At 66.5% G+C, this 55917-nt stretch carries 58 protein-coding genes and 1 riboswitch (1 of these 59 running past the window's edge); of the genes, 18 read left to right on the top strand and 40 right to left on the bottom strand.

What is annotated here, in order from left to right:
* The 3 genes from AAFP35_RS22585 to AAFP35_RS22575 all read left to right on the top strand — a co-directional run.
* Positions 1-1228: the 3' portion of a carbon starvation CstA family protein gene (locus AAFP35_RS22585; RefSeq protein WP_419223900.1), read on the top strand. 1049 nt of this gene lie to the left of the window's left edge; only the last 1228 of its 2277 coding nucleotides appear in the window; its start codon lies beyond the left edge, outside the window; the stop codon is at positions 1226-1228.
* Positions 1225-1419: a YbdD/YjiX family protein gene (locus AAFP35_RS22580; RefSeq protein WP_419223899.1), complete on the top strand. Its 195-nt coding sequence runs from the start codon at positions 1225-1227 to the stop codon at positions 1417-1419. Before AAFP35_RS22585 ends, AAFP35_RS22580 begins: the two co-directional genes overlap by 4 nt.
* Positions 1420-1679: 260 nt before the next feature.
* On the top strand, positions 1680-2003 hold the full coding sequence (locus tag AAFP35_RS22575) for a transglycosylase family protein (RefSeq protein WP_419223898.1): 324 nt from the start codon (positions 1680-1682) through the stop codon (positions 2001-2003).
* Positions 2004-2069: 66 nt separating this feature from the next.
* On the opposite strand, the gene AAFP35_RS22570 is transcribed toward AAFP35_RS22575, so the two are convergent.
* From AAFP35_RS22570 to AAFP35_RS22545, 6 genes are all read right to left on the bottom strand, one after another.
* On the bottom strand, positions 2070-3275 hold the full coding sequence (locus AAFP35_RS22570; protein WP_419223897.1) for a cation:proton antiporter: 1206 nt from the start codon (positions 3273-3275) through the stop codon (positions 2070-2072).
* Between the two features lie 51 nt (positions 3276-3326).
* Positions 3327-3836 (bottom strand): hypothetical protein, encoded by a 510-nt coding sequence (locus AAFP35_RS22565; RefSeq protein ID WP_419223896.1) that lies wholly within the window; start codon positions 3834-3836, stop codon positions 3327-3329.
* A gap of 147 nt (positions 3837-3983) precedes the next feature.
* Complete coding sequence (locus AAFP35_RS22560) at positions 3984-4298, bottom strand: DMT family transporter (protein WP_419223895.1); 315 nt, start codon at positions 4296-4298, stop codon at positions 3984-3986.
* Between the two features lie 16 nt (positions 4299-4314).
* A riboswitch (guanidine-III (ykkC-III) riboswitch) is annotated at positions 4315-4376 on the bottom strand.
* A gap of 127 nt (positions 4377-4503) precedes the next feature.
* A complete protein-coding gene (locus tag AAFP35_RS22555; RefSeq protein WP_419223894.1) occupies positions 4504-4896 on the bottom strand; it encodes a hypothetical protein in 393 nt (130 codons plus the stop codon).
* A gap of 87 nt (positions 4897-4983) precedes the next feature.
* The gene (locus tag AAFP35_RS22550) at positions 4984-5634 is read right to left on the bottom strand and encodes a response regulator (RefSeq protein ID WP_419223893.1); all 651 of its coding nucleotides are present in this window, start codon (positions 5632-5634) and stop codon (positions 4984-4986) included.
* Positions 5631-6797, bottom strand: a complete 1167-nt coding sequence (locus AAFP35_RS22545; protein WP_419223892.1) for a sensor histidine kinase — start codon at positions 6795-6797, stop codon at positions 5631-5633. The genes AAFP35_RS22550 and AAFP35_RS22545 overlap by 4 nt, the downstream gene beginning before the upstream one ends.
* A 132-nt stretch (positions 6798-6929) precedes the next feature.
* Between AAFP35_RS22545 and AAFP35_RS22540 the strand changes: the two genes are divergently transcribed.
* Positions 6930-7838, top strand: coding sequence for an ABC transporter ATP-binding protein (locus AAFP35_RS22540; RefSeq protein WP_419223891.1), 909 nt, complete (start codon positions 6930-6932; stop codon positions 7836-7838).
* A complete protein-coding gene (locus AAFP35_RS22535) occupies positions 7835-8641 on the top strand; it encodes an ABC transporter permease (RefSeq protein ID WP_419223890.1) in 807 nt (268 codons plus the stop codon). Before AAFP35_RS22540 ends, AAFP35_RS22535 begins: the two co-directional genes overlap by 4 nt.
* 76 nt (positions 8642-8717) lie before the next feature.
* On the opposite strand, the gene AAFP35_RS22530 is transcribed toward AAFP35_RS22535, so the two are convergent.
* Together AAFP35_RS22530 and AAFP35_RS22525 are read right to left on the bottom strand one after the other, a co-directional pair.
* Positions 8718-9761, bottom strand: coding sequence for a PHP domain-containing protein (locus AAFP35_RS22530; protein ID WP_419223889.1), 1044 nt, complete (start codon positions 9759-9761; stop codon positions 8718-8720).
* Positions 9758-9943, bottom strand: coding sequence for a hypothetical protein (locus AAFP35_RS22525; RefSeq protein ID WP_419223888.1), 186 nt, complete (start codon positions 9941-9943; stop codon positions 9758-9760). The genes AAFP35_RS22530 and AAFP35_RS22525 overlap by 4 nt, the downstream gene beginning before the upstream one ends.
* Before the next feature lie 35 nt (positions 9944-9978).
* Here AAFP35_RS22525 and AAFP35_RS22520 point away from each other — a divergent pair, with 35 nt between their 5' ends.
* Positions 9979-10656 carry a guanylate cyclase gene (locus AAFP35_RS22520; protein ID WP_419223887.1) on the top strand — a complete coding sequence of 226 codons (678 nt, stop codon included), beginning with the start codon at positions 9979-9981 and terminating at the stop codon, positions 10654-10656.
* 13 nt (positions 10657-10669) lie between these two features.
* On the opposite strand, the gene AAFP35_RS22515 is transcribed toward AAFP35_RS22520, so the two are convergent.
* Positions 10670-11650 carry an oxygenase MpaB family protein gene (locus tag AAFP35_RS22515; protein WP_419223919.1) on the bottom strand — a complete coding sequence of 327 codons (981 nt, stop codon included), beginning with the start codon at positions 11648-11650 and terminating at the stop codon, positions 10670-10672.
* Positions 11651-11878: 228 nt separating this feature from the next.
* Here AAFP35_RS22515 and AAFP35_RS22510 point away from each other — a divergent pair, with 228 nt between their 5' ends.
* Both AAFP35_RS22510 and AAFP35_RS22505 read left to right on the top strand, forming a co-directional pair.
* The gene (locus tag AAFP35_RS22510; protein WP_419223886.1) at positions 11879-12472 is read left to right on the top strand and encodes a TetR/AcrR family transcriptional regulator; all 594 of its coding nucleotides are present in this window, start codon (positions 11879-11881) and stop codon (positions 12470-12472) included.
* A gap of 114 nt (positions 12473-12586) precedes the next feature.
* Entirely contained in the window at positions 12587-14053 is a 1467-nt protein-coding gene (locus AAFP35_RS22505; RefSeq protein WP_419223885.1) for a trypsin-like peptidase domain-containing protein, read from the top strand.
* Positions 14054-14128: 75 nt separating this feature from the next.
* Here the strand turns inward: AAFP35_RS22505 and AAFP35_RS22500 are convergent, their stop codons facing one another.
* A complete protein-coding gene (locus AAFP35_RS22500; protein ID WP_419223884.1) occupies positions 14129-15100 on the bottom strand; it encodes an isopenicillin N synthase family dioxygenase in 972 nt (323 codons plus the stop codon).
* Positions 15097-15582, bottom strand: coding sequence for a nucleoside deaminase (locus AAFP35_RS22495; protein ID WP_419223883.1), 486 nt, complete (start codon positions 15580-15582; stop codon positions 15097-15099). Before AAFP35_RS22495 ends, AAFP35_RS22500 begins: the two co-directional genes overlap by 4 nt.
* Before the next feature lie 88 nt (positions 15583-15670).
* Between AAFP35_RS22495 and AAFP35_RS22490 the strand changes: the two genes are divergently transcribed.
* A complete protein-coding gene (locus AAFP35_RS22490; protein WP_419223882.1) occupies positions 15671-17224 on the top strand; it encodes a PucR family transcriptional regulator ligand-binding domain-containing protein in 1554 nt (517 codons plus the stop codon).
* Here AAFP35_RS22490 and AAFP35_RS22485 read toward each other — a convergent pair.
* The 3 genes from AAFP35_RS22485 to AAFP35_RS22475 all read right to left on the bottom strand — a co-directional run bounded on the left by AAFP35_RS22485 (position 17215) and on the right by AAFP35_RS22475 (position 20125).
* On the bottom strand, positions 17215-18636 hold the full coding sequence (locus AAFP35_RS22485) for a purine-cytosine permease family protein (protein ID WP_419223881.1): 1422 nt from the start codon (positions 18634-18636) through the stop codon (positions 17215-17217). The two genes, AAFP35_RS22490 and AAFP35_RS22485, sit on opposite strands and share 10 nt — an antisense overlap.
* Before the next feature lie 112 nt (positions 18637-18748).
* Positions 18749-19282 (bottom strand): hypothetical protein, encoded by a 534-nt coding sequence (locus AAFP35_RS22480; RefSeq protein WP_419223880.1) that lies wholly within the window; start codon positions 19280-19282, stop codon positions 18749-18751.
* A gap of 105 nt (positions 19283-19387) precedes the next feature.
* On the bottom strand, positions 19388-20125 hold the full coding sequence (locus AAFP35_RS22475) for a DUF72 domain-containing protein (RefSeq protein ID WP_419223879.1): 738 nt from the start codon (positions 20123-20125) through the stop codon (positions 19388-19390).
* A gap of 74 nt (positions 20126-20199) precedes the next feature.
* On the opposite strand from AAFP35_RS22475, the gene AAFP35_RS22470 reads away from it, so the two are divergent.
* Both AAFP35_RS22470 and AAFP35_RS22465 read left to right on the top strand, forming a co-directional pair.
* On the top strand, positions 20200-20667 hold the full coding sequence (locus AAFP35_RS22470) for a hypothetical protein (RefSeq protein ID WP_419223878.1): 468 nt from the start codon (positions 20200-20202) through the stop codon (positions 20665-20667).
* 19 nt (positions 20668-20686) lie between these two features.
* On the top strand, positions 20687-22048 hold the full coding sequence (locus tag AAFP35_RS22465; protein ID WP_419223877.1) for a diacylglycerol/lipid kinase family protein: 1362 nt from the start codon (positions 20687-20689) through the stop codon (positions 22046-22048).
* Here the strand turns inward: AAFP35_RS22465 and AAFP35_RS22460 are convergent.
* The 3 genes from AAFP35_RS22460 to AAFP35_RS22450 all read right to left on the bottom strand — a co-directional run bounded on the left by AAFP35_RS22460 (position 21935) and on the right by AAFP35_RS22450 (position 26198).
* Positions 21935-23863: a multicopper oxidase family protein gene (locus tag AAFP35_RS22460; protein WP_419223876.1), complete on the bottom strand. Its 1929-nt coding sequence runs from the start codon at positions 23861-23863 to the stop codon at positions 21935-21937. The two genes, AAFP35_RS22465 and AAFP35_RS22460, sit on opposite strands and share 114 nt — an antisense overlap.
* A gap of 189 nt (positions 23864-24052) precedes the next feature.
* The gene (locus AAFP35_RS22455) at positions 24053-25099 is read right to left on the bottom strand and encodes an ABC transporter substrate-binding protein (protein ID WP_419223875.1); all 1047 of its coding nucleotides are present in this window, start codon (positions 25097-25099) and stop codon (positions 24053-24055) included.
* Positions 25092-26198, bottom strand: a complete 1107-nt coding sequence (locus AAFP35_RS22450; protein ID WP_419223874.1) for an alpha/beta hydrolase — start codon at positions 26196-26198, stop codon at positions 25092-25094. Before AAFP35_RS22450 ends, AAFP35_RS22455 begins: the two co-directional genes overlap by 8 nt.
* Before the next feature lie 182 nt (positions 26199-26380).
* Between AAFP35_RS22450 and AAFP35_RS22445 the strand changes: the two genes are divergently transcribed.
* A complete protein-coding gene (locus AAFP35_RS22445; protein WP_419223873.1) occupies positions 26381-27259 on the top strand; it encodes an LLM class F420-dependent oxidoreductase in 879 nt (292 codons plus the stop codon).
* Positions 27260-27276: 17 nt separating this feature from the next.
* The gene (locus tag AAFP35_RS22440) at positions 27277-28068 is read left to right on the top strand and encodes an SDR family NAD(P)-dependent oxidoreductase (protein WP_419223872.1); all 792 of its coding nucleotides are present in this window, start codon (positions 27277-27279) and stop codon (positions 28066-28068) included.
* Between the two features lie 20 nt (positions 28069-28088).
* Here the strand turns inward: AAFP35_RS22440 and AAFP35_RS22435 are convergent, their stop codons facing one another.
* The 11 genes from AAFP35_RS22435 to AAFP35_RS22385 form a co-directional block, all read right to left on the bottom strand.
* The gene (locus tag AAFP35_RS22435; RefSeq protein ID WP_419223871.1) at positions 28089-28868 is read right to left on the bottom strand and encodes a maleylpyruvate isomerase family mycothiol-dependent enzyme; all 780 of its coding nucleotides are present in this window, start codon (positions 28866-28868) and stop codon (positions 28089-28091) included.
* Positions 28869-28923: 55 nt separating this feature from the next.
* Positions 28924-29856 (bottom strand): hypothetical protein, encoded by a 933-nt coding sequence (locus AAFP35_RS22430; protein ID WP_419223870.1) that lies wholly within the window; start codon positions 29854-29856, stop codon positions 28924-28926.
* The gene (locus AAFP35_RS22425; RefSeq protein ID WP_419223869.1) at positions 29853-31988 is read right to left on the bottom strand and encodes a CapA family protein; all 2136 of its coding nucleotides are present in this window, start codon (positions 31986-31988) and stop codon (positions 29853-29855) included. Before AAFP35_RS22425 ends, AAFP35_RS22430 begins: the two co-directional genes overlap by 4 nt.
* 20 nt (positions 31989-32008) lie before the next feature.
* Entirely contained in the window at positions 32009-33022 is a 1014-nt protein-coding gene (locus AAFP35_RS22420; protein WP_419223868.1) for a poly-gamma-glutamate biosynthesis protein PgsC/CapC, read from the bottom strand.
* Positions 33023-33024: 2 nt separating this feature from the next.
* On the bottom strand, positions 33025-34368 hold the full coding sequence (gene pgsB / locus AAFP35_RS22415; RefSeq protein ID WP_419223867.1) for a poly-gamma-glutamate synthase PgsB: 1344 nt from the start codon (positions 34366-34368) through the stop codon (positions 33025-33027).
* Positions 34365-35216 (bottom strand): hypothetical protein, encoded by an 852-nt coding sequence (locus AAFP35_RS22410; RefSeq protein ID WP_419223866.1) that lies wholly within the window; start codon positions 35214-35216, stop codon positions 34365-34367. Before AAFP35_RS22410 ends, pgsB begins: the two co-directional genes overlap by 4 nt.
* Entirely contained in the window at positions 35179-35325 is a 147-nt protein-coding gene (locus tag AAFP35_RS22405) for a hypothetical protein (RefSeq protein ID WP_419223865.1), read from the bottom strand. Before AAFP35_RS22405 ends, AAFP35_RS22410 begins: the two co-directional genes overlap by 38 nt.
* The gene (locus AAFP35_RS22400) at positions 35318-36400 is read right to left on the bottom strand and encodes a hypothetical protein (protein WP_419223864.1); all 1083 of its coding nucleotides are present in this window, start codon (positions 36398-36400) and stop codon (positions 35318-35320) included. Before AAFP35_RS22400 ends, AAFP35_RS22405 begins: the two co-directional genes overlap by 8 nt.
* Positions 36401-37060: 660 nt before the next feature.
* Positions 37061-38353: a beta-mannosidase gene (locus AAFP35_RS22395; RefSeq protein ID WP_419223863.1), complete on the bottom strand. Its 1293-nt coding sequence runs from the start codon at positions 38351-38353 to the stop codon at positions 37061-37063.
* A 108-nt stretch (positions 38354-38461) separates the two neighbouring features.
* Positions 38462-39880, bottom strand: coding sequence for an acyl-CoA reductase (locus tag AAFP35_RS22390; protein ID WP_419223862.1), 1419 nt, complete (start codon positions 39878-39880; stop codon positions 38462-38464).
* Positions 39877-41226: a hypothetical protein gene (locus tag AAFP35_RS22385; protein ID WP_419223861.1), complete on the bottom strand. Its 1350-nt coding sequence runs from the start codon at positions 41224-41226 to the stop codon at positions 39877-39879. The genes AAFP35_RS22390 and AAFP35_RS22385 overlap by 4 nt, the downstream gene beginning before the upstream one ends.
* Before the next feature lie 111 nt (positions 41227-41337).
* Here AAFP35_RS22385 and AAFP35_RS22380 point away from each other — a divergent pair, with 111 nt between their 5' ends.
* The 3 genes from AAFP35_RS22380 (at position 41338) to AAFP35_RS22370 (ending at position 43765) form a co-directional block, all read left to right on the top strand.
* Complete coding sequence (locus AAFP35_RS22380; protein WP_419223860.1) at positions 41338-41985, top strand: TetR/AcrR family transcriptional regulator; 648 nt, start codon at positions 41338-41340, stop codon at positions 41983-41985.
* Between the two features lie 28 nt (positions 41986-42013).
* The gene (locus tag AAFP35_RS22375) at positions 42014-42889 is read left to right on the top strand and encodes an SDR family NAD(P)-dependent oxidoreductase (RefSeq protein ID WP_419223859.1); all 876 of its coding nucleotides are present in this window, start codon (positions 42014-42016) and stop codon (positions 42887-42889) included.
* 150 nt (positions 42890-43039) lie between these two features.
* Entirely contained in the window at positions 43040-43765 is a 726-nt protein-coding gene (locus tag AAFP35_RS22370) for a DUF427 domain-containing protein (RefSeq protein WP_419223858.1), read from the top strand.
* A gap of 25 nt (positions 43766-43790) precedes the next feature.
* On the opposite strand, the gene AAFP35_RS22365 is transcribed toward AAFP35_RS22370, so the two are convergent.
* From AAFP35_RS22365 to AAFP35_RS22340, 6 genes are all read right to left on the bottom strand, one after another.
* Positions 43791-44675: an acyl-CoA thioesterase gene (locus tag AAFP35_RS22365; RefSeq protein WP_419223857.1), complete on the bottom strand. Its 885-nt coding sequence runs from the start codon at positions 44673-44675 to the stop codon at positions 43791-43793.
* Positions 44676-44820: 145 nt separating this feature from the next.
* Positions 44821-46041, bottom strand: coding sequence for a winged helix DNA-binding domain-containing protein (locus AAFP35_RS22360; RefSeq protein ID WP_419223856.1), 1221 nt, complete (start codon positions 46039-46041; stop codon positions 44821-44823).
* A gap of 80 nt (positions 46042-46121) precedes the next feature.
* Positions 46122-46985 (bottom strand): AraC family transcriptional regulator, encoded by an 864-nt coding sequence (locus tag AAFP35_RS22355; RefSeq protein WP_419223855.1) that lies wholly within the window; start codon positions 46983-46985, stop codon positions 46122-46124.
* A gap of 138 nt (positions 46986-47123) precedes the next feature.
* Positions 47124-47687 (bottom strand): dihydrofolate reductase family protein, encoded by a 564-nt coding sequence (locus AAFP35_RS22350; protein ID WP_419223854.1) that lies wholly within the window; start codon positions 47685-47687, stop codon positions 47124-47126.
* Positions 47688-47742: 55 nt separating this feature from the next.
* A complete protein-coding gene (locus AAFP35_RS22345) occupies positions 47743-48720 on the bottom strand; it encodes an arabinofuranosidase (protein WP_419223853.1) in 978 nt (325 codons plus the stop codon).
* A gap of 88 nt (positions 48721-48808) precedes the next feature.
* Positions 48809-49090, bottom strand: a complete 282-nt coding sequence (locus AAFP35_RS22340) for a putative quinol monooxygenase (protein WP_419223852.1) — start codon at positions 49088-49090, stop codon at positions 48809-48811.
* A 74-nt stretch (positions 49091-49164) separates the two neighbouring features.
* On the opposite strand from AAFP35_RS22340, the gene AAFP35_RS22335 reads away from it, so the two are divergent.
* The gene (locus tag AAFP35_RS22335) at positions 49165-49959 is read left to right on the top strand and encodes an SDR family NAD(P)-dependent oxidoreductase (protein ID WP_419223851.1); all 795 of its coding nucleotides are present in this window, start codon (positions 49165-49167) and stop codon (positions 49957-49959) included.
* Positions 49960-49990: 31 nt separating this feature from the next.
* On the opposite strand, the gene AAFP35_RS22330 is transcribed toward AAFP35_RS22335, so the two are convergent.
* Both AAFP35_RS22330 and AAFP35_RS22325 read right to left on the bottom strand, forming a co-directional pair.
* Positions 49991-50482 (bottom strand): peptide-methionine (S)-S-oxide reductase, encoded by a 492-nt coding sequence (locus AAFP35_RS22330; protein WP_419223850.1) that lies wholly within the window; start codon positions 50480-50482, stop codon positions 49991-49993.
* A gap of 93 nt (positions 50483-50575) precedes the next feature.
* Complete coding sequence (locus AAFP35_RS22325) at positions 50576-51010, bottom strand: VOC family protein (RefSeq protein WP_419223849.1); 435 nt, start codon at positions 51008-51010, stop codon at positions 50576-50578.
* A gap of 53 nt (positions 51011-51063) precedes the next feature.
* On the opposite strand from AAFP35_RS22325, the gene AAFP35_RS22320 reads away from it, so the two are divergent.
* Positions 51064-51477 (top strand): DUF3788 family protein, encoded by a 414-nt coding sequence (locus AAFP35_RS22320; RefSeq protein ID WP_419223848.1) that lies wholly within the window; start codon positions 51064-51066, stop codon positions 51475-51477.
* Between the two features lie 119 nt (positions 51478-51596).
* On the opposite strand, the gene AAFP35_RS22315 is transcribed toward AAFP35_RS22320, so the two are convergent.
* From AAFP35_RS22315 to AAFP35_RS22300, 4 genes are all read right to left on the bottom strand, one after another.
* Positions 51597-53177: a DUF222 domain-containing protein gene (locus tag AAFP35_RS22315; RefSeq protein WP_419223847.1), complete on the bottom strand. Its 1581-nt coding sequence runs from the start codon at positions 53175-53177 to the stop codon at positions 51597-51599.
* 207 nt (positions 53178-53384) lie between these two features.
* Positions 53385-53537, bottom strand: a complete 153-nt coding sequence (locus AAFP35_RS22310) for a hypothetical protein (protein ID WP_419223846.1) — start codon at positions 53535-53537, stop codon at positions 53385-53387.
* A 104-nt stretch (positions 53538-53641) separates the two neighbouring features.
* Positions 53642-54586, bottom strand: coding sequence for an HNH endonuclease (locus tag AAFP35_RS22305; protein ID WP_419223845.1), 945 nt, complete (start codon positions 54584-54586; stop codon positions 53642-53644).
* A 437-nt stretch (positions 54587-55023) separates the two neighbouring features.
* Complete coding sequence (locus AAFP35_RS22300) at positions 55024-55500, bottom strand: acetyltransferase (protein WP_419223844.1); 477 nt, start codon at positions 55498-55500, stop codon at positions 55024-55026.
* Positions 55501-55917: the final 417 nt, after the last annotated feature.

The following is a 55917-nucleotide window of genomic DNA, read 5'->3' as shown; positions in this document are numbered from 1 at the left end:
TCCGGCGTTTGCCGGCGCGTTGTTCCCGTTCCTCTTCATCACCATCGCGTGCGGCGCGCTGTCCGGGTTCCATGCACTGATCTCCTCGGGCACCACGCCGAAGATGCTCGCGAAGGAGGGTCAGGCCCGGATCATCGGGTACGGCGGCATGATCACCGAGTCGTTCGTCGCGATCATGGCCCTGATCACCGCATGCATCCTCAATCAGCACCTCTACTTCGCGATGAACGCGCCCACCGCACAGACAGGCGGCACCGCCCAGGGGGCCGCCGACTACGTCAACGGGCTCGGGTTGCACGGTGATCCGACGAGCGCCGAACAGATCCAGCAGGCAGCCGACGCGGTCGGCGAGGAGTCGGTCGTCTCCCGCACCGGCGGCGCACCCACGCTCGCGATGGGAATGGCCGACACGCTCCAGGACGCCATCGGCGGAGAATCGTTGCGCTCGTTCTGGTATCACTTCGCGATCATGTTCGAAGCGCTGTTCATCCTGACCACCGTCGACGCCGGCACCCGCGTGGCCCGCTTCATGCTGTCCGACGGTCTGGGCAACCTTCCCGGCCTGCGCCGTTTCAAGGATCCGTCGTGGCGACCCGGCGCGTGGCTGTGCACCGTGATCGTCTGCGCCGCCTGGGGTTCCATCCTGTTGATGGGAGTCACCGATCCACTCGGCGGCATCAACACCCTGTTCCCGCTGTTCGGCATCGCCAACCAGTTGTTGGCCGCGGTGGCGCTGACGGTGGTGACCGTGGTGCTCATCAAACGCGGTCAGCTCAAGTGGGCGTGGATCCCCGGCGTGCCGCTGACCTGGGATCTCGTCGTCACGATGACGGCGTCCTGGCAGAAGATCTTCTCGTCCAATCCGTCCATCGGATACTGGGCGCAACACAGCGCGTTCGTGGACGCCAAGGACCAGGGGCTCACGTCCTTCAAGACGGCGAAGACGGCCGACGAGATCGATGCCGTCATCCGTAACACCTTCATCCAGGGCACGTTGTCGATCATCTTCGCGGTCCTGGTACTGATCGTGGTGCTGGCCGGCGTCTACATCTCGATCAAGGCGATCCGCGCGGGCGGGCTGCCCACCACCGAGGACGAACCGGTCCCGTCCAAGATCTTCGGGCCGCGAGGTCTGATCCCGACTGCCGCCGAGCGCGAGGTGCAGAAGGAGTGGGACGACCTCGGCGCATCAGCCGAGGCTGCACGCGCACCGGGCGGACCGTCATGATCGCCGCGCTGCGCCGCGGGACCGCTGCCATCGCCTGGTACGTGGGCAGCGTCATGGGCGATCGTGACTATGCGCGGTACGTCGAACGACATGCGGCCACCCACCCCGGCTCGGAGCCGATGTCCGAACGCGAGTACTGGCGTGCCCGATACGCGGCCCAAGATCGCAATCCGGGGGCACGCTGCTGCTGACAGACGCGAAATGTCTGTGCAGCAGATCACATTTCAGGTGTGTCTTCCGTCACCATATTCGCTACCGCAAACCCGATTTGCCACCGTGGGACACGCCGCGATGCGCAGGGAATTCACAGGAATTCGGCGCCGTTATCACTGCGTGATCAAAAGCGCCCTGCTCATCGTCGCAACGTGACCTTTCCGTTACCAGCTTGTAGGTTCGCTGTCGGTCCGAGATCAACCGCCCAGCCCGATACGGGGCGGTGAATGGAGGAACGATGACCATGAGCATGAAGAAGCTCGCTGTGCGCGCCGGATTCGTCGGCGCGATCGCCTTGGCCCCGCTCACCGCCTTCGCCGGTAACGCATCGGCAGCAGGCAACTGGGACGCAGTCGCCCAGTGCGAGAGCGGCGGCAACTGGGGCACCAACACCGGTAACGGCTATTACGGCGGTCTGCAGTTCTCGCAGAGCACCTGGGAGGCCAACGGCGGTAGCGGCAGCGCCGCCAACGCCTCGCGCGAAGAGCAGATCCGCGTCGCCGAGAACGTCCTGGCCAGCCAGGGCGCCGGCGCGTGGCCGGTCTGCGGTCAGTACCTCTGACCCATCCCGGCACACCGGACGTGTGACGAGCCGGGCCGCGGTGTCCTCGAGACACCCGGCCCGGCTCTACGCATTCTGGCGTGGTCCGATGAGCCGGGCCACCAGCGGGAAGACCAGGACGGTCGTCGCACCGGCCGCGACCAAGGTCGAAGCGACCGCCGTCGACATCAGGTCGGCATCGACGGCCACCTGGGTCACCGCGACGATGATGGGCAACCCGGTGGCCGCGTAGAGAGCCAGTTGGGTCCGCTCCCGTTCGACCTCGAGGTTCGCGCCGTGGTCGATGAAACGTTCACCCAGCCACACCGGGACCCCGCGAGCGATCGCGATCGATGCCACCAGCGCCACCCAGAGCACCGGATCGCCGATCACCGCCGTCACGTCGATGCCCATCCCCGACGTGACGAAGAAGACCGGTATGAGCACACCGAATCCGATCACCTCCAGCGATTGGCCCACACCTTCTCGCTCCGGCCCGACCAGCCGCCGCAGGATCAACCCGGCGGCAAACGCGCCGAGCACGATGTCGAGGTCGAACTCCGCCGCGACGGCCATCAACGACACCAGCAGCGCGACCACCACGCGCACCGGCAATTGCACGGTGCCGCCGCGCATCTCCGAGACCGCCGTGCGGACACCCGGCACATGTTCGGCGATATGCCGCGGCACGGCTCCGATCACCACCGCGGCGACGCCGAACAAGACGAGCACCACCACGGCAGCACCGATACTGCGACTGGTGAGCAGCACCGACATCGCGACGATCGGCCCCAGTTCGCCGACCGCGCCGTGCGCCATGACCGCCCGACCAAGGGCCGTGTCGAGCAAGCCCGACTGTTTGATGATCGGCAACAGCGTGCCCAACGCCGTCGACGTCAACGCGATCGCCACCGCGATGTGCGCCGAGAATCCTTCGGCCGGAACGGCGAGGGTGACCACCACGAGCGCGAGCACCAGCCCGCTGAGCCACGTGACGATCGCGACGCGTCCGGACTTCCCGCCCAACAGTTCGGGATCGAGCTCGTAGCCGGCCAGCAGGAACAACATCCCCAGTCCCAGCTGGCTGAGAATGCCGACGTCGTCGGGTGCTGACCAGCCGAGCATGTGCGGGCCGAGCACCATGCCGAGGACGAGCAGGATCACCACGTCGGGCACATAGCCCCGGAACATGCGCGAGACGAGCGGCGAGAGCACTGCGGCGAGAACGATCCAGAACAGCGACACGATCGCCGCATCGGTTCCCGACGACGAGGCCTCGGCCAGCAGCGACATGCGCTCATCCTGGCAGATCCCGGCAGATCCCGACGCGTCGGGAGTGTCCTCCTACGAGGAACGACCCCGCCGGTCATCGGAAGGGGTGTCGAGCGCCGAGTGTGCCCACACCAGCGGCACCCATTGCGGAATCAGCGACGCCGCCACCACCCACGCGAGGATCAACGTCGGGGTCGCGTCGGCGTAGCCCGGCATGGTGTTCTGCGACCACACGCCGAGCAGACCGAACACCGCCGACAAGCAGGCACCCGCCAAAGCGATCAACGCGAGTCCCCAGCGCCGCACGATGATTGCCAGCAGCGAGAACACCGACGTCACCAGGACGAGGACCGCGAACCCCCGCGCGATCGACGACACCCGATCGAGTTCACCGTCGGCCACATGCAAGATCAGTTGCCAACCGGAGACGCCCGGCATGACGGGCAGCAGGGACAACGCCGCCAGCACCGCAACCGAGGCGGACACCGTCACGGTCCGCCATCCGGGCACGATCTCCCTCGCGACCCGACGCTCGATGCCCTTCAGGTCGCGGACGAGTTCGTCGAACTCCGTACCTGACATCCAAACGACCACCCGTCGAGGTTCACCGGTTCCACTGCCGACACCGGTCCAATTGCCGACACCCGCGGGCCGAGCAGTCCGGCGACGCGGTAGGTCCAGCCTACGACCACCCCGACCCGGGGTGGTCGGGCCGGTTCGCCCTTCTGGTCAGCCTGCGACCTTCAGACCGACCACGCCGCCGACGATGGCGACGATGCACAGCATTTTGATCAGTCCGGCCGATTCCTGACCGGTCAGCATCGAGTAGACGACCGTGAGGGTGGCGCCTATGCCCACCCACACCGCATACGAGGTCCCCGTCGGCAGGCTGCGCATCGCGTAGGCGAGGCCGCCCATGCTCGCGACGAGCGCGACAGCGAACACGACGGTCGGGACGAGCCGACTGAATCCTTCGGAACGTCCCATGGCGGTGGCCCAGACTGCTTCCAGCACACCCGAGATGATGAGAACGAACCACGACATGACCGTGACACCTCCACAGCCACCGTCTTGTCGCTGGCCGGGTACGGCGGGCTCGTCCGGATGTCCCATCGACCCTGCCAAGCTAGCACGCCGACGATCTGCAGGCCACCACGTCACAGCCCGGCGCGATCACCGAAAGCGTTGTGTCACTTCAGATCATCACCCGCCGCAGAGTGCGGCGTGGTGACCGGGATCTCCATCTCGGTCAGGACAGGTCGTCGTCGCCGTCTGAGTCGTCCTCGTCGAGCGCGCTGACCGTGATCCCGTACGGCAGGAACCTCACCTTGCGCCTGGGATCGGTGTTGCGCTGGTTGGCCCGCAATGCCTCGAGTTCACCTGCGTAGACCTGCTCGACACGGGCGCCCCCGTCGTCGTCGACGACGAAGACCGCCCAGACACCGGCCCCGGTCTCACCGGAGGTCTCGGGCTGCGGCCGGGTCCGTCGGCCACCGTCGTCGAACACCGACGACCACGCGCCGCGGCCGCCGGGAGTGGCCAGGAACTTGCCGACCATGTCGCGGATGCCATCGGTGGCCTCCCGCGCGAAGCGGTCGAAATCGTCGGGGTCCATGCCGAAGGGTCCGTTGTTGTCGGGCATGTTTCCTCCAGGTGTAGCGGGGCGGCGACACTGCCGCATGAATCCAGTGTCCATCGGATCCACCGACCGCGCCACTGCCGTTGCGCGCTATGCGCGCCCCGCGTCGTGCATGATGATCGCGACCTGAACCCGGTTGGTGGTGCCGAGTTTGGTGAAGATGTGGGAGATATGGGCCTTCACGGTGGCCACGCTCATGAACAACTCGGCGGCGATCTCGGCGTTCGACGCCCCCTTCGCCAGGCAGATCGCGACGTCGTGCTCGCGTTCGGTGAGCGTGGCCAATGCCGCGCCAGAACCCCGGTCGGGTTCGGGACGACGGTCGACCACCTGTTTGATCAACGCCGCGGTCACCGACGGACTGAGCGCCGGCTGCCCACGCAGCACGTTCTTCATCGCCGCGACGATGTCCTCGGGCGCGGTGTCTTTCAGCAGGAATCCGTCGGCGCCCACCGCGAGTGCCCGCACCACGTACTCGTCGGCGTCGAATGTGGTGAGCACGATGACCGACGGCGGCGCATCGAGCGCCTTCAACTCCGAGGTGGCGGCGATCCCGTCCATCACCGGCATCCGCAGATCCATCAGCAGCAGGTCGACCGGGTCTGCGGTGTGCCGCTGCACCGCTTCCTGTCCGTTGGCCGCCTCGGCCACCACGTCGAGTTCCAGATCACCGCCGAGCAACAGCTTGAGGCCGGAGCGGACGAGCGGATCGTCGTCGACGATCATGATGCGGGCGGTCATGACTGCCACGGTAGCCAGACGTGGAGCACGAAGCGACGGTCGTCGGTACGCACCGCCGACTGCCGCCCACCGCTGAGTGCGACGCGCTCGGCCACGCCGACGAGGCCGAAACCCGAACGCGGCGGCATCATCGCGTCATCGTCACGCAGCGGCAACGGGTTGTCGACGATGAGGTCGACGCCCCGCTCCGCGTCGCCCTTGATCCTCACCGTGACGGTGGCGGCCGGGGCGTGCTTGCGCGCGTTGGTCAACGCCTCCTGCAGGCAACGGTAGAGGGTCCGGAAGCGGGCAGGCGCCAGCCCGGTCAAGTCGGCCGAACACATGTACTCGATCCGCATGCCACCTCGACGCCCATCGTCGATCAGGGAATCAAGGTCGTCGGGAAGTGCTTGCGGCTGTTCGGGTTCGGCGTCTCCGGGTCCCTCACGGAGCACCCCGAGCACTTCACGCAGCTCGGTGAGTGCCATTCGCGACGTCTCTTGGATCGTCTGCGCGGTCGCGCGGACCTGGTCGCGATCCAGGTCGTCGCGATACGAGAGGGCACCGGCGTACATGCTCACCGTCGAGATCCGGTGGGCCAGAACGTCATGCATCTCCCGGGCGATCCGGGCCCGCTCCACGGACCGGGCCTGGCGCACCTCAGCCTCACGTTCTGCCTCGGCCAGGATCGCCCGGGCCCGCCAGCTCGCGAGGAGTTCGCGTCGCGAACCGATGTACATGCCCCAGGCGACCATCGTCGCGATGATCGCGACCAGGATGCCGTAGCGGAGCACCGCGGGCTCCTGCACGTCCGGCACATTGAAGAACTCCTCGCCGAGCACACCACAGCCGAGTGCGAGGATCGCCTGCGGGATGATCTCGCGCCAGCGACGGCGGGTCGACAGCGACACCATCGCGAGCGTGCCCGCCCCGGCCGAACTCGCCGAGATGATGCTGGCCAGATTGGTCAACGCGGCCACCGGCACCGGGTATCGGCGACGGAACCAGATCAGCACGTAGCAGACGATGCCGACGCTCACGTCGGCGATGAACCACCACCGTGCGTGGTCCCACTGGTATCCCGCCCGCGATCCCCAGGCGACACCGGAGATCACCAGCATCAGCCCCAGACGCCACAGATGACTCCACCAGGTCAGCGGCGGCTGATAGTCCTCGGGGCGCACGCCTCCACCGTAATCGGGTGCGCTCGCCGGTCACCTCATACTCGCGGTCACGGTCGTCTCCGACTTTGGTCGGGGATCGATCCAGACCGCGGGCCGATGTGCCGGAACGTCCCGCACGCGCAGCATGGAAGCATGATCACCGTCGAGAACCTGACCAAGAGATACGGCGACCACACGGCCGTCGACGACGTCTCCTTCGTCTGTAAACCCGGGCGGGTCACCGGATTCCTCGGACCCAACGGCGCAGGAAAATCCACCACGATGCGCATCGTCGCCGGATTGACCCCGCCGACATCGGGAACCGCCACCCTGGGCGGCACGCCGTATCGCGACATCCCCAACCCGGCGACCCAGGTGGGTGTACTGCTCGACGCGTCCGCGCAGCATGCCGGACGCACCGGCGCGGAGATCCTCCGCATCAGCGCCATGACGATGGGGGTGCCACGCGCCCGCGTCGACGAGATGCTGGAGATGGTCGCGCTCACCCCGGAGGAGGCCGGCCGCCGGGTCCGCAACTACTCGCTGGGCATGCGGCAGCGTCTCGGGATCGCGAACGCCCTGATCGGCAACCCGAGCATCCTGATCCTCGACGAGCCGGCCAACGGCTTGGATCCGGCCGGCATCCACTGGATGCGCAGTCTGCTGCGCGACTATGCCGGCCGCGGCGGCACAGTGCTGTTGTCCTCGCATCTGCTGCACGAGATCGAGATCGTCGCCGACGAGATCCTCGTGATCGGCCACGGACGGATCGTCGCGCAGGGCACCAAGGAGGAACTCCTCGCCACCGACGGCGCCCGGGTCCGATCCGTGGACGATGCAGCATTGGTGAATGCCCTGTCGCAGAACAATATCCACACACAGCCGGTGGACGGCGGCGGCTTCACCACCGACGCCGCCCCCGAGGCCGTGGGTCGGGTGGCCGCAGCCGCAGGGGTCGCCCTGATCGAGTTGCGCCCGGCCGACGGCGCGCAGCTCGAGGAGATGTTCCTGCAACTCACCCAGTCCACACAGCGCGAACAACCGCAGGGAGCACTGTCATGACCGCCTCCGTCCAGGGCGTCACCGCCACCACCACCATCGACCGCGGGTCCGCGCCGATCCCGTTGAGCCGGCTGACCGCGGTGGAACTACGCAAGCTGGTCGACACCCGTGCCGGCTTCTGGCTGACCGCGTCGGTCGGTGTCAGCGCGATCGTCGTCGTGATCGCGATGCTCGCCGCCAACCACGACAAACCGGAGAATCTCGATCTCGGACAGTTCTTCGGCATGATGAACATCCCCATCGCGATCATCCTGCCGATCCTGGCCATCATGTCGGTGACCAGTGAATGGAGCCAACGCACCGCGCTGACCACATTCACCATGGAGCCGCGCCGCGAACGAGTGGTGGGCGCCAAACTGCTCACCGTGCTCATCGCCGGTGTCGGCGCCGTGGCGGTCTCGCTGGCACTCGGTGCGGTCGGCAACGTGATCGCCGGGCTGGCATACGCGGACCCGGCGGGCGCATGGTCGCTGTCGGCGGCCTCGTTCGTGAACTCGTTCGTGGTACAGATCTTCGGACTGCTCCTGGGGTTCGGCTTCGCCGCCCTCATCCTGAACACGCCCGGCGCCATCGTCGCCTACTTCGCGCTGCCCACCGTCCTGACGATGGTGACCCAGCTCGTGCCGTGGTTCCGGGACAATCTCGGCGAATGGCTCGACACCGCTTCGACGAACGCCCCGTTCCAGTCCGGTGACTGGGCCACCGGCGGGGAGTGGGCCAAGCTGATCGTCTCCGCGATCGTGTGGATCGCCATCCCATTGACGCTGGGAGTGATCCGCATCCTGCGCTCAGAGGTGAAATAGCCTCCCCGGCAACCTCTGCGCGCCGGTGTCGGCCGGCGGACCCGTCCCCCGAGGGTCCGCCGGTCGACGCCTCGTCTCACGCCGACGTCCACTCCAGCAATCGCTTCAGCGACCAGGTGGTGACGATGCGCTCCGGTTCGACACCGAATTGCTCGGCACGCCGGGCCCCGAGCGCCGGAAACGACAGCTGTCCCGGTGCGTGCGCGTCGGAGTCGATCGCGAACAGACATCCCAGATCGCGGGCGAGACCGATCAATTCGTCCGGCGGGTCGACCCGCTCAGGCCGTGAGTTGATCTCCACCGCCGTCCCGTGGTCGGCGCAGGCCTCGAACACCGTACGGGCATCGAAGGTCGAGGGCGGCCGGGCACCACGACCGGTCACGACGCGCCGGCCCGTGCAATTACCGAGGACGTCCACGCGCGGGTCACTGACCGCGGCGACCATCCGCCGGGTCATCGCAACCGCATCCATCCGGAGTTTCGAGTGCACCGACGCGGTCACGACATCGAGGCGCGACAACATGTCGTCGGTCTGGTCGAGTTCACCGTCGTCGAGGATGTCGACCTCTATCCCGGTCAGGACACGGACCATCCCCTCCGACGATGTGTTGTACCGCTCGATCTCGCGGATCTGCCGATCGAGCCGATCGACGCTCAGTCCGTTGGCGACCGTCAGCCGCGGCGAATGGTCGGTGATGGCCAGCCACTCGTGCCCGAGTGCCGTTGCCGCCGCCGCCATTTCGTCGATGCGAGCGCCGCCGTCACTCCAGTCGGTGTGCGCGTGCAGATCTCCGCGCAACGCCCGGCGAATCTCGTCGCCCCCGTCGACGAACGGGTCGTCATGTTGCTGCAGATCCTCGAGATACCCCGGCAGCCGCCCTTCGACGGCATCCGAGATGACCGCGGCGGTCGTCTTGCCGATACCGCGAATGCCGGTGAGGGTGCCGTCCCGCGACCGGCGCCGCAGGTCGCCGTCACCGACATCGGCAGCGGCGCGCGCGGCAGTGCGGAACGCCTCCACCCGGTAGGTGCTCTCGCGTGCCCGCTCGAGTAGCCATGCGGTCCGGGTCAGGGCCACAACGGGATCGACGGGCGGTTCGAGCGGCACGAAGGACCTCATGGCGATGCGTCGGGGGTCGCACCGTTGCGGTCGCGCGCCTCGGCGTAGCGCTGCAAGAGACGTTCACGCACGTCCTCGGGGGTATACGCATTGCGCTGCCGTTGGTCTCGGACGACGAGGACTCCGCCGGCCGCCACCCCGACGGCACCGGCGAGGCCCAACCATTTCCATGCGCTGTGCATGGGCCCGAGGATAGTCGCTGCACTACTCTGCACACGTGCACTCAGGATTGAGCGACGCCCTCGACGCGACCCGCACAGGTGACATCTGGCTGTTCCGTGGGCGTTCGGGTCCCGACCGGGCCATTCGGACGTTGACCAACGCGCCGGTCAACCACGTTGCGATGACCGTCGCGATCGCCGACCTTCCGCCCCTGTTGTGGCATGCCGAACTCGGCGACAAACTCACCGACTTGTGGACCGGCACCCATCATCGTGGTGTCCAGCTGCACGACGCGCGTGCTGCGGTCGAACGCTGGATGGACGTCTACGACCAGGACTGCTGGCTCAGGCAGCTCACCCCGGCCGTCACCCTCGCACACGAGGACCGGCTGATGCAGGTGATCGCCCGTCTGGACGGCACTCCGTTTCCGGCGACCGCACGCCTGGCCGGCCGCTGGTTCCGGGGCCGGATACCCACGAGCGTTGATCTCGTGCGCGGTATCCCGTATCTCGATCGCCTGGCCCGCGACCGGCGCACCCGTCGTCGACGACGGACCGCGACGCTGCAGGCCGCCTACTGCGCGGAGGTCGTGGCGATCACCTACGCCGAGATGGGTCTGATCGACGCCGACAAGGACTCCAACTGGTTCGACCCCGGACGGTTCTGGAGTGGGGACGCGTTGGCGCTGCGCGACGGCTACCGGCTCGTTGACGAGATCGCGGTGGACCGTTGAGCGACCGGCGGCCCTACCCGCTCACGCCCGCGTCCGCCAACGCCTCCACCTGATCCCTGTCGAGTTCGGGATCGCTGCCCAACACGTACTGCGGTTCGGTGTGCTCGACGGTGGTGCCGTCGGCGACGCGGCGTTGCGCCGCAGCGAACTCCGGCACCTCACCCATCGTGGCATGCAGTCCGTTGAGTGCCGCCCACACCACGCTGCGACGGGCCCGACGTTCGATCGGGTTGGGCGGACGATGTGACACGAGCTGTGCAGCCCACTGCGGCATGGTGTCACGGATCGCCCAATCCACCGCGGACTGCGCGGGATTGGTGAGGTTGGCCCCGGTCGCCATCGCATTGCCGTGGGTCAGTGCGAGTCTCGGCAGATACTCCTCGAGACAAGTGAGGGTGTCGGCCTTGGTGGCAGGCAGATCCGTACCGCCCAGTGCGTGCCCGACACGCACGAACTCCCCGTAGTACCGGTCGATGTCGGCGCCACGCAGCGGCTTGGGGTGATAGATCTCGTGGGCCGTCGCGATACCCCAGACGACCGTCGCGTAGTTCCAGCGCAACCAATCCGGGTCGTCCGCGTCGTAGGGCAGACCGTCCGGGCGGGTGCCCTTGATGGTGTGGTGCATCGCCCGCACGGTCCGGGCGAGACGTTCGGCGGTCTCGGTGGATCCGTATGCGGTGCCGATGAAGAACGCCACCGAGTGGCCGAGCCGCACCTGCGCGCCGGCCGGGTCGATGCGCATCGTCGGCGTCCCGTCCGGCGTCTTCTGCACCAGGCGGGAATGATCCACACCCATCCAGAAGATGCTCGGGTCCAAGCGCTCCAGATACGACGCGCACTGCAGACCGAAGATCAGCGCCGGTGTATGCGAATGGACGTGCCAGGTGGCGCTGTTCGGGCCGAACCATCCCGGATCGCCGACCGGGTCACCGAACTGCATGCCGCGGAAGTATTTCGCGCGGATGTTCGTGTCGAATCGGTCATTGAGCCACATTCCCGCGAGCTGATGCGGCAGCGGGAACGGAAACGCATCCGTGGCCGAACGCAGTGTCAGCGAAGCGTCACGAAGGGCCGAAACCCCCGGTACCGCCGTCAGAGTCATCGACATCGTCGCATCCTCACCGTCGTGGTCGTCGTCACTGTCACACAGCCTACGTTCTGGACACGCCTGTGACCAGACCTCGCGATTCCCAACATCGCCGGGCAGACGTAGGCTGGTCGGATGTCGAGCCCCACCCGATGGGCAGGCGTGCCGTTGACCGACCGTCGTACGGAGCGCCGCGCGCTGCTCATCGACGCCACGTTCGCGATCTTCGGCACCTCCGGCGCCGCCGCCCTGTCGGTGCGATCGGTCTGCCGCGAGTCCGGGCTGCACACCCGTTACTTCTACGAGAGCTTCACCGACACCGACGAATTGCTCGGCGCCGCCTACGACATGGTCGCTGCCCAGTTGGCCGCCGTCGTGGAAGAGGCGATGGAACGGTCGGGGCCCTCGATCCGCGCTCGGACCACCGCCGGCGTCCGAGCGGTTCTCGGGTTCGGCTCGGAGGACCCGCGACGTGGCCGCATCCTGTTCACCGAGGGCCGCGCACTTCCGGTCCTCATCGATCGACGGGCGGCCACCCAAGACCTCCTGATGGAGGTCGTGCTGACCGAGGCGACTGCGACGAATCGTGCCACCGACCCGCTCACCAGCCGCGTCGGGGCCATCATGTACACCGGCGCGATGGCCGAACTCGCCCAGCAATGGCTCGCCGGACACCTCGGCGACGACCTGGATGCGGTGGTCGAGCGCGTGGTCTCACTGGTGCTGTGACACCACGGCATCGCGCATTCATCAGAATTCGCTGAGACGATCGGGGCAGAACTGTCAGGAAATCCTGACCCCGGCTCTTGAGTTCTTCACATGTAACCAGGGCAACGTGGTGTCGTGAACGAATCCCATCCGACCGAGGGCGATCCCCGCCCGGTCACGCAACCGCTGTCGCACGGCGATCCCAACGCGCACGCGACCTATTCATCCACCGAGCCCCCGACCGTGCCGACCGCACCGTCCGGACAACCGGGTCCACACAACCCGTATGTGTCGCCGGGACAGTCGTACTCGCCTCCCGGCGCGCCACAGCCGGGCTCGCAATGGGATACCGGGGCCGCGGGCTTCACGCCCGCCGCGGCCGCCGATCGCAAACGCGGCGTCACCAAGCCGATCGTCGCAACCGCCCTGCTCGCCGGGCTCATCGGCGGCGCGGTCGGTGTGGGCGGATACGCCCTGCTCGACAACAACTCCCCCGCCTCGGTGCCGGTCCTCAACTCCGCCCCGGCCGCCGCCGACAACGCGGCCGACGTGAAACCCGGCTCGGTCACCTATGCGGCACAGGTGGCTTCCAAGTCGACCGCCGACATCAAGGTGAGCACCGGCCAGGGCACCGCCGTCGGCAGTGGCATCGTGCTCTCGCAGGACGGCTACGTGCTGACCAACAACCACGTCGTGGCCGCCGCAGGCAACGGCAGCACCATCCAGGCGACCACGTCGGACGGAAAGACCCACGCCGCGAAAGTCACCGGCACGTCGCCGTCCTACGACCTCGCGGTGATCAAGCTCGACGACGCATCCGGACTCACCCCGGCCACCCTGGGAGACTCGAGTGGACTGCAGGTCGGCGAGCAGGTGGTCGCTGTCGGCAGCCCGGAAAACCTCTCCAACACGGTGACGTCGGGCATCATCAGCGCCCTGTCGCGTACCGTGACCGCCGGCGACGAGACGGGATCGGGCCTGACCGTCTACAACGGTCTGCAGACCGACACCCCGATCAACCCGGGCAACTCCGGCGGCCCCCTGGTGAACCTGCGGGGTCAGGTCGTGGCCGTGAACTCGGCGGTCGACACCGGCCAGAGTTCCTCCGGCGGTGTCCAGGCGTACGGACTGGGTTTCGCCATCCCGATCAACACCGCCAAGCGGATCGCTGACGAACTGCTGCAGGACGGTCACGCCACGAAACCGGTTCTGGGCGTGTCGGGTTCGCTGGCCGCCGACAATCAGTCCGAATCCGGCGCGAAGGTGTCGTCGGTGCAGAACGGTGGCGCGGCGGCGAAGGCCGGCATCAAGGACGGCGACGTCATCACCAAGATCGGCGACACCACGATCAGCGACTACGCCGACCTCATGGCGCAGGTGCTCACCCACCAGCCCGGTGACACCGTGCCGGTGACCGTCGGTTCCGGCAACAACGCGCACACGGTGTCGGTGACGCTCGGCAGCACCGTGGACAAGGAGCAGACCACCATCCCCGAGTCGGGATCGGACGGAGGTGGCTCCGGCGGAAGTGGCTCCGGCGGAAGCGGTTCCGGCCAGTACGGCTCGCCGTTCGGACGGCTGCCGTTCGGCATGACGCCCTGATACCCCGGGTGGGTCGGCCCCGTCGGTCAATCGGCCGGCGGGGCCTTCGTCTGTGCGGTGCCGCACCCACAACCTTCACCCGACGGTGATGGCATCGAGCCTCTCCTTGATGAAGTCACCGGAGACCACCGGCGGCAGCGGCGCCCGTGCGCCGATCGGCGGCGCCAACGGCGCGACCACGGCGTCGTGGTTCAGTTCGTAGAAGAAGATCAGCGAGACCAGATCCTCCTCCGGCGCCTCGGGTTGCGGCGGCAACACGCGATGTCGCCCGGCGGGCCAGCGACCGCCCGACCAGTATTCGAGCAGATCGCCGATGTTCACGGTGAGTGCGTCGGGATGGTACGGCGCATCTGCCCAGCCGCCCGCCTCGCTGTACACCTGCAATCCACCGGCACCCGGCTCCCGGTCGAGAATGGTGACCGTACCGAAGTCCGTGTGCGGACCGATCCGGAACTGCCCCGATTCGGGCGCGCCGGTCGTGGACAGCGGCGGGTAATGGTTGATGTTCGACGTCCAGGTCGCGTTCTCGGCCAGATCCCGAAAAGGATTGTCGGCGTCGGCAAGCCCCAGCGACGCCGACATCAATGCGAGCAGCTCGTCGGAGAGTGCCTTCATCGCCGCGGTCCAGCGGGTGAACAGTTCGCGCAGAGCAGGCGTCTCGGACGGCCATACGTCGGGCGCGAACCAGTAGTCGTCGACCGTCGCGTTCCCCACGCGGGTCTGGGAACCCGAGTTGTACGTCTCCTTCAGGTCGGGTGGCGTCTGGGTGCCTTCGGCGTAGCCGTTGGCCTCCCTACCCGGCCCGATCCACCCACGACCACCCACACCGACGGCATACTGCTCCTTGACCGTCCCCGGCAGCCCGAAGAACTCCCGGGCCGCGGCGCGCAACTCCAGGGGCAGCGCGGGGTCGACACCGTGGCCGGTCACGAGCAGGAAACCGGCCTCCTGCAGTGATGCGTCGACAGCCCTGCACACCACGCGTGCGGCGTCGCCGCCGGCGCGCCACTCCGACAGGTCGACGGTCAGGACGGGACTCGAGGTCACGCGCCGTCTCCCGCCACTCCGATGTCCTCGTTCCACAGTCCGGGATGCTCGGCGATGAAGTCGGCCATCATCCGGACACACCGCTCGTCATCGACGACCGTGACACCGACACCCGCTCGGGTCAGCCACTCCTCGCCCCCGGCGAAATTGCGGTCCTCTCCGATCACCACGGTCCCGATCCCGAACTGCCGGATCAGTCCGCTGCAGTACCAGCAGGGCGCAAGCGTGGTGACCATGATCGTCGACGAGTAGTCGCGCAGACGTCCGGCCGCACGGAACGCGTCGGTTTCGCCGTGGACCGACGGGTCATCGTTCTGGACCCGCCGATTTCGGCCCTCACCGAGTAGCACACCGTCGGCCGAGAAGAGGGCGGCGCCGATGGGGATTCCCCCTTCGGCGAGCCCAGTCAGGGCCTGTCGATAAGCGATGTCGAGCAGGACGTGGGGGTCGGTCACCGATGTCGTCGGGGTGCTGCCGGTCATGCATCGAGACTGCCGGTGAGTCGGGCCCTCGACAACGGACAGTCCGTCATCTCGCGCAGGAACGAGAACGTGCATATCGTCTGCACACATGACCATCGCCGGATCGACGCCCACGTTGCGACACATCGTGGACCATCATCTCCGTGCCGCGGATCCGCACGTCCTCACCGCGCACGATCGCCTCGACGTGCCCGTCGGGTGGGTCCATTCGAGCGAGATCTTCGAGATCGGCCCGCTGCTGTCCGGCGGCGAGCTGCTGTTGACCACCGGGCTCGGGCTCGCCGGAGTCGACGCAGGCACCCGGCGCCACTACGTCCGGGACCTGGCCGAGCGCGACGTCGTCGGCCTCGCCTTCGAGACCGGGCGCACCTTCGACGCGATCCCCGACGAGATCGTGCGGGAGGGTTCGACGAGTCGGCTTCCGATCATCGAATTGCGCCGCGTGATGCCGTTCATCGAGGTGTGCCGCACGGCCAACACGGACATCGTGTCCGGCGAACTCGGCGACCTCCGGCGGCGCCGATCGCTCGTGGACGCGCTGCACGCCGACCTCGCAGCGGCCACGGGGGTTGCCGGCATGCTCGCCCATGTGTCGGAGGCCATCGGCGCGCCGACCGTGCTGATCGCCTCCGGTGGAGCACTTCTCGCCGCACATGGCGTGAACGACGATCGTTCCGCATGGCAGGTCGTCGACACCGCGACGGTCTCGGTTCCGGTACATGTCCGGGGACGCGAGATCGCCCGCATGATCGCAGGTCCGAGCGCGTGCACCGGGTCCTCGGCGGTTGCCGATCTCCTCAGCATCGCGGCTGCCCCGGTTGGTGCCGCTCTGACCCGTTCGGGCACAAGAGGTTCCACGGCCGGTGCACACTTGATGGAGGACATCTTGGCCGGCCGGGTGATCCGGCGGGCCGATCTGCTGGCCCGGCTCTCCTCCGCCGGCCTCACGGTCACCGGGGCGGCACGGCTCGTCACCGTGGCGGCGGAGGCACCGGATCCGCGTATGGCCGAGGCCGCGGTGGAACGCGCCGGGGCGGCCGCCGGTGGAGTCGTCCAGGCGACCGTGGACGCCACCGTGTACGCGCTCGTCTCTGCACAGAGCGGGCACGCGGGCGACGACGTGATCGAACAGATCGCGTCGATGCTGGACGCTCCGGCGGGCCAAACCGGCAGGGTCACCGCCGTGGTGGGGCAGGCAGTCCCGGTCGATGAGATGCCTTCGGGCGTCGAACTCTCGGCCCTGATGGCGCGCGCACTGTCCGGCAACGCCGAAAAGCTCGGTATCGCAGCGGAACTGCTGCGCACCGGCGCGTCGGCGCGTCGAGTGTTCACCGGTCGGCAACTGGCCGCCGAGTCGGCCATGCGCACCGCGCCGGCCGCGACCATCGCCGAATTGACCGCCGTCATCGAACCGCTGCTCCGGCACGACCGCATCCAGAGGACTCGACTGACGCACACCCTGGAGGTCCACCTGCGCCACGGCTGCTCGGCCACGCGCTCGGCCCATGTGCTACATCTGGGGCGCCAGAGCCTGTATCAACGACTCGAACGCATTCGGGCCATCCTGGGCTTCGATCCGTCCGAGCCCGCGATGCACACGTCGATACTGCTGGCGATCACAGCATCTCGCGGTCAGGTATAGACACGCTGCGATTCGGCCACCTTCGAACGTGCGAGCAGAAGATACAACACGAACGCGCTCGCGAACCCGACGAATGCGCCGACGTCACCGAGTTCGGGTACCGCGCGCGCCACATAACCGACGAACTTCTCCTGGTTGCAGAACAGCAACACCGAGCCCAGCAGCGCGATCACGAACGACGCGAACCCGCCCCAGTTGGCGTACCGGGGGTCGTACAGCAGAGTCAGCGACGGAGGCTCCCTGCGCAGCAGTCGATCCGCAAACACCACGCCGAGCCACGGCCCGATCCAGTAGGCGACCAACAGCAGGAAGGCTTCATACGACTCTGCGGCATCGGCCAGCGCCCACCACGCGACCAGAAAGCCGACCACACCGAAGAAGACGCTCACCAACGCGCGCTGCAGCGCCATCGGCAATCGAAATCCCATGGTGACGAACGCCATTGCGCCGGAGTAGACGTTGATCGCGTTGGCCGCAACCGCCCCGACGGCGATGGCGAGCAGGGTGAGGTCGGCGACCCCCGATGGCAGGTTGGCGGTGAACGCCTCGGTGGGATTGTCCGAACTCGGTGCTCCGATCGTCGCCGACGCCGCGCCCACGATCATCAGAAACGTGCACGAGAGGAAGAGACCCGCGGACGCGAACAGGCCGGTCCGCGACCTCGGCGTGGTGGGCGGCAGGTATCGCGTGTAGTCGGCGGCGTACGGCGTCCATCCGGCCGTGTACCCGAAGGCCGCACCCATCGTCAGCAGGAACCCGCCGACAGAGAAGCCGCCGTCGGCGGCGGGCATCGACAAGTGCGATCTGCTGAAAATGATGACCGCGGCGATCACGAAGATCAGCGCGAGCAGCGGTGCTGCGATCCGTTCGAAACGCTGGACGAGATTGTGTCCGAAGAACGCGAAAGCGGTCTGGACCACCACGATGATCACCAGTCCCAGCAGCGGGGTCAACCCGAAGAGCGTGGAGAGCGCGAAAGCACCGCTGACACTGTTGGTGGCGAACCAGCCGACGCCGCACATGATGGCCATGAACGTGGCAGGCAGTATGTTGCCGCGATGGCCGAAGGCCAAGCGGCCGAGGACCATCTGCGGCACCCCGTGCAGTGGCCCCTCCGCGGACAGCAGAAAGTGAGCCACCGCGGAGAGCAGGTTGCCCGCCACCATCGCCGCCACCGCCTGCCAGAACGACAGGCCGAAGTAGAGCACCGAGATCACGCCGACGAAGATGGTCGCGAACTCCAGGTTCGGCGCAGTCCAGGTCCAGAAGAGTCCACGCGGCCGGCCATGCCGTGCATCGATCGGGATGGGCTCGTTGCCGCCCGGCTCGACCGCGAGCACCTTGTCGCGGTAGCCGGACTGCGGTGCGGCCGTCGCGGGTTCGGTCGCGTCGGTGGGTGTGCCGATGGTCATGGGCCAACTCTGCGGCCCGCGCCTCGGGGCAGCAACCGACACATTGTCCACTGACGGCCCGACCTGACACGACAGACCGACCCATCGGCAGCCCGATCGGGGTGGACCCGTGTCAGCGCATCATCATCGGTTCGTCGATCGCGATCTGCCCGTCGAAGACGAACGGAGTCGCCCCCGGATTGCACCCGACGAACGCCGAGGTCGCCATGGGTCCCATGACACCCACATGATCCGGGCCGCCACGAACGCCCTCGCGCACCGTGATCTGTACGGCGGCCGCGCCCCGCGCGCCCGGGGGCAACACCTCGGGCGTCGTGCCGGTGATCGGGTAGACCAGCGACGCGGTACCACCGCGGGTGTACAGGCAGGTGATCGGACCGCGGACGGTGATCGCAGTCGGATTGCGTCCGTCGAGCATGGTGGCCTCGTACCAGCCCATGGTCTTGCCTGCAGTCCGGACCGCCATCGCATGGATGCGCAGGACGTGCACGCCGGGCGCGATCTCCATGTCGCCGTGCACGCGCAGCGACTGGACATCACGAGCGGGCGGTGCAGCACCGGCCGTCGGGGCGACCCCGATGAGGGTCCCGGCGGCGATCACCGACGTGACCGTTGCGAGCACGGTGCGGAGTTTCGGAAGAGTCATCATTCCTCCTGAGGTTGCGACCCCGACACACTGTGACGCTATGCCGATGTCGTCCGCCTGGCGATCGGCCGGTTTCAGCTGGCTTTCAGCTTGCCTGGCGTCGGCTCACCGCCGCCGCTCGGTGCGATCGGTTCGCCGCCGCATCGTGACTGCGTTGTCCACCGCGGCCGCCCCGGTGTCGTTGTTGAAGTACACGTAGATGTCGGCATCCGTGTCGAACCGTTCCTCGAGTCGCTCTCGCCATGTGTCCAGCGCCCGCACGCCATAGCTCGTGGCAGGTGACGCGAGGCCCTCATGAAGGCGCAGATAGCCGAAATCGGCCGTCGTCCACAACGGTGTCATCGGCCGACTGCGCCGATCCGCCCAGCAGAGAGCGGCATTGTGGTCTGCCATGACCTCACGGACCTCGTCGGACCACCACGAGTCGTGTCGTGGTTCGACGACCACGCGTATCGACGCGGGGAACTGTCCGAGCGTGTCGTCGAGCGCCTCCGGTTTCGCCCTCAGATTCGGTGGCAGCTGGATCAGGATCGGCCCGAGGTGCTCTTCGAGACCGGACGCGTGCTCGAGGAATCGCGCAACAGGTTCCGCCGGCTCCGACAGCCGCTTGACGTGGGTCAGATACCGGCTCATCTTGACCGTCATCGTGAACCCGTTCGGCAGGTCTCGAGCCCATGCCGCGAACGTGTCTCGTTCGGGCAGGCGGTAGAAGGTGTTGTTGACCTCCACCGTGCCGAAATGTTCGGCGTAATAAGCCAGCCATCGTCGCTGCGGTAGCGCGGCCGGGTAGAACCGGTCCCGCCAGTCCGCGTACTGCCAGCCAGAGGTACCGATGTGGAACATCGCCCTCGATCCTACGACCGATTCCGCGGCGATCGTCGAGTTCGAACCGGTGATCAGCGTGTATTCTGACCAAGGTGACGGGCCCCACTCCCCCACGGGCACAGCCCATGAAGCTGCAAAAGGTGACCAACCGGATCGTGCTGGCACTCCTGGCAACGCCGGGGGTCAGTCGCGGTATCGGACGCCGACTGGTGACGCTCTACGTGGTGGGGCGAAAGTCCGGTCGGCACATGAGCATCCCCGTCGCCTACACCCGGCATGGTGAGAAACTGCTCATCGGCTCCCCGTTCGGCTGGGGACGCAATCTGCGTACCGGCGAACCGCTGGAGATCCGATACCTGGGTGCGAAACGTACCGCCGATGTCGAGGTGTTCAGCGACGAACCCACCGTGGTCGAGCACTACGGGGTGATCTGTCGCGACAACGCACAGTTCGCCTCGTTCAACAAGATCGCCGTCGGTCCGGACGGCACACCGGATCCCGACGACCTGCACGCTGCGTGGGTGGCCGGTGCGCGGTCGTTCCTGCTCACCCCGCGGTGACCCGCACCCGATTCGCGAAGTGCCCACACCGAATCCGTTCGCACCGCCGAGCACAGCCCGCCGACTGACCGCGGCCATTGCCCTGGTCGCCGCCGGAGTGTCGACACTGATGATCGTGGTGTTCGTCGTCCATCGTGGATTCGACATCGTGGTCGCACTCGTCGGACTCGCGCTCGCGGTGGCGGGTGCGTGGTGGGTGGTCACCGAGCGTCAGACGCGACGTATCCTCGGCATCGTCGGCGTGGTGGCAGGTCTGACGGTCATCGGAATCGCACTCGCCCAGGCATTCTCGGCCGGCGACGCGATGTTCATGCGTCTGCTCGCCATCGCTCTCGTCCTCGCAGTGGCCACCGCGTGTGCGCGACACGCGCTCATCCCCGACCTCCACGCGCTGGACCGCATCCGAACCGGACAGCGCCCGGCACGCCCCGTGCTGATCTGCAATCCCCGATCGGGTGGGGGCAAAGTCGAGCGGTTCGAAATCGTCGCGGCCGCGCAGGAATTGGGTGTGGAGACGGTGGTGTTGGGCTCCGACGACGACCTCGAGCAGCTCGCCCGCGACGCGGTGTCCCGGGGCGCGGACTGCCTGGGCATGGCGGGAGGCGACGGCTCCCAGGCTCTGGTCGCGTCGGTGGCCGTCGAGCACGATCTGCCGTTCGTCTGCGTGAGTGCCGGCACGCGCAACCATTTCGCACAGGATCTCGGGCTCGATCGTGACGATCCGCGACAGGGTTTGGCCGCTTTCGTCGACGGTGTCGAACGCCGTGTCGACCACGCAACCGTGAACGGCCGCCTGTTCGTCAACAACGTGTCCCTGGGGGTCTACGCGACGATCGTGGCCGAAGAGTCGTACCGCGCCGAGAAGGCCCAGACCGCGGCGACGGTGCTGCCCGATCTGTTGGGGCATACGTCCCGCCCGTTCGACCTCCAGTTCACCAGCCCCACCGGTGCGGACGTCGACGGCGCGTTCCTGATCCTGGTGTCGAACAACCCGTATGCGGGTACCGCCACCCCCGACGTCGCGTCGCGGCATCGTCTGGACACCGGGACGCTCGGTGTCATCTCCGTGTCCACGACGACCGGGGCCGAAGCCGCTCGCCTGATGATGCGATCGGCCATCGGCCTCCGACGATCCAGCCCGTTCTGGCATGAGTTCACCGCGGAGACCTTCGAGGTGCGTTCGCGCAGCGGTCACGCGCTCGCCGGAGTCGACGGAGAGGCCCTCGACCTCACCACACCGCTACGGTTCCGCAGCCATCCACGCGGCCTACGGTTGTTGGTGCCTGCCGACAACGTGGCCGTCGCGGCGCGGCGCCGAGCTCGCGACGTGGACGTGCGGGCGCTGGTCGACATCGCCGCGGGGCGCCCGCCCCGGATCTGACCGGTGCGGGCCGACCACCCGCAACCTCTGCATCATCTCGTTGTCCTCGTGGTCGGTCAGATGGCAGTGCCACACATAGCCTTGTAACGCTTCGCCGTTGTGGCCGCGGAACGGTGCGTCGGGGTCGAAGCCGAGTTCTGCCGCGGTCGGCCAACGCACCAGGATTCGGGTGATCTGATTGGGTGGGCACCGCACCGTGTCCTTCCACCCGGTTTCGTAGGGCGCAGGCCCGAACTGCGGGCCGGTGATGTACCGATAGGGCTTCGGCGTCCAACGGGTCCCGAAGACCGGCGGCGGATTCTCGGCGAGGTAGCGCACCTTGTCGTAATCCCAGCGCCCGACGACACGGAACGCGACGAGATGCAGGTGCGTCGAATGCGATTGCATCGTCGCATCCGCGTTGACGAGATCCCAGCATTCGACGGTGCCCTGTACCGGATGTTCGAAGTCGCCGGTGTGGAATCCGACGTTGTTGAGATTCATCGCGAGCACCCCGAGCCATGACGGGTTCTGCGGATTCAAGGTGACGTTGAGCGTGGCGACCCTGGTCCGGTCGGCATCGTGAGAACGCACCGCAGGCAGCGGTTTCGGCCGGCGAAGACCTCCGCGCAACCGATCCGGCACCCGCCGATACGCGCCACGTCGGGCACTCACGTCGAACCGCATGACGGGACGGATCACGGTGGCGCCGTTGACCTGTCCGGCCCACGAGATCTGCATCGTGTTGATCAGCTCGACACTCTCACCGGGCCGTCGGTCGCCGAAATCGACGAGTATGTCGTAACGTTCGGCCGCCGAGATCGTCAGTGCGCGCACCGCGACAGGGGCGTCGAGCAGTCCACCGTCGCTGCCGATGACCCAGAACGGCGAACCGTCGGAGAGGCTCAGGCGATAATCGTTGAGCTGGCTGGCACTGAGGATGCGGAACCGGTAGAGCCCGCGATCCACCGTCATCTGCGGCCACGCCTTGCCGTTGACGACCATCGTGTCACCGGCCAGACCACCCGACCAGTGGCCGGGCGCCACGGTGGGTGTGTTGTCGTAGCGCAACCGGCCATCCGGATAGAAGATCTTGTCGCACATGATGAGTGCGGTCTCGTACTCACCCGCGGGCAGGCCCGACGGGTTGTCGGTGTGCCCGGTGTCCCACTCGTCGCGGACGTGGTAGTGACCGCTCAACCCGGCGTAGATGCTCAACCTCGTCGTACCCATCGAGTGGTCGTGATACCAGAGCGGCCCCGCCTCGGCAGGATTGCGGAAGCGGTAGGTCACCGACCGGCCGAGGCGAAACGGCGAGGTCGGATAGCCGTCGTCGGCCGGCCGGTTGGGAGCGCCGTGTAGATGGATGACCAACGGGGGTCGGTGACGGTCGATCTCGGCTGCCCCGTGCAGGGTGGGATCGACGTCGATGCTCATCGGATGGTGTCGTAACCGGTTGACGAAGGTGATCGCCGGTTCGTCTCCGGCATCGGTCTCGATCGTCGGGCCGTGATGGGTCAGACCACCGAACCCGAGGCTGGGAGCCGGGTCGAGGTCCCGGTGGAAACGGTGCAGGGCGTCGGCCGCCACCAGGCGCCGCGGTGCGCGCACCGTCGGCAGTCGCGGCAGTTCGTCGACGAACGGGGTCAGACGCGGCGAATGGTGGCTGAAGAACGGGATACCCGGGACGGTCGGCTGTTCGTGATCCAACGGCGGTGAATAGGGCGCCGCGGTCGCCACTGCCGGGGCGAACGCCCCGATCGTGGCGAATCCGGCCGTCTGCAACAGCATTCGTCGCGTGAACGCGCCATCATCGTGACCGGTGTCGTCCCCCATCGCACCTTCCCCCGCACATCGGTGATCCGAGACGCCGCACCGTCGGTGGGTCGCGGTGACGCGTGGCGACCCACCGAGGCGGGCGAACCGGCCGGCTGGGTCAATCCAAGCAGCAATTCTGGATCTGTGTTCAGGTTTTTGACGGTTCGATGGTCAGCAGATGGACCGCGTGCGGTCACGTCCGGGCGATCAACCGGCGGCCATCGCCGTGGTGAGGTCGTCGAGCACCAATCCGGCCGCGATCGGTCCGCCCGCGCTGTTCCAGGCGGAGCCGTCGACGGCTCGCACGTGGTCGTTGCCGACGACGGTCAACCGCGCGAAGGTCGGCAGAGTCTTCGCCTCGTCGAGCGCGGCCTGTCCGGATGCCTTGTCGCCCAACGTACCGAAGAACATCCAGTCGGCATCGATGTCGTCCATGAGCTCCGGACTCACGGGCACACTGTGCCCCGGCCCGTCTCCCTGCTGGGCCTGCGGACGCGTCAACCCGAGTGCGGCGATGGTCATGCCGACATGTCCGTAGGCCTGACCGATCGTCGACGGCTGCGCGTTCTGCCATCGGATGACGCTCACCGAGGCACCGGCGTCAGGCCCCAGACGGCCTTTGACATCGGTGACCTTCTCATCGAACGACGCGAGGATTCCTTGCGCCTGCCCCCGTCTGCCCAGTGCGTCGGCAGTGTTCAGGAATGCCTGGCGCCAATCGGCCTTGAGTTCGGCGGTCACCACGGTGGGTGCGATGGCCGCCAATTGATCGACGTTTTTCTTCGCCGAGGTCGTCTCGTCCAGCAGGATCAGATCGGGACGCAGTCCGGCGATCTGTTCGAGGTTCGCCGCCCCGACCGTCGCGACCACCGGCACCCCGTCGACCCGGTCGGCGATGTAGGTCGGCGCGCCCTGTTGGCCGCGCCCCGCGGTGATCCCCACCGGCTCCACGCCCAGCGCGACGGCCGCGTCGATCGTGGGTTCACTCAGCGTGACAACCCTTTTCGCCTCCGACGGCACGTCGACCGTTCTTCCCTGGGCGTCGGTGATCGACCTCGTGGAGGTCGCGGTGTCCGCGGCGCCGTCGTCGGTGCCGCAAGCGGTCGCGGTCGAGAACAGGGCCACGGCGGCGAACACCGCGGCCAGGGTCCGTCGACGTACTCGTGTCTTTCGGCCGGTGTTCCGACAACCGGAATCCACCCGATCGGGTGGATCACCGAGGTCAGCGCTCAGCGAGTGACGGGCATCAGACACAGAAGAACTCCTTGATGGAATCGAGTAGGTGGACGCGCCAGCAGGCGTGGTCGTGGCCACCGCGGTACTCGGTGACCTCGACACCGGCGCCTGCCTCGACCAGCACGGCCTCGGCCTGTCGCGCGAGGTCGACCATCGGCCCCTCGTAGGACCCGACGTCGATGCGAAACCTCTGGTGCGCGGCGGCCGTGGCGAGATGGCTGCCGAGCCACGGCGGTCCGGCGTCGAGGCGCACCCGGTGCGGCGACCCCGGGCGCCACCACAGCGACGGTGACTGTGCGATGACCCGCCCGAAGACGTCCGGGTGACGGACCGAGGTGTGCAGGGCCGTCAGCCCACCGAGACTCTGCCCCGCGATCGCCCACCGCTCCGGCGCATCGGACACCGGCCCGAGCTCCGTCGCGAACCGAACAGATTGGGCAGCAAGAAAATCCGCGTATCCGTCCTGCGCGGAGAGTTCGGCCCACCGGGTCGCGACGTCCACCGCGCTCGGTGCGACGACCGTCAACCCTCCGATGTCACCCGCTGCGGCCATCGCGTCGAGTTGCCGCGCGAGTCCCGCCTTCCCGAACCACATGTCGCCGTCGGACAGGACGAGGACACCGGTCTCGACCTCGTCCGTCGGTGTTCGGTAGAGGTACACGTCGCGGGCGCTCACCAGATCATCGCCACCCCAGCGGATCGTCGTCGTCAACCCGCGTGGCGTGGCGGCGGGGACGGGGCTCCAGCGGCTCGGCGCAGCTCCGGGCAACTCGAGGACGCTGGCCTGCGCCGACGTCCACCGCATCGGGATGCGATCGGGGTTGAGCGGGTCGGCGTCGGCGCGGGCTGCGAGGTCCGCAACGGAGCCGAGGGCCCCATCGGTCTCGAAGGCCAGCTGATAGGACCCCCGATGATCGGCGTCGAGCAGCAGCGTCAGGGCCCGTTGATCGGTGCCGTCGACACGCTGCAGCAATCCGTCGCCGAGGCGCTCGCGGTCGAAGATGCGGTTGCCGACGAACAGCACGCGACCGACGTCGTCACCCGTGTGCGCGACGATCGTCACCGAATGGTGCATCGGATCGCCGTCGATCGCGGTCAGGTAGGGCCCACGCGTCACCGGTCGATCGTTAGCAAAGCTAAGCCTAACCATACTTGGAACCTAGCAGGCGCCCTGCGCACGACGACATCGATGCCCCCGCTTCGCTTTCACCACAAGCAAGCATTTGCTAGGTTCGCCAGAGGCCGGTACCGCGACACGACCGGCGACGAGATCGGTCCACGACCAGAGGGCAACCACGCATGCGCATCGGAATCGCCACACCCGTCGTCGTCGCGCATCCGTCCACCAGACAGGCCTGGGAATCCGACGCGACGATCGACGACCTCGCCCACATCGCAGCACTCGCCGACCGATTGGGCTTTCACCACCTCACCTGCAGCGAACACGTCGCGGTACCCGTCGAGGTGGCGCACGAACGCGGCGGAACCTATTGGGATCCATTGGCCACCTTGGGATTCCTGGCCGCACGCACCGATCGCATCCGGCTCGCCACGCAGGTCGTCGTCCTCGGCTATCACCACCCACTGGCCATCGCCAAACGTTACGGAACCCTCGACCGCGTCAGCGGTGGCCGCCTGATCCTCGGTCTGGGCGTCGGATCACTCGAAGCCGAATTCGATCTGCTCGGTGCATCATTCGCCGATCGAGGTGCACGGGCCGACGACGCGCTGGTCGCCCTGCGCGGGTCGATGTCGACCGCGACCCCGAGCCATCACGGCGCGTTCTACGACTATCGCGACGTCGTGATCGAACCCCATGCGGTGCAACCCCGCGTTCCCTTCTGGATCGGCGGCCGCACCATGCGTTCGTTGCGTCGCGGTCTCGAGCACGGTGACGGCTGGGTGCCGTTCGGGTTGGGTCCCGCCGAGTTGCAGACCATGCTGACCCGCGTCACCGTGCCGCCGACCTTCGAGGTCGTGCTGTCCACGGGCACACCACTCGATCCCACCGACCGTGCACGGACCGGCCGTGCCCTGTCGCGGCTGCGCGACGTCGGTGCCACCATCGCGAACGTCTCGATCGCAGCCCGCTCGGCGGATCATTACTGCGAACAACTCGAGCGACTACACCGCATCGCCGGCGACGAGGGTGCGACCTTCGGCGAGAGCAGGGACTGATGCAGAGGAGCACGACCGTGATCGACACGAATCAGTACGGCCCGTGGGCGGTGATCGCAGGCGGCTCGGAAGGTGTCGGTGCGGCCTTCGCCGACCAACTCAGCAGCGCCGGAATCAATCTGGTGCTGATCGCCCGCAGCCCCGGACCACTCGAGGACACGGCTGCGAAGGCCCGCGGCAACGGTGTCGAGGTCCGGACACTCTCGCTGGACCTGCGTGCTCCCGATGCGCTGGAACGGATTCGGGAGATCACCGACGATCTCGTCGTCGGACTGCTCATCTACAACGCGGGCGCCAACAGCTACGGCCACGAGTTCGTCACCGGTGACCTGGCGGGTTTCCAGGGGGTGATCGACCTGAACATCACCTCGCAGCTGAAACTGTGCCACCATTTCGGCGCCGCGATGAAGGACCGTGGCCGCGGTGGCATCATGCTGCTCGGTTCGCTCGCCGGGTACATGGGTGCCGAGAACCAGAGCATCTATTCCGCCGTGAAGGCGTTCGGCCGTGTCTTCGCCGAAGGACTGTGGGTGGAACTCGAACCCCACGGTGTACACGTGGTGGAACTCGTGCTGGGAGTGACCCGCACACCGGCGATGCAGCGGGCCGGTCTCAACTTCGACGCCCCGGGCATGAAGGTGGCCGAGCCCGAAGACGTTGCCCGCGAAGGGTTACAGCATCTCGCCGATGGCCCGGTGTGGGTGGCGGGCGGCAATTACACAGCGGCACAGAAACGTAGCGGATTTCCCCGTGACGAGCTCGTCCGCGGCGCCACCGAAGGGATGCGCCGGCTGCTCGGCCGGCGGTGAGCCACCCGAGCCGGACGTACCTACATTCCTTGCGTCACCACGGCGTCGAGCGCTGCGAGCGTCCCGCCGTCGCCGTCGGTCTGCGCGACGCCACCGCGTGTCCATGCCCACAGCGCCAGGTCCACGGTCCGCGCGGCGGCTGTTGCGGTCGGTTCACCGACGCCCGCCCTTGTTGCCCGTGCCCCCTCGGTGGGCGCACTCTCAGCGCCGCCGTCGTCAGCCCACCGGCCGACCTCGACCTGCCAGCGGCGCCCGGTGTCCACCGCGACGAACTCGACGACCCCGGCGCTCGTGTACCGCGCACCGCCGGGCATCGCGCCCCACATGACATCGACCGCGTGGTCGATCGCCCCCTCGGCGACGGCCACCGCGATCGGGTTCACGGTGACGCCTGCGGCCAGTTCGGCGTCGACACGATGCATCGTCGCCTCGTAGGTCTGCATGCGTCTGGTGAATCCGACCGTCTGGTCGTCGGGCCACCACGACCAGCAGCGTTCGGCATCATCGCGTTTCTCGAGTTGCTCGATGAGCCGTGCGGTCATCCGGGCACGCAGCCCGAGCATCTCGGGCACGGTGTCCGGACGACTCGGCTTGGACTGCTCGACGTTCGCGAGTTCGGCCGCATCGGTCACCCTGTCCGCGAGGATTGCACCCCAAAACGTGTGCACCTCGATGACGTGCCACAGCAGATCCGCCACCGTCCAGTCCGGACAGGTCGGACACCGCGTCGCGGGGTCGACCCCCGCGACCACCTCGGCAAGCCGCTGCGCTTCGGCGGCGATGACGGCGAGACGGTCCATATCCCCATGGTGTCAGAGGATCACGCCCGCCGCGGCGACTCCGGCATCTCCCGTCTCACCCGATCCCGGAGTCGCGCAGTGAGTCCGCGATGACCCGCATCAGGTCGCGGCGCTCCGAGCGATCCTTGCGGATGTTCTGATTCACCTCGATGTGGATGAAATCGGCGCCGCGTGCACGTGCCGCCACCGCCTGCACATTGGTCGTCGCACCCAGTGCGCGACACTTCTTGCCGTCGTACGTACAGGTGTCGAAGCCGTGGTCCTCGAGGTCGGCGGCGAGCCGGCGAACCGAACGCGACGGTGTGGGCACCGAGCTCGACAGCACCACGTCACCGTAGTCGTCGTCGTGGTCGCGAGATGAGAAGCCGTGCAGCTGCACAACTGTGGTCCCCTTCTGCACCACCGCGTCACTGACCGCCGCGAATGTGGTGTCGGTGCGATGAGCGACGTCGGCGCTGTCGTCGCCGGCCCGACGGTGTGCCCCGGCCATCATGAACAGACGCGCCTGGGTCTCGGAGAACAGTTGGGTCCCCATGAGTTCGGTTTTCTGGTCTGCGACAGGGTGTGGAACCTGAACGATCAGTGGCGACTCGGCCGCCGGCCGTTCGCGGGCCACATAGAGCCCGTTCCCGTCGGTCGGGTCCCCGCGTTCCACGAGCGCCAGAATCCGACCGGGACTGTCGGTGCGGGATTGACCGGACACCGAAACCGTCTCGAGTTCATACCGACCCAACTCCGCGTGACCAGATTTCAACAATTCGGAGACACCGGCCGCGATCGACTGTGCGATGTCGCGCGACGGCGGCCGGTAGGTGGCCGAATCCCGATCCGGCGACGCCTTGACCACGCGGGCCACCAGGTCGGACAGTTGCTCGGGCTCGTCGGCCGCCGACGGCTGGGCACAACCTGCCACCGACACGACCATCACCACTCCCGTCAGCACGGCGACCAATCCGAACCAGGTCGGCCGCCGGACGTCGAATCTCATTGGTTCCCCGATCCGTTTCCGATCAGGGGCCCGCGACCGTAGGACCTGTCCCCCGTGAAGCGAACCGTTCCCGGTCCGGTCCTCTCCACGGTATCGAATCCGCGGCCCGCGGTGCCCGATGGCGCCCAGTCGACGAGTCGCACGTCGTCGATCGCCAACGACGGTCCGCTGAGCGAATCGTCGGGCGGACGGAGCCGCACGAACGGCTGGGCCGCCACCACGCCGGGCGGTACGACCGCGTCGATTCGTACCTGGGCACAATCGCCGCGTGGGTGGTCTCCCTCGCCGATCTCGACTGTCTGCGAACCGATGCTCTTACCCATGGCTGCACCGTACCAACGGATTTCGAGTGTCGAGCCCGGCGACGCCGACCGAACGGCTGCGAGCAGGGAGAGCCGGCGGCCCGGTTCGGTGTCGATGCGACTACTCGTGGTGGCGAAGACATCCTTGGTGCTTTTCGGGCTGCGCACCAGTTCCAGACCTCGCCCGTCGGCGGTTCCGTCGCCCTCGACATCCGGGTCCCTGGTGTCCGCGCAGGCCGCCGAGGTGCTCACCCGCGCGGCGCGGCCGAGCCGCCACAACTCGACCCCGCGGGTGCCGGGATCGGCATCCTGCGCCTCGAACCTGCCTGAGCCCCACAGCAGATCGTTTCCGACGCGGACACCGTCCGGTGCCGTACCGACGAACCAGCCGGGCGCGAGGCGCTGCGGCACCCCGGGCGGTAACGCCGTGTCGACCACCCGCGGCGGCGCCGACGGTGCGGCCGTGATCTCGGCACCCGGCCCGCGCAGACGGGCCGCTCCGGCGACCGTGCCCGCGGCGATACGAGCCGCCGAGTCGGCGAGCGCGCCGACGACGGGCACCGGACGGGAGTCGGCGATCATCAACGGGTCCGACGTGGTGTGCACGGCCCGGCCACCACGCACGTCGACACGCAGCAGCCCGGACGGAGACGACGACCACCGCGACGGCTCGTAGAGCAGGTTGCCCATCGACTCGGCGACGACCGTGGACCCCACGGTGCGCAGCCCGCCAGTGGCGTGCGGGTGTCCCCCGACGACGATGGCCGCACCGGCACGAGCCGCCGCATCCGACATGCGACGCACTGTCGGCGACTGCTGCCGGTTGTACTGCGTACCACCGTGGATCGCGAACACGACCGTGTCCGCTCGGGCACGGGCACCGCGGACCGCACGCTCGATCCGTTTCGTCGTGCACTCGGCCGCGCCGGGTCGGTGGTCGTCGGCGACGTACGGCACCGGCGTGCGTTCCCCGTCGACGGTCGTGCACCCGATGAACGCCACTTTCCCGTGCCGCCGCGGCACGATCGCCGGGGCCCAGGCCTCGTCCTCGTCGCGACCCGCACCGAAGTGGACGACACCCGCGTCGTCGAGTGCCGACATCGTGCTGTCGAGACCCGGCCCGAGCGCGTCGAACACATGATCGTTGGCCAGGGACACGACGTCGACGCCGGACATCCGCAACGCCTGCGCAGACGCCGTGGCGGAGGCGACCACGCTCGGTTTCGTCGGATGGAACCGTCGCGGACGCGGAGTTGTCGACGCGTCACCCGGATCATCGATCAACGGAGTCTCCAGGTTGACCATGGACAGATCCGCATCGTCCATCAGCGGTGCGACCCCGGACAGCAAATCCGCCCGGGCCCCGGCGGATGCATTGTGCACCAACGGCGCCGCTGTACCGCTGCGGTTCTGGGTGAACGGACCTCCGAACATCACGTCACCGCCGAAGCGCAGCGCCGTGGACTCGTCGGCGTGCGAGGTCAGCACGATCCGGGTGGGTTCGCCGGGAGACACCGCCTGGGTCCGTGCCAGATGCCCCGCCGAGGTCGCCGATGCCAGTGCCGGAGCCGGGAGTGGCAGCGAGAACTCGCCTTTCGCGTCGGCACGGACCACCGCACCACCCGACTGCACAGACGCACCTGCGATCGGCGCACCGGTCTCGTCGACCACGGCACCCCACGCGGCGCCCGTGTGGTCGTCGGTGGCATCGACGATCCGATCCGGGAGCCGCAGCGCCGTGGTCGCGGCGAGTCCCAACACCAGTGCCGTCGCCGCGACCGGTATCACCCACCGCCACAGGCCACGCCGCGACGATCGTTGCTTCGTCACAGAATCGAATCCTCTCGTCGTCACAGCAACCCGGCTGCGATACCCGCTGCGGCAAGGAAATTGGTGCCGGCGTACACGCCGACGGCCGTCAGCGCCGATCCCCAGGCGGTGCGTTCCCACCCTTGCCGCTGCGCGTCGTTCGCCAGGAGCGCCGGGACCATGAGGGTCGCCACGGTGAGCCCCCGCCACGGGATGTAGTCGCCGTCTGTGTACCAGGTGACCAGCAGTTCGGCGGTCCAGCTGACGATCGCGCCCACCAGGACCATGGTCGACAGTTTGCGTCGGCCGAAGATCAGCAGCCGCGGCATCAACAGTTTGACCACCACGAACCACGTGATCACCGCGACGACGACGGCGAACACGATGTCGGGCCACCGTGGACTCACCAGGGCCAGATAGGCGCCGGTGATGAATCCTCCCGATCGCAGCCCGAGCTTCGCGAACACCAGCATGCCGACCGCGACACTCAGCGCGACGGCGAGCAGCAGCAGTTCACGCGGATACCCGAGCACCGACGCCAACTGCACGGTGTCATTGCTGTCGGAGCCGGGTGCGATCGACATCAACGACGAGAACAGCAGCAGGAAGACGATCAGGATCAGCGTGGTCACGCCGATCGCCATCACCGTCCGCAGCGGCTTCTGCCTCGACATGTCGTGCGCGATGATGCCGGGCACCAGGAATCCGATGCCTGCCAGCGCGAAGTACATGGGATCGTAGTTCCCCGCCGCGCCCGCGACGATCGTGCAGATCAGGATGAGCACCAACCCGACGAGCATCTCCCACTCGAACTTCCTGCGCCCGTACAGGATCAGCTTCTTGGCGAGTAGCACACTCACCACGAGATAGGTCAGGTAGCCGACACCGACGGTCACGGCGATCGCAAGCGGCGCCATCACACTCAGTGCCAGGTAGGCCGGCACGATCGCACCACCGGTGGTCAGCTGGACACGCTCGTAGAAGAGCATGCTCAGCACGACACCCATCACCAGTGCGACGCGCACGACCTCTGGGGCGAAGTCGTACTCGAACACTCCTACCCGGCCTCCACTTCCCGACCGGCAGGTGCAGGCACACGTCCGTGATGCGCGCCCGCACGCCGCAACCGCGACACCCCGATCGACGCGCGACGTGGATCACGGGACTCGTCGATCTCGCTTCTGTGGTCGGCACCGCGGAGTTCGGCGAAATGATCGATCAGCAGTTCCGCCTGATCGGTGTGGATGTTGATCATCCCGACGAGAACCCCGGCGGGACCGTCGATGAGGTCGGCGACCGTGTCGAGGATCTGATCGAGCGTCGGCGACACCGTCTCGCCCCTCTGATGGATCCGTTCACGCCCGTAGCCACGTTCCACCATCGTCTTGGTGACGGTCTCCTCATAGGCACCGAAGGTGATGACATGGTCCAGATACCCGGACAGATCGTCGGGAACCATGTGCGCGAACAACTCTGCGCGACGACCACGATCCCGGCGGTTGTTGAGAATCCCGATCACGGTCGCGTCCGGCGGGAACTGCGCCTGCAGCGTCGCGAACGTCAACGCGACACTCTCCCGATCGTTGGCCGCGAACATCGGCACCCACAACACCGATTTGCCCCGGACGTCGTAGGACCGCAATCGGACCACGCCCACGTCGGGGACCGACTTCCACATGCCCTCCAACGCGGCCTGCCTGCTCACCCCCGCCATGCGGGCGATGGCGAGCCCGATGGCGACGTTCGACTTGAACTGGAGATAGTCGAAGCCGCGCATGTCCTCGTCGTCGACGTCGTCGGGGTCTGCGTAGATCAGGCGGCTGCCACGTTCCTCGGCGCGTTTCCGAAGTCGCTCACGCAGATACTCCCGATCCTCGGCGGTGATGACGATCCCACCGCGCGGGATGGTGACGGCCATCGAATCCGCGATCTCCTCGAGGGTCTCCCCCATCTCCTCCTGGTGGTCTTCACGGACGTTGGTGATGATCGTGACGTCCGATCGAACCATGTACTCCTGCGAATACTCCTGGTACAGGGGGCGTACCGCCATGCATTCGATGATGAGCGCCTCCACATCGCCGACGATGTGCTCGGCCACCACATCGATCTGTTCGTTGATGTTGGCCGCACCGCGCCGGAAGATCGGGGTCTCCTCGCCACGTGGCCCGATCACGCGCGCGGCGCTGCCTGTGGTTTTCGCCACCGTGACGTAGCCGCCTTCGCGCAGCACACCGCCGACAAGGCGGGTCACCGTGGACTTTCCGCGAATGCCGTTGACGTGCACACGCATGTCGAGCTGCCGCAGTCGTCGGTGATGCCCGCGGATCGACAAGCGCCAGTAACACAGAAGCGCACCCGCGACCACGACGAGGATCAGCAGCCCTACCGCCGCCCTCGTCACCCGATCACCTGCGCTCCCAGCATCGATCGCGCCTCGGCGATCATCGCGTCGCCGTCTGCGGTCGACTCCGACAGGAACGCCAGACCGGCGGTCACCTCCGCACAGTCGGCGACGCCACGTCTGCCTCCGGTCGCCCGGTCGGTGAACGACGATCGCCCGGCCGCGTCCACCAGTGGCCCGACCACGCTCCAGGCGCCGACGGCGTCGGTCTCGGGGAGGATCGCGCCGAACTCGTCGGCCGTCAGCGCGAAGGGTACGTCGGATTCCCGCAACAAGCTCTCCACGAGACGCGCCACTGCGCGCCGAACCGATTGCTGTGCAGTCTCATCCAGCCCGTCGTCGGTCACCCGGACGTTCACCATCAGCAACGCCAGGGGGCGGCGGTGGACGCGTGCCCGGGCGATCTCGTCGTCGAGACGTGGCCGCGCGCGTTCGACGGCGAGCAGTCCCAACGAACCGAACACCGGCGCGGCTTCGGTCTCGACCGTGTCCGCACCTCGCACCAGTTCTCGTATCCGGCTCCCGACCATCCCGGCCGCCCACCCGAGCACCAGCAAGGCCACCGCGATCGTGACGGCCAACATGAACTGATCTCGGTTCCACACTCCCACAAAGCGTTTCGCGGACACCGCAGCAGCGGCCGCGATGAGTCCGACCACGACGCCGACGAATCCGTCGGCCATCATCCCGATCACCAGGCACACCACCGCGCACGCAGGCACCAGCACCCGTAGGGGACCCGATTCCAGGCCGCCGAGCAGTCCCGCCGTGATGGTGAGAACGAGACACAGTCCGACCCCGGTGTGCAGTTCAGTCCAGCCCCGAGTCACCTGCCTGGCCCTGCTCATCACCCTCCTTCCCCTTCCAGCGAAGGTGGGCGACGAAGAAGCCGACCACGAACACCCCGGTGGCGATCACGCCGTGAACCGCGGGTTCCACCCACGCGGCGTCAGCCATTCGCGATCGCCCAGCGCACCGACATGGTGGTTCCGTCGGGACCCGATGCTGCTCGCACGCCGTTACCCGACACCACGGTCTCGTTGCCGTGCAGTCGGATTCCCGCCGCTGCCGATGACGGCCTGGTCTTATCGACACTCGCCACCGCACGTGCCAACTCGCCGGCCGACATCGTGCAGTCGTCGGACGTCACCACGAAGACGGCCATGTCCGATTCGACATGCAACTCCGCGCGCACCACACCGGATCCGGTGTGGTCGAGTGCCGCGCTCACGATGTGGGTCACTGCCCGTTCCACCGCGAACTGATCGCCGACGATCGGCAAGACCTTTTCTCCCAGAACACTTTCGATACGATCGTCGCCGGTCACGAAACTCGCTTCGCGCACCGCGCGGTTGATGGCATGGCGCACGTCGAACTGCCGGGCCGTCTCGGCGCGGTGCGCTGGTGTACCCGCCGCTTCCACCACCGATGCGAGTCGTCGACGCGACGTCGCGGCGTGACGATGTAGTCGCACATCGTCGCTGCGATCGGCGAGGTCGGCCAGCGAGTGCACCGAGTTCGCCAGCATGTCGAGGTCGTCGGCCAGGTCCGATCCCGATGACTGTGCCGGCACCGCACTACGCTCGGACAGCTGTGTGGCGAGCAACCCGGACAACTGGGCGAGGTGGGCCAGATCCTCTTCTGCCCAGTCACGTTCGCGTCGGTCGGCAACACACAACGTGCCCAGAACCCTACCGTCGCCGTCCTGCAGCTCCCGCTCCGCGCGCGACACGACCCCGGCGATGTCTGTGGTCGTCGCCGGCCGCGAGCGCTCCCGGTCGATGGCCCCCTTGACGATCTCGGCCCCCGATTCCACGACCGTGACGAACGCGACGGGAGCGTCGAGAGCGGAGGCAGCGAGACGCGCCACCGATTCGCAAAACGGGTCGGAATCCGCGTCGACCGGGGCCGATGCCGCATCACCGACCAGTTCCGTGTCGATCTCCATCGTGACCGCACCGCGGGTGCCGGACGTGGCCTGATCTGCGATCCGACCGTCCGTGTCGTACAAGTGCTCCGTGGTGGCCGTCATTACTCCCTCTCAGCGATAGGTGAGTCGAGGACCGTGTCCCCCGACCCGGTGCGACCACACCGTAAACATGCCGAGATGAACGGCGAAAGAACACGCGAAGGCATGTCCGTAGCCCGCAACCCTCGACCTGATCGGTCGACCCAGTCACTCGAAAGCACCTCAGAGGCTTTGCTTTTCACCGTCTGACCACGAGCTTTGGTTACGGGGATGTTTCAATCGGGCAACAACCGGACTCCGACATTTCGGACATGGCGCCGGGCGTGATTCGGACCCGGTGAAAAACGTCACCGCCGCAGAAATCGGGTGAGACACAGCACCCGAATCCCACTCGGGGATGGCGTGTCGTGCCGTCGGTGTGCTTCCCGTGCTCCACCGGTCGCACCGACGGCGGACGTCAGAATCTCCTTGAGCGCAACGAATTCCACGAGAATCGAGACGGACGCCATCGAACGCCGCAGACCCTCGCGACAGCAACCAGAATTCCGCCGAGAGCAACCGGATTCTCATCGACGGAAACCGGCCGGCGGCCCACGATCGCCCCGGCGATGTCGCCGTGGGTCACCGAATGCTCAGGCCACTCGGGCGAGGAGGTTGCTGTGAGCCGAAATCCGGTTGCTGTCAGCGATGTCGAGGTTGCTGTCGGCTGAAATCCGGTTGCTGTCAGCGCCCGGCGCGACCCGAACCGCTGGAGCTTCCCGAGCTCCCCCAACCCCCCGAGCTACCGAAGCCGCCCGAACTGCCAGAGCTGCCGGAGCTGCCCGACGAGCCAAGGTCGGCCGAACCGTTCCCGTCAGGATCCGGATCCGGAGCAGGCGTCGGCGGATCGACGTCACCGACGGTGTTGTACTTCGCAAGCACCCCAAAAAGCGGATCGCCCGGCCCCACATCGTAGGTGCAGTCGTCTTGGCGTGGGTCCGGAACGAATGCCCACAGGAGCGCGCCCGCGGTTCCGGCCAGGCGTTGTCCCCCGATCTTGTTGTCCACGTCTGCAGCTCGCTGAGTGTGCGTCGCGCAGGGTGCTCCCGCACCCTGACCGATCTCGCTCACCAGGATCGGTTTGTCGAGGTCCTTGGCCTGGTTGATTCGGGCTTGGAGTCCGTTCCATTCGTCCCCCGGCAGCGGGATGCCGTCCGCGCCGTAATCGTGGTATTGCAGGAGATCCACATTGACCGAGGCGTTCACGTACTCGTATTCGCCTCCGGCGCTTCCGCACTGACCGCCACCGATGAGACCGGTCGTGATCAGTTCGTCCGGTGCGAGCCGTCTGATGACCGCACCCGATTCGTCGAAGAACGTTCGCAGCACCGTCGCCGCATCGGACGGGCAGTACGCGACGTCCCAATTGCACACGCTGAACTGCCCGACCGAACAGACACCTGGTTCGGGCTCGCCGACGGTCTCCCAGGCAGCGATGGCCGGCGCATCCCGATACCGCGTCACCACCTCCTCGATCCAGTCCTTGAACGACGACGCGAGTCCGTGTGCACTCGTCTTCCATCCGTCGACGTACCAGGAGTGCTGTTTGTACTGTTCGTCCTCGCACGCACCGTCTTGAGCGGCCATCACCGGGATGAGCTTCTGATCGTGTCGAGCCGCGGCCTCGAAGACAGCGTCGACCGACCTCCAGTCGCGCTTGCCGGAGTTCTTGTTGGTTGCCAACGATTCAAAGACGTTGAATCGCGTCAACGACTTCGGCGGCAGCAGGTCGAAGTACTCGTCGAGGTCGACCTGGGCACCGCAGCCTGCGTTGATCGCCCAATTCGTGGCCAACTGGTAGGCGTTCATCCCCGCGGGCCACCACGGCTGCCCGTCGAGGGTCAGCGTCGTGCCCTTGGTGTGGACCCCACCGGCTTGAGCGTGCGCGGGGGCCGCGACGAATCCGGCCGCGACGGAGGCGACCAGTGCGACCAATGCAGCGCAGAACAAGTGCCGCCGGAGATGTGCGGACCTCATGCGCTGACGATAGCGGCGACGCACAGCCAGCGAGGCGCAATCATGAAACCGTGATGTACTGACGTGGATTGCCTCGCCTACGGTCGGGCGGACGAGCGAGGCGCGGGCTCACCCGGCCGCGCTCGGCGCCACCCCGTCCTCGTGCGCCATCCAGTGCACGAAGCGGTGCAGCGGGTACATCGCGTCGTGCGGGTTCCCAATCGTGCTCGGGCCGGCGTCACCGAGACGGACGACGCGCTGCACCCCGCTGCTGGCGAGTCGATCCCGATAATCGGCCATCCGTTCGAACGGGAAGAACCCGACGGTCTGCGTGGCGACGTTGACGTGTCTCATCGCATCGTCGAGCGAGTCCACCCGAACCACGTTGGCGATCTTGTTGATCGGATGGAAGTCGACGGGCTCCTCGGAACGGATCACCACGCCCGTCCCGTCGGTGTGGCCCCATACCCGGAACTCGTCGTCGAGCATCGCCAACGTGTCGATCCGGTCCCGCAGATCCATGTCGAGTGGTCGGCGATCACCCGATGCCGCGGCCTTGTCGACGATCCGTTCGTGCAGGCGTGCACAGAAGCGATCCACGTCGTCGGCGTCGGCCTCGACATGGATGAAGCGGCTCGCGACACAGGCTTCCTGGTTGAGGATCATGACGTCGGCGGCGGCGAGTTCGGCTGCGAGATCCAACGTTTCATCGGTGGCGAACGCCTCCCTCCCCACCATCGATATCGACGTCTTGGGATCGAACGACACCAGTTGGAAGCCCGGGCCGAGGTAACGGATCACGTTGTTGATCGCATCGCCACCACCCCACGCGACGATCTTGTCGAAGTACTGCGGGCGGTACAGGATTCGCTCTACGGCGTCATCGCCACCACGCCAGTAGACCGCCGACATCGAGGTCACGACGGGATGGTGCGGATCCATCTCCGCCATGGTCCGCAAGATGGCGACGGTGGTGAACGGATCGCTCGACGACATCTTGAACAGGTTGACGGCCTTGACCATCGCCCCCTGGGCGATCGACTTCACCGCGACCCCCGGCGAATTGCCCGGCAACACATGGATCAGTCGCGGGGCGAACGCCCGGACGAAGCTGCGGCGACCGGTGAAATCCTCCTTGGGTACCCATCCGTCGAGCGCACCGGGGTCGGGGAAGTTCTGCTCGACGATCGTGCGCAGGACACGCCGGTCGAGAAACCCTGCGGCACCGTGAACCTGAGCTTCGAGCACCGACCGCGGCAACACATGCGTCGCGGACATCCGATCGAGGCAGTCGCGCATGAACGGATTCGCGGGGTCACGGATACGGTTCCCGGTCTCGACCAGGAAGTCGATGATCTCGTCGAACGGGACGTCGAGCAGCGGAGGTACCTCGCTGCGTGGCGTGACGGCACGGTCCAGGTCGATCCGGGGCGTCGTGAAGGTGACACCGAGGTCACGGGAGCGGTGCGAGGTGTCGTCGCCCTCGACCAGCTCTCCGCGTAGGAAGAACGGCGCGCGGACGATGGGCGGCGTGTCGACGAGGCTCATGACAGCCCCCGCACGTACGCGTCGACGGTTCCCGCGCAACCGATCTTGTCATCGCCCTTGATGTCGGCATAGCGCGTGATGTTGTTGCGGATCGATGGTCCGGCGGCGCCACATACACAGGGATCGATGTCGAGGCAGATCTTGTCACCGGTGATCACGCCACCCCACCGACCGTCGAGCGACAGGTCGAAAAATGCTGCGCGACCCTCGATCTCGCCGGACTCGTGCGGCAGCAGGGCATCGCCGGACTCGTCGAGCACGAACGGGACGATCCACGGCGGCACATGGTAGCGATCGCCCTGCCGGCATTTGGGCATACCCGAGTTGAGCTCTTGCATCGAGTAGTTCTGGAAATCGCGATTGGCCGGGATGTTGAAGGTCTGATGCACGAACTCCTGATAGTCCGGTGGCAGCTGGGCGCGTTTGAGACCTCCACCGACGTAGATGCAGTTGTCCGGGTGGAAATCCGACGCGGAGTATCCGCGGTCGCGGACGATCTTCGCCAGCTGGTACAGCGAGTTCCACATTCCCGAGATGTAGAGCTTTTCGTCGCGGTACCGGATCAGCGCCTCGGCGCCGTCGATCATCGCGGCATCCAGGGCCTCCTGTCGTTCCTTCGAGATCCGTTCGTAGTCGGCCAGTTCCTCCGGACGCGCGGAGCCGTCGGCAATCTTCTTGCGCAGCACCACCATCGAGGTCAGGGAGCCGACCGTGATCGGCGGCACCGGCAGCCGGTAGCGCTCACGGTCGGGGTCCCCGAACGCGGCGAGCTGCGCACTGGCGATGACCGCGTTCTTCGGTACCGACGCGGTGGCGCCCAGACCCATGATCCGACGGTCGCGGGCGGGTTGCACTCCCGAGCCCCAGGAGAAGACATTGACGGTGTCCTTGCGTGACCACTCCATGTCTCGTTCACTGGCGAGCAGCATCGCGGATTTGCCCGTCGTTCCGCTCGAGCAGGAAACGTAATGTCCGTTGGCCTCGAGCTTTCCGATCCAATCGTCGATGCCGGCGACGTCGTCGGTGTCGATCGGGCTGATCGGATGGGGAGACACGGTGCCCAGCCACTTGCCCAGTCGGTCCCAGCGTTCCTCGATCAGGTAGCTCTCGGGGTAGCTCTTGTAGGCGGTGTGCGGAAAGAGCAGGGGCACCATGTCTTCACGGCTGCGAACCTGCGTGAGTGCGGCGTCACGAGCTCGACGACCGAGGAGTTTGATGCGGTCTCGACGCTCCCGGAAGCGCTCGTCGAGCGCCTCGACCTGCAGATCTCGCAGATCGGCGTGCGAGTGGTCGAAACGGTCCGGGGCATCCGCGGTCTGCATCAGCTTGTCGACGGCTGAGGTCACGGCGACACCTTCTTCCTTCGGCATGATCGGTCGCAATTAATGGGCACTGGCATGTATCATTCTTACCGTGAGCCACATCACGGCACAAGGGCCGAATTCTGCGAGTCCGACATGACGGATCCGTCTCCGTCCGTTCGTGTCCGGGCCGGCAGACCCACACGAGCGCAAGCAGAGGCACGCCACGAGCAACTGCTCGACGCCGCGCTCGATCTGTTTCTCGAGCTCGGTTTCGAACAGGCGACGATCGAGATGATCGCCGCCCAGGTCGGCATGAACAGGCGAACGGTATACGCGCGGTACACCGACAAGGCGGCCCTGTTCCGTGCCGCGGCACAGCGTGCGATCGAACGCCAGGTGGTGCCACCGGAGACGCTCGCAGACCTCGACGAGGGCGACCTGGCCGGCAGTCTGGAAGCGGTCGCCCGACTGCGGGTCGGCCAGGTGATGACCCCCGAAGGCCTTCGCCTCCAACGCATCATCAACACGGAGAGTTTTCGCTTCCCGGACATCCTGTCGGCGTACTACACGCAGAGCACCAAACCGGTGATCGACTTCGTCGCCGGGCTCTTCGATCGCGCCGTGTCGACCGGCTCCATCGCCCCGACCGACACCGCGCTCGCCGCACAGACATTCATGAGCATGGTGGTCAGCGGTTGGGTCCGCAGGATCGTCAGCGGACGCGAACCCACCCCCGCGGAGTTCGAGAAGCGCGTGCAGTTCACCGTCGACCTGCTGCTCAACGGGCTGTTGCCACGTTGAGCCCACACCGAGAGACAGCGAGAGACTGATGACATCAGGCACCGACCGGCCGGTCGCGGTGGTCACCGGCGCCAGCTCAGGGATCGGCAGATCGACGGCACGGAAACTGGTGGCGGCGGGTTGGCATGTCATCGGGGTCGGTCGCGATCCCGTCCGCAGCGCCGACGCCGAGGCGGAGATATCCTCGGCCGCACCGGATTCGGCTTCCTTCACGATGCTGCGAGCCGATTTCGACCTCATGTCCGAGGTCGCGCGGGTCGCCACCGAGATCATGTCGCGCACGGCAACCGTCGACGTGCTGATCAACAACGCCGGCGGCGTACGGGACCGCGTGATCGTCACCGCCGAAGGTACCGAGGCGACCTTCGCCGCGAACCATCTCGCGCCATTCCTGCTCACGCGCGAACTCATGCCTGCGCTGACGTCGCGCGCGGCCCAATCCCCACCGGGTACGGTCCGGGTGATCGCGGTGTCCTCCACCGCACATCGCAGCAGCCCCGGCCTGGACTGGACCGATCTCCAGGGCCTCGGCAAGTCCCGCTACGGCGTGCACTACCTGGACGCGAAACTCGCAAACCTCCTGTACACGAGGGAACTGGCCAGGCGCGTCACCCCCGACGGGATCGTCGCACAGGCCATGCATCCGGGCGTGGTGGCGAGCAACTTCAGCACCCACGCCAACGAGATCATGCAGGCGCACATGGCAGCAGGCGACCAGGTCTCGCCTGACGAACCCGCCGACACGTTGCTCTGGCTGGCCACGGCGCCGGAGGTCGGCCGGGCAGGCGGACGCTACTTTCATCGGATGGCCGAAGTGATCCCGGCAGATGTCGCTCTCGACGACATTGCCGCCGCGCGCCTGTGGGAGGAGAGCGAGAAGTTGCTTGCCTCGCTCGGCCATTGACCGGACCGAGACCGCAGGCGACCACTAGCCTGGGGTACGACATCGGAGGTGCAACGCAATGGGGCCAAGGTACGTCGGCACCGCAAAGCACGTCGGCACCGCAGAGCATGTCGACACCGAACACCACGATCCCGAACGGGGAGGAACACGATGAGTCTGGTTGCCGGACACGGCCCACTGAGCGGGAACCCGGCCGGTTGGTTTTCCGGCGCGCTCCCCGCCGACTTGGTGTTCGTGGAACCACACCCGCGACGCGTCACGGCCGTCCGCGACGGCCGGACCGTCCTGGACACCGAGCGTGCATTGATGGTTCACCGGCCGGGCCAGTTCCTCAGCTATGTGTTCCCGGTCGATGAGGTCCCGGTCGATGAGTTCGGGGGCCTGCCGACCGAACCAGAACCGGAAGCGCCGGGCTACGTGCACGTGCCGTGGGATGCCGTCGACACCTGGTACGAGGAGGGACGCCAACTCGTCTACTACCCGCCCAATCCCTACCACCGCGTGGATTGCCGACCGACGACGCGGCGCCTTCGGGTGGACATCGGCGAGGTGACGTTGGTCGACACCACGGACACCGTCATCGTCTTCGAGACCTCCCTGGAACCGGTCCTGTACGTCGATCCTGCGCACGTGCGCACCGATCTGCTGCGCCGCAGCGAGCTGTCCACGTACTGCAATTACAAAGGCGCATCCACGTACTGGATGGCCGTCGTCGGCGACACCGTCGTCGAGAACGTCGCCTGGAGCTACGAGCAGGTGTTGCCGGAGAGCAGTGCCATCGCGGGGTATCTCAGCTTCGAACCGACCAAGGCCGAGGTGCTCGCCGAGCTTCCGGCGCGGGCCCGCGACTCCGTCGACTGTGGGTGCGAAACCTGACCGCCGCCGTGGGGCGTGCAGACGGTCAGAGCCTCGCGTTCGACTCGACCGCGGAGTCGGATGCACGCAGCGGGCGGATGAGACCGTCCTGCACGAAAGACGCCAGCAGCGCACCTGCCTCGGTGTGCACGGTGCCGCGTACGTAGGACATACCCGCACCGACCTGGGTGCTCTCGTGTGTGTAGAGGATCCATCCGTCCCAACGGACCGGTTCGTGAAAGCTGACCGCGATGGTCATGGGGGCGGTCGACACCGTGAGATGCGCTTGGCTGGTGCCGATCCCGGCGTGTGCCCGCATGGTGGTGGAGATTCCCAGGTGGCCGGTGAAATGCGCCAGCAATGCCTTCGCCAGGTCGTCCCGCTCGGGTACCGGATCGTATTTCAGCCACGCATGCAGCTCGGGCGGCCCGACCTCGTCCGGACTGTTGACCTCCGCGACATCCACGAGGCGCACCTCGCGACCGTGCAACGGCATGCGGGCGGCGAACGCCTCGGCCGGCGTCGCCACCTCGGGACGTGGGAGGTGATGGGTGATCAGATCTGCCGTCGGCACGTCCGCGAGTACAGTCACGGTGACGCATCTCTTGCCGTTCTGCCCCGCGGCGACGACGGCGGTCGCGGTGGAACGCCCCTCGTGGACGACGTCGATGTCGAAGTCGACCGGCGGCCCCACGGTCACCGCCCGAGCGAACACCGCCTGCGCCGACCGCACAGACTTGTCCGGAAACCGTTGTGCGACCGCGACGATCGCCTGAGCGAGAACCTGCGTGCCCTCGACGACGACCCTGCCGTGTTCGCCGGCGATGCCTGTTGCGCCGGTGAATCGATCGGTGTCCACGCGCGTGACGTCGAACAGATCGAGCAACACCTCGAGTGACCATGGCGTGTCGTTGGCAGTCGTGGTCGTCATCGTTCTCCCCTCGGTTCACCACTCGCGACCGTAGGGCGTAACGCTACTCGATTGTGGCTGCGCCGATGCGGCTTTCGTGGACGGATGAGCACTTCGGGCAGAGGGGTAGTCCGGGCAGAGGAGGAGTCCGGGCGGTTTCTCGACGTCATGCGCCGGCTAGCTCGACGGACACCGCCGACGCCCCGCGCAGCGGCGCGATCGTGTCGGCTTCGTCGCGAATCCCCTTTTCCTGGCGGCGCGTCAGCGCACCAAAGGGTTCGACGCGCACGGTCAGGGTCCGCCCGCTCTTGCGGGGGCGCCAGGTCCCGACGATCTCGCCGTCGACGAGGACTGTTCCCGGATCGCCGCTGCGCTGCCACACCTGGCGGTGACGGCTCTTGTCCACGATCGTCGTGCGGTCCCGTAGCTGCGTGTACGGATCTCGCGGCGGGAGGAGCCGAACCCCCTGTGGCAGCGAGGCCGCGCGCATCGCGTCCACGTCGTCGGCGAGCATCCACGCGGTGGTGTTCCGTCCAGTGCCCTCGACTGCGACCGGCACCATGTCGTCGGCGAGCAGATCCCACCACGGACCGGCATCCCCGGATCGAATCCCGAGCCACGTCGCGAAAGCCGCACGCGTGGAAGGCCCGTACGTGTGCAGATAGCGTCGGAGCAGTTCGCTGCGGGCAGCCTCGGGACTCAGCGACGGGATCGGCTCCGACAACCATTCATCGGTCAGTACGAAGGGTGCCTTGTTCTCGATCCGAGGAGCAAAGCACAGGACCTGCTGCAGGGTGAGGATGCGAACACAGAAGTGCACAACCGCCTCCCCGATCGGTTGCCCGGGCGCATGGGGGCCTTCTTGTTCCCACACGTCACGAGCGCTCGGCGACAACCGGTCGGCGACACGCGCCGCGACCTCGACGCCGAGTTGGTCGATGGCCAGGCGTCGGCCGCGCAGGACGGCGCGCACTGCCTCATCGACGAGCCCGACGGTGTCCGCGATGCTCATCTCGAGCCGATCGAGTGACTGTTCGACACCGAGGATGAATCGCCGGGTGGCGCCCTCGGTCGTTGGCAACACCCCGGTGGTGAACACCGCGGCCTCATCGGTGGGGACCAGATATGGCGAGCCACGCATACACCAGGTCAGCAGCAGACTCTTGTCCTCGTCGACGGCGGTGGCCAGTCCTGCCTCCGTGACTCCGTCAAGGCGTGCGTGCACTGCCAGCAACGCGGATCCCGGTGGACTGTTCTGGATTCCGCACGCGCCGACGGCAGCGGCCTGCCGCTGCCGTGGTAACCGGTCGGCCAGATGGTGTGTGCCGAGCCGGAAAGCAACGACCTGCTCCCTGGCGAACTGCTCCTTCGTGACCCGCTCACCCATGCCGCCAATGTATCTGCGTCGCACCGCCGACCGCGGATGTCGGCGATCGCCGAGTCGGACGCAGCCCTGCCACCCGTCTGTCAGGCGCGCTCCACCGGCATCCAGATCTCGCACACCGCATGCGTTTCGGTCAGTTCGAGATACCGCAGGATCGTCGGTCCCGGACGCAGCCGCCAGGGATTCGACGGAAACCACTCGGTGGCCGTCGCCGCCCATGTCTGCTGCAGCGCGTCCGGGAACGGTCCGCTCGAATGGAACGTCACCCAGGTCCCCGCGTCCACCGGCATCGTGTCGAGGTCCGCGGGGACCGCAGAGTCGGTGCTCACCGCCACCCCATGGAGGTACGTGATCGGAGAACCTTCCGGCGCATCGGGCTCCTGCCCCCAGGTGACCGCCAGGATGCCGCCGGGCTCAGTGTCGCCGAGTCCCTTGAGACGCAGGTGTTCCTCCGGTGCGATTGACGCGATGTGGTCGGCGATGTGCGGGTTGACACCCTCGTAGATGAGCGGCACCTGTGCTGAGTGACCGGCGAGGACGAAGGTGGGGCGTTCGCTGATGGAGACATCCATGGGAGAGTTTCCTTCCACGCTCAGCCGAAATCTGAGCATCGGTTGTGTTCTGAGCGGGCCACCATGGGTGCGCACATCCGACGGACTCGCACCGTGCACGGACCGAAACGCGCGACCGAATGCCTCCGCCGAGGAGTATCCGTGGCGAACGGCGATGTCCAGCAGACCGAGGTCGCTACTGATCAGATCGGTTGCCGCCAACGTCATCCGACGACGGCGCATGTACTCCGAAAGGGGCATCGTCGCCAACGCGGCGAACATCCTCCGCAGGTGATATTCGGTCGTCCCGTGGTCACGGGCGAAGCCCGCAACGTCGACGGCGTTGTCGGTCCGGCTGTCGACGAGTTCGACGAGAGCATTGAGTGTGCCGATCATGGTGGCCCTCCTTCGCCTTCGATACTGGCGGGCGCAAGGCCGATGCCGCCCGACAATCGCGGTCGGAAACGATCGGGTGCAGGTCGGGCGGGAAACCGATGCCTACCGGACGTCAGGCTCTCGGCATACAGCCGGACGTCAGCGGGGTGAATAGCGCAGCAGCGCGGTGCCGTTGTCGAAGATCTGGTGCTCGACGAGACGCAGGTCGAGGCGCACGTCATCAGGGAGCGCGCGAAGTCCACCGCCGACGATTTTGGGGACGACAAAGAAATGGAAATCACCGACCATGCCCGCCCGGATCGCCGGCGCGGCCACCGTGGGTCCGAAAATCTCGACCGTGCCCGTCGCGTTGTCGACGATGCGCTGCAACTCGTCGAGCCCCAGATCGGGCACGAGTCGGTCACGATCGGAGCCGAGATCGGCGGCGGTGAGCGTCGACGACGCCGCAATCTTGTCGATCGCCTGCCAGCGACGCGCGAATTCCTGTTCGGCCGAGGACCATTCCTCGCCGTCGGGTGCGGAGTTCCAATACTGCATCAGCAGATACGTCTTGCGACCCAGCACCTCGACGGACACCTCCCCCATCCGAGCGACATGGGCGTCGAACACCGACCCGTTCGGGGCGGACCACTGGAAATCGCCGTCTGCGTCGGCGGCGTACCCGTCGAGGGATATCGTCGCGGTGTATCCGAGTGTTCCCATCTGCTGTCGACCTCCTCTGGGCCCACGTCGCGCGTGATGCCCTACTGATTCACCGTCACGCGGGTTCGCGCATCACCCCGACATGACGCACCTTCCCGGACATCCCGGGCAGTTCTTTCACCGGCGTCCAGGTGCGCAGACCGTCGGTGCTGTCGGAGTACAGGTACTTGCCCCTGGTGTAGGCGTCGAGGTACAGCCGCCACGCACCATTCGGCAACCGGACCACAGATGGGCCTTCCACGAACGAACCCCAGGGTCCGGGCCTCACGAAGCGGTAGGGTCCGCCCAGCGACGATGCGACCGCATGCTGGATGACCTTCCTGGTCTCGTTCTTGGTGAACGCGTGATAGGTCGCGCCCACCTTCACCACGGTGGTGTCGATGTGGTCGGCTCCGATACCGGCAAGCGGGACGGGCGGGCTCCACAGCCGCAGCGACGGATCGAGCGCGGTCATCAGGTACGGGACGAACCCACCTCCGGTCGACATCGACAGGATGATGTTGACCCGACCACCCTCGACGAACCATTCGGGCGCCCATGCCTTGGTGGTGAACGGCGACAGCGACGGCCCGTCGCTCGATCCGGCCGAACCGGAAGAGCCCGGCGGGCTCGACGAGCCGAAACCTCGGCCGTCCCCGGTCCCGGGCAGCAGGGCACAGCAGAACGGCACGGGCCAATTCCCCAGGAATGCCCAGTGAATTCGATCCCGGCTACGGGCGAAGCCGACATTCGCCCCGTCCGCGGTCGTGTAGGTGACGTAGTACATTCCGTCGGTGTTCCGGAAGATGCTCGGATCGCGCACCAGGCCGGACGGCGGCCGGTAGGCCGAGGACCGGACGAGTTCGAATCGAGTACCGTCCCCCGAGCGGTAGACATCCATGTCGCGCGCACTGGTGTTGCTGAACGCCACCATCGTGTACCGCCATCCGGCCTGCGGTGCGGCATTGCCGATGCCGTGGCCCGAGACCACCACTCCTGCGACAGCCAGGATCGCGATGGTCGCACCGAGGAGGGATTGCCTGGTGAGGATCACCGATGCAGTATCGGTGACCGCCGGCGTGGTCCAAGCGGTTTTGACGAAACTCTCACCCGGTCGTCGCCGGTGACCCGGTTGTGTGCCGTCACCCTGTGCCGTGAACGGTGTACCTGCGCTCGATCCCGGACGTGGCGATCCCCCAGTCGCTGACTGCAACTCGCTGCTGGTGCGCCTCGAACGCGGCGGCGTCGACGAACGTCTCGTCGACCTGCCAGACGTGCGGGTCGGACGTACGGACCACGTCGAATGCGAGACAGCCAGGCTCGGCGCGGGTCAGTTCGATGTGGCCGGGTAGATGTCGCGCGACCGCATCCATCTCGTCGGCGTTCGCGCAGACCAACTGTCCGCGCAGCACGACCTGGTTCATCGCATCATCATCTGTGCGCGGATGTCCCCCGGACAAGCCGTGTCCCCCTGTACGTCCCGGGTACCGTCGCACCCATGAGGATCGATCTGACCGGCAAGAGTGCCCTTGTCACCGGCTCGACGCAGGGAATCGGGCTGGCCATCGCACTGGGCCTGGCCCGCGCCGGCGCACGCGTGGGTGTGAACGGTCGCAGCGCCGAACGGGTCGAGACCGCCATCGAAGAGATTCGTCGCAGCGCACCCGACGCCCAGGTGGTTTCCGCCGTCGGCGACGTCACGGACACCGACGGCGCCGATCAGGCGGTCGATGCCGTCGGTTCGGTCGACATCCTGGTCAACAACCTCGGCATCTTTGGCGCCGAGGCCGCGCTGGAGATCGACGACGCGCAGTGGCGTCGTTATTTCGAGGTCAATGTGCTGACCGCGATCCGGCTGATCCGGTCGACGCTGCCCGGCATGAAAGACCGTGGTTGGGGACGGGTGCTGACCATCGCGAGCGATTCGGCGGTGGTGATCCCCGCCGAGATGATCCACTACGGCATGTCCAAGACCTCTCTGCTGGCGTTGTCTCGTGGTTTCGCCAAGGAGGCCGCGGGAACCGGGGTGACGGTGAACTCGGTGATCGCCGGACCGACCCACACCGGTGGTGTCGAGGACTTCGTCTACCAGTTGGTGAGCCAGGATCTGCCCTGGGAGCAGGCGCAGCGTGAGTTCATGCGCCTACATCGTCCGCAATCGCTGATCCAACGTCTCATCGAACCGGAGGAGATCGCGAACATGGTGACCTACCTGGCGTCTCCGTTGGCGTCTGCGACGACGGGCGGCGCCCTTCGGGTCGACGGTGGGTACGTCGACGCCATCCTGCCGTGACCGGCGTGGACGTCGGGCGCCCACATTGACGTCAGCTGCGGTATTTGGTCAGCAGTTCCTGCGGGAGGTGGCATGAGTCCTCGGGAAATCGCTCGAGCCGATCCTGATGCTCTTCGGCACTGCGCACGTAGTTGGCGAGCGGAAGCACCTCGACGGCGATGCGATCGGCGTCGCCTCTCGCGTCGATGAAAGCCTGTGCCCGTTCGAGATGCGTCGACGTCTCGGAGTACACGCCGGTGCGATACTTCTCGCCGACGTCGGGCCCCTGGCGGTTCACGCTGTACGGGTCGATGATTTCGAAGAGGTACGTCATCAGCTGCTCGATGCTCACGGTCGCCGGATCGAATCGCGTCCGCACGCATTCGGCGTAGCCGTCATAGTCGCTGTCGATGGACGTGCTGGTGCCGTTGGCCCGCCCGGCTTCGGTGAACGTCACCCCGGGCAGCGTCGCGATGAAGGCCTGCACTCCCCAGAGGCAGCCGCCCGCGATATAGATTTCTTCGGTTTCGCGCTCGACGTCCATGTGCCGATCGTACGACCGGCCTCAGGCGACCTGACCGACCGGCGACGTGAGACGTGAGACGTAGGCGGTATGTCGTCGGCTCTGGTTCTGCCGTCAGCTCTGGAGTTCCTCCGCGAGCATGACGATGATCCCGCTGGGGCCGCGCACATAGGTGAGCTTGTAGATGTCTCGATAGTTGGCGACACCCCGCAGCGGGTGGCAGCCGTGTTCGGCCGCCACGGCGAGGGCGGCGTCGATGTCGTCGACCGAGAAAGCGACGCGATGCATACCGATCTCGTTGGGCAGGGTCGGTGCCGTCGCAATCGCCTCGGGATGGATGTACTCGAACAGTTCGATGTGCCCTTGGCCGTCGGGCGTCTCGAGCATCGCGATGTTGGCGTGGTTGCCGTCGAGTCCGACGGCGGTGTCGGTCCATTCACCGCTGACGGTGTCTCGGCCGATCACGGTGAGGCCCAGGTCGACGAAAAAGGCGATCGTCGCCTCGAGATCGTCGACGGCGATACCCACGTTCTCGAGCTTGATGGCCATGCACTACACGCTAACCGGTCGGTCAGGTCGCCCCCGTCCATACGATGGACCTCATGGGTACCGCACTGTCCGACCCCGACGACCCGCCCACCCAAGAATCGATCGGCGAGACGCTCGGACCTGCTGCAGGTGCATGGTCTGCATTCACCCAGACCCTCGCGGACAACGATGTCGTCGCAGAGTGGCGCCACTTCCGTGACGGCGGCTGGCTGTTGAAGGCCACCAGGGGACGAAAGACGGTCGCGTGGGCGGATATTCACGACGGGTTCTTTCGCGTTGCCTTTCATTTCGCGGAGCGCCTCCGCCCCGCACTGCTGAGCAACGAGACATTGTCCCGGGACCTCCGCCGCCGGATCGCCGACACACCGCCACGAGGCAAGCTCGTCAGCATCGCGCTCGACGTCCAGGATGTCGACGACCTCCCCAACGTGGCTTCTGTTCTGAGCGCCAGACTCAGCCTGCGCTGACGCGCTCCTGTTCTGAAGGCCGGCCCAGCCTGAGACGACCGTGTGGGCACCCCGCACGGTCGTCTCAGGTCGTCTGCGATTCGGGTTGTCGGCGGTTCAGATTTCAGCGGTTGAGCACGTCAGTGTTTGAGGTCGTCGGCGGTGATCCGCTGTACCGAGTACCCCGATGCGATCAACCGCGGAACGCGGCGGCGACGAACATTGCGGGGCGGCCCGGTCCCCGGGACGGAATCTGTTGCCGCAGAACCCGCCCGGCCGGCACCGACCGTGTTCTCACGCAGACGACGCGCGAAAACCTCCGCCGCCTGCAGGTGACGGTTGATCCGCGCCGGCAACACCGGCAACTGACCACTGGTGTTGCGCTGCCACGCCGGGCGCCCCGCATCCCGACCAGACTTGACGATATGGGTGGCGTACTGGCCCGGCCTCGTGCCGACCTTGCCGTTATGGGGTCGACACGCCCCAGCCAACTCGATGACATCGGTGTACCCGCCATCGGCCCAATCATCCTCAGCATGATGAATCTCGACCCGCGAAGCCGGGGTGGCACACTCCGGCGCCGAACAACCCCCACCATCACGAGCCATGATCATCATCCGCTGAGCCTGATTGGCCAACCGCGCCGCCCGACCCAAATACAACGGCTCGGCCGTATGCTCGGCAAACACCGCCAAATGCGCCTGCGCCCCTGCCGCGAGCTCGATGACATCGGAGATCGGCAACACCGCCCCCGACGCCGTCTCCCCCACCCCCGCATGGGCACGTAACTCGGCGTCGGTGATCTTGATGATCAGATGCGGCGGCAATCCCCGATGCGATGTCCCCAACACCCCGCCATCAAGCACCGCCCGCAGCAACGCCGTCAACGCGTCATGATTGCGCTGCCCGGGTGTCCGCATGTCGCGGTCGGCGGCAGCTTTCAAGGCCTCGCGGTCGGCGTCATCGAGGTGACCGTGCGGGGAGTGTTCGTCGGCGGGATTGTTCATTCCCGGCGCCGCCCACGCATCGAGCACCACATCCAGCATCGCCCGGGTGATCGGATCCAACTCGGCGGTCAACCGACTCATCTTCGCCGCATCCTGCCGACCCACCGTCACACTACGGCGACGTTTCCGGTCGGCGTCGTCGGCGAGGTCACCATCCGGATCCAGATGCGCCAACAGCCGCTCCCCCAGGCGGGTCAACTGTGACGGGGTGTGCTCGCGGGCATACCCGGCCATCTCCCGCTCAGCCGCAGCAGCAAGCTCAACTGGTACTGCGGCCGGGATCTTGTCCAACACCGCCAGCACCGCCGACACATGCGCGGTGCCGATAGCGCCGTCTGACCAGGCTTGCGCCACATGCGGATACCTCGTCGGCACCTGCTCACCCGCTAGCGAATACGTCGGCAGCAACGCTGCGATCTGCCGACGCCGCACCCCCGGATCGGTGATCCGCAACCGCGACACCAAAAAATCTGTGAATCGGGCGAACCCCTCCCGGGCGACCACACCACGCTCATCGCAGTCGACCAGACGCCGCAAACCGACAAACCCCAACCGCCGCACAGCACGCTCATGCGCCTGCGCAACACCAACAATCTCCGAATACGACGCGCTGGTCGTATCGACCGCGCTGATCCGGTCGATCAACTCATCGAGCTGACGATAGAGGTCAACAACCTCAGACACCTGCTCGCCAGCAACATGATCGTCGGTCATCACACCCCCCGTGTTTCGAACTCGTGTTCGAATATACGCCGGTCCGAGTGGACTTGGCAAGGGGTTTGCGCGGATTGCCGACCGAGTCGAAGGATCATCGAAATATGCTGTGCACCAGCATCTTTGACAATTCTCGACGATCCCGATCGGTATCGATTCCCGTTTCCCCCGCTCGGACCCGCACCAGCTACCCTGAGGTCGACAGGGTCAGACGAACTGCGGCACGAAGATCGCCCCCTCCGTCGCGTCGGCGCCGACCAGTCGCCGCGGGTATTGACCGGTCACGAGGTCGGCGATGAACGCAGCGATCCCTCCGCGGTGATAGAGGAACACGAACGAGCGGAAGTCGGCGTAGAACACCGGCCACTCGTTCGGATCGTCGCCGATATGGTGCCAGAATCCGGTCGCCCGCCGGCCCCGCCACCCCAAGCCGTGCACTCCCCATCAACCAATGCGAACACAGGTCACTGCATCGCGATCTTGTTCGATTTGGACCGGTTGCATTTCCAGCAGAGGGTTTGCAGATTCTCGGGAGTCGACATACCTCCCCGGGAGACAGGGACGATATGGTCCACCTCAAGAAGGAGGTGGGGTTCTGCCGCGAGTGACACAGAGCAGTACCGGCAAGTGTGATTGTCGCGTGTCTTGATTGAGTTGCGCAATCTGGATGTCATCAGCGCACGCTGCCCCGCGGCACTCTTTCGCCAGCGGATCTTCTGCGAAAGAGTCTCGACCAGTGCGTCGATTGTCGGGGTATCCAACGTGACGGTTGTTCGCTGCGAGCTGTTCCCGCCGGCACTGACGTACTCAAAGACGTATACGGGATAAGGAACCGTGATCGGCGAAAGCTCCACGCCGACGTGCTTCATGAACTCGTCCATGTAATGCTTCAGAATGAATGCGGGCGGATTGATCGATTGCGTGATACTCGCTTCACGTTGATGCAGATTCGCCACGGCCTCTTCGAGCCGAGTGATGCTGTTGCCCAGGCTCTCGACGTTACCGAGGCTCACCTCATCCGCCTTGATGCCGAAGTACTTCATCACGTACTTGAGAGGATCTCCGCTGGCGTTACGCACCACCTGAAGCGAACAGTTATGCACATTCGGCGCATAGTAGGTCGCCACGTTCCGGTCTCGGCGGTAGTTCCAGTTACTGGTGTTCTCGAACGATGCCAGATGAGCCTGCGCGCCTGTATAAGACACACCAAGTCCAAAAGTCTCGCCCATTCGAATTTCGGAGATGTAGTGAGCCAGTTCGTTATGCTCCGAAACAAACGCTGCGATCCGAGACCGGTGAGTCGAGAACTCGTCGCTTGCGAAGTACCGCTCCTTACGAATGTATCGAACAATCCGATACACGACCCAACCCGAGAACGCTAGAAACGCGATTACTAGTAGAGCTTCCATGCCGATGACTGTCCTTCGCCAGTTCCTCTGTCAAGAGACCAGACTTTATCAAGGCGATACGACAAGGTTCTCGATTTGGACGAATGAGACGCGCTCGGCTTCTCATGCTGCCCTAACAGTTCTTGGATGTGGCTCCCAACCACGTCACACCATTCGAGCCACCGCTCAATCCTGACCGCGTTCCTATGTAGAGTCAGCGTGGCACCAGTAGTCGACAAGCGCGATGGACGGGCGACACGACCAATCACTGGTCAGGGATGACCATCGACTGCATCGATCCGATCCGGATGTCGACGTTCTGGGGAACTCCTCGGGATCGAACCCTCCAAAGAGCACGGCGACGATGAGAGCGTGGTTCTGGTCATGCTCGATCACGAGGATCACGAGTTTCGCCTCGTCCAGTACTTCTGATCCCTAACGGCAAAACGAGAAACCGACTACACGCTGAAGCGAGACTCCACCGCTTCGGGACCTGCATCCTCGCCACTGAGGGCCATGTGAAAGATCGGGTAGGGGCGGCCTTGATCGTCCAGCTCGCTCCTACCGACAATGGTGAAACCACGATGACGGTAGAACTCGACCGCCTGCGCATTCTGCTCGTTGACGTCCACGGTCCTCACACCGCACTCGGCGACGACGAACGACAGCAAACCAGTACCGATCCCATCGCCGCGCCGGCGCGTGTCAACGCAAAGCATCTCGAGGCTATCCCCGGAGACTCCTGCGAACCCGACGGGGAGACCGTCCTGATCGGCAACGTGCAGATCGACCTGCGGCAGGTAGTCGGAAGCCAAGTGCGATTCGATCCCGTCACGGTCAGGCTCGGCGAGGAAGTCGTGCGTGGCGTCGACGGCACTGCGCCAAATCTCCACCAGCCTCGGGTATTCCTCCGGCCCAGTCACCCCACGGATCAACGCCTGGCCCCGATATGCGAAGCGGTCGCTTCTGTCGGCTCTTACACATTGAACCGGAACTCCACCACGTTCGGAGACGGACCATGATGCCCATCTCTCAGAGTCCCCCGCGAGCGTTTTCGCAGGTCAGCTTAGCTTCCGTTCGTAATGTTGAATCGGAACGCGACTCGTCTAACGATGCCGATTACAGTTCCGATCTAACGTCATGACTCAGCATTCCTGTGTCGCTCGGTGACAGACCCCGCCCCCGGCATCGCGCAGGGACCTCGACGTCTCGACCGCTCCAACACCTAGGGTTCGGAAGCCGGCCGCGTCTCGGGCACAGCGTCCAAGGTGCACGCGAAGGGATTCGCTTAACCGGTCGAATACTTCTGTTCCTATCCTTGACACCCAGGGCAATCGGAACTGGGAAAAGAC

Origin of the sequence: Gordonia sp. CPCC 206044, from assembly GCF_048537895.1 — a bacterium.
GTDB lineage: Bacteria > Actinomycetota > Actinomycetes > Mycobacteriales > Mycobacteriaceae > Gordonia.
This window is presented reverse-complemented; position numbering and strand designations above follow the sequence as displayed.

Coding starts and splice junctions, on each gene's coding strand:
- AAFP35_RS22580 (WP_419223899.1), top strand. CDS start 1,225: ATGATCGCCGCGCTGCGCCGCGGGACCGCTGCCATCGCCTGGTACGTG.
- AAFP35_RS22575 (WP_419223898.1), top strand. CDS start 1,680: ATGACCATGAGCATGAAGAAGCTCGCTGTGCGCGCCGGATTCGTCGGC.
- AAFP35_RS22570 (WP_419223897.1), bottom strand. CDS start 3,275: ATGTCGCTGCTGGCCGAGGCCTCGTCGTCGGGAACCGATGCGGCGATC.
- AAFP35_RS22565 (WP_419223896.1), bottom strand. CDS start 3,836: ATGTCAGGTACGGAGTTCGACGAACTCGTCCGCGACCTGAAGGGCATC.
- AAFP35_RS22560 (WP_419223895.1), bottom strand. CDS start 4,298: ATGTCGTGGTTCGTTCTCATCATCTCGGGTGTGCTGGAAGCAGTCTGG.
- AAFP35_RS22555 (WP_419223894.1), bottom strand. CDS start 4,896: ATGCCCGACAACAACGGACCCTTCGGCATGGACCCCGACGATTTCGAC.
- AAFP35_RS22550 (WP_419223893.1), bottom strand. CDS start 5,634: ATGACCGCCCGCATCATGATCGTCGACGACGATCCGCTCGTCCGCTCC.
- AAFP35_RS22540 (WP_419223891.1), top strand. CDS start 6,930: ATGATCACCGTCGAGAACCTGACCAAGAGATACGGCGACCACACGGCC.
- AAFP35_RS22535 (WP_419223890.1), top strand. CDS start 7,835: ATGACCGCCTCCGTCCAGGGCGTCACCGCCACCACCACCATCGACCGC.
- AAFP35_RS22530 (WP_419223889.1), bottom strand. CDS start 9,761: ATGAGGTCCTTCGTGCCGCTCGAACCGCCCGTCGATCCCGTTGTGGCC.
- AAFP35_RS22525 (WP_419223888.1), bottom strand. CDS start 9,943: ATGCACAGCGCATGGAAATGGTTGGGCCTCGCCGGTGCCGTCGGGGTG.
- AAFP35_RS22515 (WP_419223919.1), bottom strand. CDS start 11,650: ATGTGGCTCAATGACCGATTCGACACGAACATCCGCGCGAAATACTTC.
- AAFP35_RS22510 (WP_419223886.1), top strand. CDS start 11,879: ATGTCGAGCCCCACCCGATGGGCAGGCGTGCCGTTGACCGACCGTCGT.
- AAFP35_RS22495 (WP_419223883.1), bottom strand. CDS start 15,582: ATGACCGGCAGCACCCCGACGACATCGGTGACCGACCCCCACGTCCTG.
- AAFP35_RS22490 (WP_419223882.1), top strand. CDS start 15,671: ATGACCATCGCCGGATCGACGCCCACGTTGCGACACATCGTGGACCAT.
- AAFP35_RS22485 (WP_419223881.1), bottom strand. CDS start 18,636: ATGACCATCGGCACACCCACCGACGCGACCGAACCCGCGACGGCCGCA.
- AAFP35_RS22480 (WP_419223880.1), bottom strand. CDS start 19,282: ATGACTCTTCCGAAACTCCGCACCGTGCTCGCAACGGTCACGTCGGTG.
- AAFP35_RS22475 (WP_419223879.1), bottom strand. CDS start 20,125: ATGTTCCACATCGGTACCTCTGGCTGGCAGTACGCGGACTGGCGGGAC.
- AAFP35_RS22460 (WP_419223876.1), bottom strand. CDS start 23,863: ATGGGGGACGACACCGGTCACGATGATGGCGCGTTCACGCGACGAATG.
- AAFP35_RS22445 (WP_419223873.1), top strand. CDS start 26,381: ATGCGCATCGGAATCGCCACACCCGTCGTCGTCGCGCATCCGTCCACC.
- AAFP35_RS22435 (WP_419223871.1), bottom strand. CDS start 28,868: ATGGACCGTCTCGCCGTCATCGCCGCCGAAGCGCAGCGGCTTGCCGAG.
- AAFP35_RS22430 (WP_419223870.1), bottom strand. CDS start 29,856: ATGAGATTCGACGTCCGGCGGCCGACCTGGTTCGGATTGGTCGCCGTG.
- AAFP35_RS22410 (WP_419223866.1), bottom strand. CDS start 35,216: ATGAGCAGGGCCAGGCAGGTGACTCGGGGCTGGACTGAACTGCACACC.
- AAFP35_RS22405 (WP_419223865.1), bottom strand. CDS start 35,325: ATGGCTGACGCCGCGTGGGTGGAACCCGCGGTTCACGGCGTGATCGCC.
- AAFP35_RS22400 (WP_419223864.1), bottom strand. CDS start 36,400: ATGACGGCCACCACGGAGCACTTGTACGACACGGACGGTCGGATCGCA.
- AAFP35_RS22395 (WP_419223863.1), bottom strand. CDS start 38,353: ATGAGGTCCGCACATCTCCGGCGGCACTTGTTCTGCGCTGCATTGGTC.
- AAFP35_RS22390 (WP_419223862.1), bottom strand. CDS start 39,880: ATGAGCCTCGTCGACACGCCGCCCATCGTCCGCGCGCCGTTCTTCCTA.
- AAFP35_RS22380 (WP_419223860.1), top strand. CDS start 41,338: ATGACGGATCCGTCTCCGTCCGTTCGTGTCCGGGCCGGCAGACCCACA.
- AAFP35_RS22375 (WP_419223859.1), top strand. CDS start 42,014: ATGACATCAGGCACCGACCGGCCGGTCGCGGTGGTCACCGGCGCCAGC.
- AAFP35_RS22370 (WP_419223858.1), top strand. CDS start 43,040: ATGAGTCTGGTTGCCGGACACGGCCCACTGAGCGGGAACCCGGCCGGT.
- AAFP35_RS22365 (WP_419223857.1), bottom strand. CDS start 44,675: ATGACGACCACGACTGCCAACGACACGCCATGGTCACTCGAGGTGTTG.
- AAFP35_RS22360 (WP_419223856.1), bottom strand. CDS start 46,041: ATGGGTGAGCGGGTCACGAAGGAGCAGTTCGCCAGGGAGCAGGTCGTT.
- AAFP35_RS22355 (WP_419223855.1), bottom strand. CDS start 46,985: ATGATCGGCACACTCAATGCTCTCGTCGAACTCGTCGACAGCCGGACC.
- AAFP35_RS22350 (WP_419223854.1), bottom strand. CDS start 47,687: ATGGGAACACTCGGATACACCGCGACGATATCCCTCGACGGGTACGCC.
- AAFP35_RS22340 (WP_419223852.1), bottom strand. CDS start 49,090: ATGAACCAGGTCGTGCTGCGCGGACAGTTGGTCTGCGCGAACGCCGAC.
- AAFP35_RS22335 (WP_419223851.1), top strand. CDS start 49,165: ATGAGGATCGATCTGACCGGCAAGAGTGCCCTTGTCACCGGCTCGACG.
- AAFP35_RS22330 (WP_419223850.1), bottom strand. CDS start 50,482: ATGGACGTCGAGCGCGAAACCGAAGAAATCTATATCGCGGGCGGCTGC.
- AAFP35_RS22325 (WP_419223849.1), bottom strand. CDS start 51,010: ATGGCCATCAAGCTCGAGAACGTGGGTATCGCCGTCGACGATCTCGAG.
- AAFP35_RS22320 (WP_419223848.1), top strand. CDS start 51,064: ATGGGTACCGCACTGTCCGACCCCGACGACCCGCCCACCCAAGAATCG.
- AAFP35_RS22315 (WP_419223847.1), bottom strand. CDS start 53,177: ATGACCGACGATCATGTTGCTGGCGAGCAGGTGTCTGAGGTTGTTGAC.
- AAFP35_RS22305 (WP_419223845.1), bottom strand. CDS start 54,586: ATGGAAGCTCTACTAGTAATCGCGTTTCTAGCGTTCTCGGGTTGGGTC.